This is a genomic window from Nocardioides acrostichi, from assembly GCF_015319165.1.
GTDB classification, from domain to species: domain Bacteria; phylum Actinomycetota; class Actinomycetes; order Propionibacteriales; family Nocardioidaceae; genus Nocardioides; species Nocardioides acrostichi.
The window spans coordinates 1-54,658 of sequence record NZ_JADIVZ010000005.1 but is presented as its reverse complement, the minus strand read 5'-3'; the positions used below and the strand labels follow the sequence as shown (position 1 = coordinate 54,658).

Genomic DNA, 54,658 nt, shown 5'->3' with positions numbered 1-54,658 from the left:
ACGGTGCCGGTCAACGGCAACTTCCCGGGCCGCTTCGACGAGGAGGCCGGCGTGCTGCACGGCCTGGGCAGCGTCGACATGAAGGGCGGCGACGCCGTCATCCTGCACCTGGCCGCCACGATGCCCGCACCGACGCGCGACGTGACCTACGTGCTCTACGACGCCGAGGAGGTCGCCGAGGAGCACAACGGCCTGCGCCACCTCGCGGCCAGCGACCCCGACCTGCTCGCGGCCGACTTCGCCGTGCTCATGGAGCCCAGCAACGCCGGTGTCGAGGCGGGCTGCCAGGGCACGCTGCGGGTGGAGGTTCGCACGGCCGGCGAGCGCGCGCACTCGGCCCGCAGCTGGCGAGGCAGCAACGCGATCCACGCGGCGTCGGAGATCCTGAACCGGCTCGCCGCCTACGAGCCCCGCAAGCCCGTCATCGATGGACTGGAGTACCACGAGGGTCTCAACGCCGTGCGCATCAGCGGGGGGGTGGCCGGCAACGTGGTGCCCGACGAGTGCGTGGTCGAGGTCAACCACCGCTTCGCCCCCGATCGCTCCACCGACGAGGCCGAGGCGTTCGTGCGCGACTTCTTCGCCGGCTACGACTGCACCCTCACCGACCTCGCCCCCGGCGCCCTGCCGGGTCTCGACCGGCCGGCGGCGAAGGAGTTCGTCGAGGCCACGGGCGGCCAGGTCGCGCCCAAGTTCGGCTGGACCGACGTGTCGCGCTTCAGTGCTCTCGGGGTCCCGGCCGTGAACTACGGGCCCGGTGACCCCTTGCTGGCCCACAAGGCCGACGAACGGGTCGATGTCGAGGAGATCCGCACCTGCGAGCGCGTGCTGCGTGCCTGGTTGAGCGCGTGAGCAGCGGTGCGTCGGGGCGCCCCGACCAGCAACCCGACCAGTACAAGGGCCCGGTGCGGCTCCGCGGTCGGTCGATCGACCCGAGCACCACCGACCAGCGACTGCTCGACTCCCGCGGTCCCGCCGACTGGGTGCACACCGACCCGTGGCGGGTCTTGAGGATCCAGGCCGAGTTCGTCGAGGGGTTCGGGCAGCTCAGCGAGCTCGGCGCGGCCGTCGGGGTGTTCGGCAGCGCCCGCACCAGGCCCGAGGATCCCGCCTATGCCCAGGGCGAGGAGCTCGGGCGCAAGCTCGTCGAGGCCGGCTTCGCCGTCGTCACCGGCGGCGGGCCGGGAGCCATGGAGGCGGCCAACAAGGGCGCGTGCGAGGCCGGCGGCACCAGTGTCGGACTCGGCATCGAGCTGCCCTTCGAGGCCGGTCTGAACGATTGGGTCGACATCGGCATCAACTTCCGCTACTTCTTCGTGCGCAAGACCATGTTCGTCAAGTACAGCCAGGGATTCGTCGTGCTGCCCGGCGGCCTCGGCACCCTCGACGAGCTGTTCGAGGCCCTCACCTTGGTGCAGACGCGCAAGGTGACCCGCTTCCCGATCGCCCTCCTGGGCGTCGACCACTGGGGCGGTCTGCTGGACTGGATGCGCGGCACGCTGCTCGGCCGAGGCACCATCAGCGCCGGCGACCTCGACATGATGACGCTCACCGACGATGTCGACGAGGCCGTGTCGCTCATGGTCGACGCCAGCCGGGAAGGATGATGTAGCCGTGATGTGGTTCCTCTCCGCTCTCGTGGTGCTGCTGCTCGGGGCCGTCGCCATGGTGGCTGCCGGCCACGGCGCGCCGTTGAGCCAGGAGCACGACGACGCGCCAGACGTCTTGCTGCCGGACGGCGAGCTCACCGCCACCGACCTGCGCGGCGTCCGCTTCCCGACGGCGGTGCGTGGCTACCGGATGGCGGAGGTCGACGCCCTGCTGGAACGGCTCGCGCGCGAGCGAGAGGCGGACCCCGCCGCCCGTCGCCAGAGCGCGGCAGAGGTCGACGAGGCGAAGCCGGACCCGACGCCCGTCGATGGCGCGGGCCCGGAGTCGTAGGGCACACTCCTCGCCGTGGCTCAGATCGTCGTCTACGTGCTCACCGCCCTCGCGGCGGTGGTCGTGGTGCTCACGCGACTGCGGCTCCGGGGCGCCGGCGCTGCCCAGCGGCTCGACGTCGGCCGGTTCTGGCCGCTACTGCACACGCTGATCGGAACGGCCGCCCTCGTGGTGTGGACCGTGTTCCTGGTGGCCCCGGACGACTCGGTCGCCGGCGGCCCCGCCGTCGGCATCTTCGGCCTGGGTCTGTTCTGGTTCACCACCGTCATCGGCCTGGTCGTCTTGATGCGGTGGTTGCCGTCCAAGGGGCGCCATGCCAGCCATGCCCAGGCCGACGCCTGGACGAGCGGACCATGGCTCTCCGTGCTCGGGCACCTCGGCATGGTGGTCGGCGTCGCCTACTTCACGTGGGCCTACTGGACAGCGACCGTCTGATCGCCGGCGTCGGCACCCATGTTCGAGGCGCTCGGTGGCGATCTGCTCCGATGGGGCGTTCACGGATCGGGCAGCCGTGGGGGATACTAGGAGTCCTCTCCCCGGGGCGGTCCCGGGCGAGTGCATGGAAGGGGTGCCGCATGGCGGCGATGAAGCCGCGGACGGGCGACGGTCCGCTGGAAGTCACCAAGGAGGGCCGCGGCATCGTCATGCGCGTCCCGCTCGAAGGCGGTGGCCGGCTCGTGGTCGAGCTCAACGCCGAGGAGGCGGGCGACCTGGGCGACGCTCTCAAGGCCGTCGTCGGCTGACCACCACTCGATGTCGGTCACCCCACCCACGCCCGTCCTTCCCGCCCAGGTCTCGCCGCCCGAGCTGAGCCTCGCCAGCGGTCACCTTGCGACCGTCGACGCCGACGTGCTCGCCGTCCCCGTGCTCACGGGCGATGACGGCAGCGCCGGCGTGCTCCTCGGCCCCGGAGCCGACGAGCTCGGCGAGCAGCTGGGTCTCGACCTGCTGGCCGTCGCCGAGCTGCACCGTCTCACCGGCGCCGTCGGCGAGACGGCGTCGGTGGTGGTGCCCGGCCCGGGGCCCGACTCCGCGGGGCGACTCGTGCTGCTCCTCGGCGCCGGCTCGGCCAGCGCCACCGACCTGCGTCGCGCGGCCGCGACGCTGGCGCGCAGCACGACCGGACGACGCCGCGTGGCCACCAGCCTCGCCTCGCTCGGCGGCGACGATGCGCTCATCGCCGTGGCGGTGGGAGCCGTGCTCGGCTCGTTCCGCTTCTCGTGGCGCTCCGCACCCGCCCCGACCGACGCCACGCCGCCGGAGCAGATCCTGCTCACCGGGGTGGCGCGCGACGCCGAACCGACGCTGCGGCGCGGCGTCGCGCTCGGTGGTGCCGGCTGGCGTGCGCGCCACCTCGCGACGGTGCCCTCGAATCTGAAGAACCCCGGGTGGCTGGCAGAGCAGGCCGCCACGATCGCCGCAGAGTCGGGACTCACCTGCGAGATCTTCGACGAAGGGCGTCTGGCCGACGAGGGGTTCGGCGGCATCCTGGGCGTCGGCCGTGCCAGTGCGTCCCCGCCCCGGCTGATCCGCCTCGACTACACCCCCGCCGGACGCCGCGCCGCCCGCAAGGCGCCGACCGTCGTGTTGGTCGGCAAGGGCATCACCTTCGACTCCGGCGGACTCTCCATCAAGCCGGCCGAGGCCATGGCCAGCATGAAGCGCGACATGACCGGCGGCGCCGTCGTGCTCGCGACGATGGCCGCGCTGGCGGCCGTCGAGTGTCCGGTGCGGGTCGTGGCGCTGGTCGCCGCGGCCGAGAACGCGGTCGGCGGTGACGCGACGCGGCCGGGTGACGTGCTGCGCCACTACGGCGGCCGCACCACCGAGGTCACGAACACCGACGCCGAGGGGCGCCTGGTGATGGCCGACGCCCTGGCCTATGCGGTCGCGAACCTGGAGCCGGCCGCGCTGGTCGACGTCGCCACGCTCACCGGTGCCATGAAGGTCGCCCTGGGGCTGCGCACGGGTGGCTTCTTCGCCGACGACGAGGCCCTCGCCTCGGCCCTCGCGGCGGCCGGCGAGGGCAGCGGCGAGCGGCTATGGCGGATGCCGCTGGTCGCCGACTACGCCGAGCGCATCGACTCGTCGGTCGCCGACAGCGACAATGCCGGTGGCTCACCGGGCGCCGTCACCGCTGCGCTGTTCCTCCAGCCCTTCACCGGCGACGTGCCGTGGGCACACCTCGACATCGCCTCCGTGGGCGACTCGGCGGGCGAGAACTTCGAGTGGACGACGGGGCCCACCGGCTTCGGAGCCCGCGCGCTGCTCACCTGGCTCGGCAGCGACGACCCGCTCGCGGGCGTCGGCGTCGGCGTCTGAGCCGAGCCCGGGCCCGGCAACCGGGGCCGGCAGCCAGGGTCGGCAGCCAGGGTCGGCCGAGGTCAGTCGGGCTGCCAGACCTTGCGGGCGGCCAGCAGGCCGTCACCCACGGGGAGCAACACGGAGACGAGGTCGTCGTGCGCGGCCATGGTGCGGCCCAGGTCGCGGATGGTGGCGGTCTCGGGGTCGCGCTGGGCGGGGTCGGCGACCCGGTCGTGCCACAGTGCGTTGTCGAAGACCACGACGCCGCCGGGGCGCAGGAGTCGCAGCGCCTCGGTGAGGTAGTCGGCGTACTCCTCCTTGTCGCCGTCGCAGAACACCAGGTCGTAGTGCCCGTCGGTGAGACGGGGGAGCACCTCGAGCGCCGCCCCGGGGATCGTGCGAGCACGTTGCGTGGGCACGCCGCCCTCGGTGAACGTCTCGCGGGCCAGCCGCTGGTGCTCGGCCTCGATGTCGACGGTGGTGAGCACGCCGTCGGCGCGCATGCCGCGCAGCAGCCACAGCCCGGAGACACCGGTGCCCGTGCCGATCTCGACCACGGCGCGGGCCTCGAGCACCGAGGCCAAGAAGCGCAGGGTGGCCCCGGCTCCCGAAGAGACCGGGACGACGCCCACCTCCTCGGCGCGGGCGCGCGCGGCGATGAGGACGTCGTCCTCGGCGATGAAGCCCTCGGCGTGGGACCAACTGCCAGCGGAGATCATGACTGTCAACCTATCGTGGTGGGCGTGTAGCCGGCCGCAGCCACACCTGGGCGATCTGCGGGAACGCGCCGGGCGCCTCGCGCGTTGTTCTCGGTGAGTGCCTCGCTGGATCACAGTCTGTTCTCAGACCGCGTTCCTAGCGTGGCTCGCGTAGAGTCACTGCCTTCCGACCCAGGAGTTGCATCCCATGGCCTCGACCCAACCCCACGACTCCACCGGCGCTGCTGCGCCCGGGGTGCCGTCGTGGGAGAACATCGTCGAGCAGCACTCCGACCGCGTCTACCGACTGGCCTACCGGCTCACCGGCAACCGGCCCGACGCCGAGGATCTCACCCAAGAGGTCTTCGTGCGGGTGTTCCGCTCGCTCGACGGCTACACGCCGGGCACGTTCGAGGGCTGGCTGCACCGCATCACCACGAACCTCTTCCTCGACCAGGCTCGTCGCAAGCAGCGGATCCGCTTCGACGCCCTCTCCGATGAGCGCGCGGCACGCCTGACCAGCGACGCGCCGGCCCCCGAGGTCGTCTACGCCGACCAGCGCTTCGACGACGACGTCGAGGCGGCCCTCTCGACGCTGCCGCCGGACTTCCGTGCTGCGGTCGTGCTCTGCGACGTCGAGGGGCTCTCCTACGACGAGATCGCCGAGATCCTGGAGGCCAAGATCGGCACCGTGCGATCTCGGATCCACCGTGGCCGCGCCATGCTGCGCAACGCGCTGGCCCACCGCGCCCCCGCACGGGGTCGCGAGCGCTTCTCGGGCCCCGTGACCGGCGCCATGCCGATCGTGGTCGACACCCAGGGGGCGCGCTCATGATCGGTCACCTCGGCAACCGAGCGAGCGCCCTGCTCGACGGAGCGCTGTCGGCGGAGGAGTCCGAACGGCTCTGGCAGCACGTCTACGGCTGTCACGCCTGCCGTGACCTCGTCGAGCGAGAGGGCTGGATCAAGACCCAGCTCTCCGGCCTGGGCGGCGCTGGCTCGGCTCCCGACCACCTCAAGGGCGCCCTGCTCGGCACGAGCCGCGGCACCCCGGACGAGCGCCGCCCCGACCCCTGGGGAGCGCGCCGGCCTCGCCGTGCGAACGGCCTCGGCGCCGCCGCGGGCATGGCTGGTGTCGCGGGCGCCGCCTTCGTGGGAGTGATGGCGCTCTCGACGTCGCCAGCGGCCGCTCCGACGATGGACCGACGGCTGCCGACCACGAGCGTGGCGGTGCCCACGGGCACCACGTCGTTCCCCGCCATCCGGCGGGCCGTTCCCTGATCCGGTCGGATGCAGCCGATCCAGCCTGGTCCAGCCGGATCCAGCCTGAGAGAGGCCGCAGCTCCGCCCGACCGGTGGGAGACGGATGACCACCCGTCGGTGATGATGGAGCCGTGAGCGAGCAGCGCCCCGACCAGCCCGACGACCCGTCGACCGCCCCGGCCGCCGGGAGCTGGGTGTCGCCCTCGCGGCCACCCGCCGATGCCTCCGGGGAGCCCAGCGCACCGGCGCCCGGGCGGGCCCCCTGGCAGTACCAGCCTCCGCCGCCCCTGCCGGCGTACCAGCCGCAGCCCGCCGCGGCGCCGGTGTCGGCGTCCTCGCAACCGGTGCGGGCGCGGCTCGGAGTGGGCAGCTGGCTCGGGATCTGCGCGCTGGCCCTGCTGCTCGGTGTCGTCGGCGGGGTGGCCGGCACGCTGGCCGTCGACGGACTGCGCGACGACGGTCCGGTCAGCGGTACGGTCGGCGGTGGGCTGGCCGGCGTCGACACGATCACCGAGCCCCCGGTGCGCGGGAACGTCAAGCAGCAAGGCGGCAGCATCAGCGCGGTGGCCTCGGCCGTCCTGCCGAGCACGGTGCAGATCATCGCCGAGTACGACGGTCAGGCGCGTGGGGCGACCGGGTCCGGGTTCGTGCTCGACAAGCAGGGGCACGTCATCACCAACAACCACGTCGTCGCCGAGGCCGCCTCCGACGACGGGCCGATCGAGATCGTCACCCAGGACGGCAAGCGCTACGACGCCACCGTCGTGGGTCGCAGCTCCGTGTACGACGTCGCGGTGCTCATCGCGAAGGATCTCGCCGGGCAGGTGCAGCCGGCGTCGCTGGGCTCGTCGGCGAACCTCGCGGTGGGCGACGGCGTCGTGGCCATCGGATCGCCCCTCGGCCTCACCGCCACCGTCACGTCGGGCATCGTCTCCGCCCTCGGGCGGCCGGTCACCACCGGCGGCCAGGACGACGAGTCCTACATCAACGCCGTGCAGACCGACGCCGCCATCAACCCCGGCAACTCCGGCGGTCCGCTGGTGAACCTGCGCGGGCAGGTGGTCGGCGTGAACTCCGCCATCGCGACCACGGGGGGCAGCCTCGGCGGCGAGGGCGGCAACATCGGTGTGGGCTTCGCCATCCCGGTGGAGCAGGTGAAGATCACCGCCGACCAGATCCTGCGCACCGGGGAGGCGCGCTACCCCGTGATCGGCGCCCAGGTGCGCACGGGTGGCGGGGAGGGCGACGGGGCGCAGATCGTCAAGGTCAACGACGGCAGTGCGGCGCAGGAGGCCGGACTCGAGAAGGGCGACCGAGTCATCACCGTCGACGGCACCCGGGTCACCGACGGCATCTCGCTCATCGTCTCGATCCGCAGCCACCAGCCGGGCGAGACGGTGACGTTCGGCGTCGTCCGCGACGGTGAGCAGGTCGACGTCGACGTCGACCTCGAGTCCGAGGTGGGCTGACTCCTCCGGGTCGCGGGATGGCGTGTCAGTCGCGCTCGGCCTCGACGTAGGGGTGCTCGTCGACGAACGTGCGGGTCTGGTCGTACATGTGGGAGATGAACTCCTCCAGCTTCTCAGACTCCACCCGCCACTGGCCGCGCCCGCCGATCTTGATCGCCGGTAGCTCGCCGCGCCGCACCAGGGCGTAGACCTGGGCGCTGGAGGTGTTGAGCACCTCGGCCACGTCGGCGAGGGTGAGGAATCGGGGCGAGCCGGCCATGGCCCCATGGTGACATCACCGGTTCGGATCCGGGCGACCGGCGGTGCCGCCTGTGGACGACCAGGTGGATTTTCCTCCCGGTCGGGGAAGGATCGGCCCCATGAGTCTCGGGACCACGACCACGGCGCGCACCTCGGCCACCGGCGCGGCCAGCTCCGGCGCACCACCCGCCCAGCGGGTCAGCACACCCGGGTGGCGCGACTCCCGGCTGTGGATCGGTGTCGTGGTGCTCGCGGCCTCGGTGGTCCTGGGCGCGAAGCTGATCGCGAGCGCCGACGACACCGTCGCCGTGTGGGCCGCCGGCAGCGACCTGGTGCCCGGCCAGTCCCTGAGTGCCGACGACCTCGTCGCCACGCGGGTCCGCTTCGCCGATGCCGACGATCTCGATGGCTACCTGCGCGCCTCCGATCCGCTGCCCGCCCGCGGCACGCTCCTGCGTGCCGTCGACGCGGGAGAGCTGGTGCCCGCGGCTGCGCTGGGCGAGCGAGGCACCGGCGGCACGCTGTCGGTGCCCATCGCCGTCGCGCCCGAGCAGATGACGGCCGGTCTCGAGCCAGGCGATGTCGTCAACGTCTACCTCGTCGCCGGCAAGGCGCGCGGCTTCGACCCGGGCGATCCGGTGCTCGAGAGCGTCGCGGTGGTGCAGGCGCAGAGTCCGGGTGAGGGTTTCGGCTCCTCGGGCCAGGTGCGGGTCACCGTGTCGACGACGAGCGACGACGCGTCTCGCTTCTACTCCCTGCTCGGGCGCCTCACCGACCCGCAGGTCTTCGTGGTGGCCCAGTCGTGAACTCGCCCGTGAGTCGCGGCGCGAGCCCGGTCGTCGCGCTGGTCGCGGCCTCGGGCGCCTCCTGGGAGACTGCCGTACTCGAGGTGCTCGACACGGCCGCCGGCGTGGTCGTGCTCAAGCGTTGCGTCGACCTCGACGACCTCCTGGCCAGCGCGGCGTCGGGGCAGGCCGACGCGGCCGTCGTCGGCATCGATGCACACGGCCTCGACGCCGCGGCGCTCGATCTGCTGGCCCGCCACGGCGTGGTCGTCGTCGCCGTGGTGCCCGAACACATCGCCGACGAGCGCGCTCGCGAGCGCGGGGCCCGCGTGGGTCTGCGGCACCTCGTCCCCGAGTCCGGTCTCGCGAGCCTGCCCGAGATCCTCGGCAGCGCGCGCTCGGAGGGTGGCCGGGGCGCCTCGCGGCCGCCCGAGTCCGCGAAGCACCCGAGCGGCGATGAGGCAGAGATCCCCTCGACCACACCCTCGTCTCGGTACCGGCCCGGGAGGGTCGTCGTGGTGTGGGGTCCGGCGGGTGCGCCCGGGCGCACCACGGTGGCGGCCGGCCTCGCGGCTGCGGTGGCCGACCGTGATCGCATCGCGACGCTCGTCGACGCCGACCCGTGGGGAGGTGCCGTCGCCCAGCAGCTCGGCATCCTCGACGAGGTGTCCGGCCTGCTGGCTGCCACCCGGCTGGTGACGCGCGGGAACCTCGGCGAGGGGCTCGACTCCGTGCAGCGCAGCCTCAACCCCACGCTGCGCGTGGTCACGGGGCTGCCACGCGCGGAACGGTGGAGCGAGGTGCGCGCCGGTGTGCTCGAGCAGCTGCTCGAGGCCACGCGGGCGCGCGGTGAGGTCGTCGTCGACACGGGCTTCTGCCTCGAGGACGACGCGAGCTCGGGGGTCGGCGTCCGCTCCAGCCGCAACGGACTGACCCTCGAGGCGCTCGGGACGGCCGACGACCTGGTGGTGGTCGGCACCGCCGACCCCGTCGGTCTGGCCCGGCTCGCGCGGGGACTGGTCGACGTGGCCGGGTTGGTGCGGCCAGGTACCGCAGTGCATGTGGTGGTCAACCGGATGCGCTCCACACTGGGCTGGTCGCAACAGGAGGTCGAGCAGATGGTGCGGGGCTTCACCCGCGTCGAATCGCTCACCTTCGTGCCCGACGATCGGTCGGCGGTCGACCGGGCGCTGGTGACCGGCAGGTCGGTCGTCGAGCAGCCCGACGCGCCGTGTGCCCGAGCGTTGGGCGACCTGGTCGACGTGCTGGTCGGGGCGCCGTCCGGGCCCGGTCGCGGCGGGGCGACGGTCAGGCGGCGAAGAGCAGGTAGAGCCCGCCGACGGTGAACCCCACCATGGCCACGAGCAGCGGCAACTGCCCGGTGAGCTGGTGCCGGGCGGGCAGCAGCTTGATCGCCCGGTCGTGCGCGGCGACGACGCCCACGACGTGACCGAGCACGACGAACGCGACCTTGCCCGAGGCGAGCAGCGAGGGGTGGTAGGAGATCCAGTAGTTGACGGTGAGGTTCGCCGTGCCGAGGTAGTCGGCGCCGCTCGAGAGCGGGTCGCTGGCCTTGATGAGGGTGTCCTGCCCGAACTCGTACCAGTACGAGAAGTAGTGCGCCATCACGTAGCCGACGATGATCGGCACGACCGAGTGGGCGAAGAGCATCGGCAGCTCGCGGCGACGCTGCCCCTTCTCGACCCCGGTGGTCATCGTGCCCACGGCGAGCACGACGCCGACCCCGACGCAGAACGCGACGAGGGCCACGTTGTTGGCGATGAACGCGCCGTGGGTGTGGGAGGCGATGACGTCGGTGCCCTGGAGCACCCGGATCCACGGAGTCGACTCGCGGAAGGAGTCGAAGGCGGTCGAGCCGAAGAGCACCGACACGACGGCGAGCAGGCCGACGTCCGGCACGACGGTGTTGAGGTTCGCCAAGGGCGAGGTGACACACAGCCGACCCTCGCGCACCCGCCAGATCGACAGCTTGGCCACGAGCGAGGAGTACACCTCGAAGGGGTCGCCGCGCTCGAACCACCGGGTGCCGAACAGCGCGCCACCGAGCAGCATGAGCGCGACGTACACCGCGCACCAGAGGCGCACCGGCCCCAGGTCGGTCTCGTGCGGGTACACGAGCTCCAGCCAGACGAAGGCGAACAGCCCGCCGGCCGCCGGCCAGTAGCCCAGCCAGGAGGGGTAGTCGAAGAGGCCCTGGTCGGGGTCGGAGCCCGAGACCTTCGCGAAGAGCAGGTTGATCGTGCGCACCGGGCTGATCGCCTTCCACACCGGTCCGAGTACCAGCGAGAACGGCACCAGGCCGACCCACCACCACACGTACACCATGCCGAAGAACGGATTGGTGAGCAGATCCTGGCCGAACACGGCCGCGAAGGCGCCCCAGCCCACGACGAGGACGCCGACGACGCGCATGGTCGCGCGCCACGGGGTGGACAGCACGACGGCGCCCAGGCGTGGCACCGGTCGACCGTCGACGGCGGCGTCGTAGCGCGGCTTGCGCCAGGCCAGCGCGAGCACCGTGAACGACACCGTGAGGGCGGCGACGGCCCCGGCGATGGCCAGCTCGGTCGGGATCGGCAGATCCTTCGATCCACCGATGCCGTGCAGGGGGAGCGCAGGTGGCGCCAGGAGGGGCGCCAGGAGCGAGGTCACGACACCTCGAGCTGCACGATCACCTGGTCGAGCGAGTGCGACTCGACCTCGACGATGCCCGGCTTGTCGATGGTGAGGTCGTGCTCGGAGGTGCCGGCGTCGTACTCGATCTCCTGCTCGGGGGTCGAGTGCACGTGGATCTCGCCCGGCTCGTCGGCCTTCACGTGCAGTTCGACCGTCTGCCCGACCGCCACCTTCACCCGGTCGCCCGAGGGAGTGACGGTGCTGCCGGAGAACGTGATGTCGATGAGGACCGGCTCGTCGGATGCATCGCTGCCGGGGTCGTCGCTGCTGTCGCTGCCGCACCCGGCGAGCGCCAGCACACAGGCGAGCGGGAGGAGGACGGCCAGGATCTTGCGCACGAGAGCACACCTTTCATGTCGGGTGCCGAGGCAGCCCGGAGGGTCGCTGCCACGATCCCACACCGCCGAAACGGCCCGAAACCCGTGTGCAGGTGGGCTGCGACACTGCCCTCGGAGCGCTCGGGTGACACAATCGCCCGCGGACCACGGGTCGGCCATGGGGAGCCGGCCCGCGACGAAAGGTGCGGAGCATGAGCGAGCGGCTGCGGCCGCGCGACCTCGTCTTCCTCGACGAGGAGACGCCCTCGACGCCGATGCACAACGCGACCGTGGAGATCTTCGAGCCCGGCGGCTCCGGGTTCGACTACGACCGGCTCGTCACGCTCATCGGTGATCGCATCTCCTTCGTGCCGCGCTATCGCCAGGTGGTGCAGCAGGTTCCCGGTCGGCTGGCGAACCCGGTGTGGGTCGACGACCCGGACTTCGACATCGGCTATCACGTGCGCCGCTCCGCGCTGCCGCGACCCGGCACCCGCGAGCAGTTGCGCGACCTGGTCGCCCGGATCGTCTCCCGGCCGCTGGACCGGGCGCGTCCGCTGTGGGAGATCTACATGATCGAGGGGCTGGAGAACGGCCAGTTCGCGCTCCTCTACAAGTCCCATCAGGCCCTCGTCGACGGCGTCTCGACGGTCGACATCGGGCAGGTGCTGCTCGACGTCGGCCCCACACCGAAGGAACTCGGCGCCGACGAGTGGCGACCGCGACGGCCTCCCTCGGCTGCTGGGCTCGTGCGTGGTGCCGTCGTCGAGTCGCTGACCCGCCCTCGGACGGCGGCCGAGACGCTGCGGGCCCGCACGGCCGACGCCGTGCGCACGGCCGACCACGCCGCCGAGCGAGTCGGACGCGCCGGCAGCGCGGTGCTCGGGCGTTTGCCCGAGCGGGAGGGCCCCATCACCGGGCGCCATAGCCAGCAGCGCCGGGTCGTCTCGGTGTTCACCGAGCTCTCGGACTACCGGTTGGTGCGCGCCGCCCACGGCGGCACGATCAACGACGTGGTGCTCGCCACCGTCACCGGCGGCATCCGCGGGTGGCTGATGGCGCGGCACGAGTCGCTGGGCGGGTTGCGCAGGATCCGTGCGGTCGCCCCGGTCTCGGTCATCGACGCCGAGCTCGAGGCCACCTCGCTGGGCACCCAGATCGCACCGCACCTGGTCGAGTTGCCCGTGGGCGAGCCGAGCCCGGTGGTGCGGCTGCACCAGGTGTCGTACTCGTTCAAGGTGCACAAGGACACCGGCCGCGGGGTCGCGGCCAACCGGCTGGCCGGCATCGCCGGCTTCGCGCCCACCACCTTCCACGCCATCGGCTCGCGGGTCGCCGCGGCCGAGGCGGGTCGTGGCTTCCAGCTCGCCGTGACCAACGTGCCCGGGCCGCAGTCGCCGCTCTACGCGGCGGGGGCGCGGATGGCACAGAGCTACCCGGTGCCGCCGCTGCTCGAGGGACACCTGCTGGCCATCGGCGTGACCTCCTACGACGGGGGCGTCGCCTACGGCATCACCGCCGATCGCGACGCCGTGCCCGATGCCGACGTGTTGGGCCAGTGCATCTCCGAGGCGCTCGCCGAGCTCGTCGACACCGCGACGGACGCCCGGCCCAAGGTGCCGCGTGGGCGCAAGCGTCCGAGCAAGAGCTCGACGAAGAAGCCGGTGCAGAACCCGTGACGCGCGTCTACGTCCCGGCCACGGTCGCATCGTTGGCGCAGTTCCACGCCGAAGGCCGCGTACCCACCTCTGGTGGCGTCGTCCCCGACGACGAGTCGGAGGACGCCGAGTACGCCGCACTGCTCACCGCCGCCGACGCCTCCGCCGCGCTCGTGGCCGCGGCCCACGCTGAATCTGCCGGTGGCGCACGCCGCGAATCTGCCGGTGGCGCACGCCGCGTCGTGGTCGTGGTCGACGTGGCAGTGGTCGAGGCTGACGCGGAGGTGCCCTGGCCCGAGGTCGCCGCGGTGCACGTGGACACCGACGAGCACCCCGACCCCGACGACGACCTCGGCTGGTACGCCACCCAGGAGATCCCCCACCTGCTGGCCGATCTCCGCTGACCTGCCACGAGTTTTCGGGTGACCTGCCACGAGTTTTCAGGTGACCTGCCACGAGTTTTCAGGTGACCTGCCACGAGTTTTCCGGTGACCCGTCGCTGATTTCGGTGTCGTCCGGACGGTGAGTGACGGCTCGGTTGAAAACTCGCGACGGGTCACGTGAAAGTTGGCGACGGGTCAGCGGAAAACTCGCGACGGGTCGGCGTTTCGGGTGGGTGGGGGGTTCTCGCTATGGTCGCGGGCATGGACGCGATCAGCTTTCCGCCGGCACCCGTCAACGAGCCGAACCTGCACTACGCGCCCGGCTCGCCCGAGCGCGAGGCGCTGATCACCGAGATCGCGAAGCTCGAGGGCGAGCAGCGTGAGCTGCCGGCCTACATCGGCGGGGAGTGGCGTCCGGGTGGCGGCGAGGAGATGTCGGTCGTGCAGCCGCACGACCACGCTCACGTGCTGGGCGTCATGCGCAACAGCACCCGAGACGACGCCCAGGCGGCGATCGACGCAGCCCTCGAGGCCGCTCCGGCCTGGCGTGCGATGCCGTTCGACGAGCGCTGCGCGATCATCCTCAAGGCGGCCGACCTGCTGGCCGGTCCCTGGCGCCAGAGGCTGAACGCGGCCACCGTGCTGGGTCAGTCGAAGACCGCGTTCCAGGCCGAGATCGACTCCGCCTGCGAGCTGATCGACTTCTGGCGCTTCAACGTGCACTACGCCAAGCAGATCCTCACCGACCAGCCGATCGCGAACAGCCCCGGCATCTGGAACCGCACCGACCACCGCCCGCTCGAGGGCTTCGTCTACGCGATCACGCCGTTCAACTTCACCGCCATCGCGGGCAACCTGCCCACCGCGCCGGCGCTCATGGGCAACACTGTGGTCTGGAAGCCCAGCCCCACCCAGCAGCTGGCCGCGAGCCTGACGATGGAGCTGCTCGAAGAGGCTGGCATGCCGCCGGGCGTCATCAACATGCTGCCCGGCGACGGCTTGGCCGTCAGCGAGGTTGCTCTGCCGCACCGCGACCTGGCCGGCATCCATTTCACCGGCTCCACCCCGACCTTCCAGCACCTCTGGCGCACGGTCGGCGAGAACATCGCGAACTACCGCTCCTACCCCCGCATCGTGGGCGAGACCGGCGGCAAGGACTTCATCGTCGCCCACCCCTCGGCCGACCCCGCCGTGCTCCGGACGGCGATGGTGCGCGGCGCGTTCGAGTTCTCCGGCCAGAAGTGCTCGGCGGCCTCGCGCGCCTATGTGCCCCGGTCGATCTGGGACACGCTGAAGGACGAGCTGGTCGTCGAGGTCGAGGGCATCTCGATGGGCGACCCCACCGACCTCTCCCACTTCATGGGTGCCGTCATCGACGCCCGTGCCTTCGCCAAGCACAAGGCGGCCATCGAGCGGGCGCACGCCACCGACGGTCTCGAGGTCGTCGCCGGCGGTCAGTGCGACGACTCGGTCGGCTACTTCGTGCGTCCCACCGTGATCGAGATCGACGATCCGGCCGACGAGATGTTCAGCACCGAGTACTTCGGTCCGATCCTGGCCGTGCACGTCTACGACGATGCCGACTTCGAGTCGGTCGTCGAGCAGATGGAGTCGGTGGCCTCCTACGCCCTGACCGGCGCGATCATCGCCCAGGACCGCGCCGTGATCGCGTGGGCCCGCAAGACGCTGCGGTTCGCGGCCGGCAACTTCTACATCAACGACAAGCCCACCGGTGCCGTCGTGGGGCAGCAGCCCTTCGGGGGCGGTCGGGCCTCGGGCACGAACGACAAGGCCGGCGCCGCGGTCAACCTGCTGCGCTGGACGAGCCCGCGCTCGATCAAGGAGACGTTCGTGCCGCCCACCGACTACCGCTACCCCTACATGGGCTGAGCGTGATGACCTCGGTGCTCGCCCCGTGGGTGGTCGCCCCGCTCCTGGTGACCCCGCTCCTGACGGTCCTGCACCTCGGTGCACTGCACCCGGTCGAGAAGGTGCTCACCCTGGCGCTGGCCTTCGGGCCGTTCGTCGTGCTGGGCGTCGTGATCGCGGTGCGGCGGCGGCAGGAGGACGGCGGCTCAGCCGGCGGCAGCCCAGAGCCGGCGCGCCGTCGCACCGAGGGGTGAGATCAGCTCGCGGTCGACGTCCTGACCGAGCTGGCGCAACGACTTCGGCACGGTCGTGTCGATGCCCACGGTGAAGCACATCTGGTCGGTGAGGTCGGGGGACTGGGCGGCGACCTGGGAGTCGAGGCAGTAGCGGTGGCCACCGACCTCGGCGTAGGCCGCATCGTTGACCACGGCGAAAGCGGCCACGATGGTGACGGGTGCCGCGAGAGCGATGGCGATGGAGCGGGGGGACATGCCCCTCTCAACGAGGCGATGCCCCCGGGGTCATCCTGGTAAAGACCACTCCCAGGGGTCGGGCCCGGCGCGCCCTCAGTGGGCGAGGTACTCCCGGCCGACCTTGTTCTCGGTCTTCAGGGCCTTGAGCAGCATGTCGCCGACCAGCCCCTCGATCTTGCCGCCGACCAGGGGGATGCTCACCTTGACCGTGAGGTCGACGGTCTCGGTGGTGCGCCCACCGGACTCCCTGACCTTCGCCGTGCCCGACATCTGACCCGGCTTGCCGGGGATGGTGACCTCGATGTCGGCCGCGGGGCCGCTCCAGGTCTCGTGCTGCACGATGTTGATCTCGCTGCCCACGAACTTGGTGGCGAACGACGGGATGCCCTGCGCCGTCTGCACCTGGTCGATGTGCACCTCGAACCGCTCGCCCTCGCCGTCGACGGTGACGGTGTGCCGCAGCACGTGCTGGGCCTCGCACACGCGCTCCCGGAAGGCCGGGTCGGCCAGCATCGCCAGCACCCGCTCGGCTGGTGCGTCGTAGGTGAGGTCGTGGGTGATGCGCTTGCTCAACGTCGTGCTCCCTCGATCGGCGGTGCGGCGATCAGCATCGTAGAGGTCAGTGCTCGGCGAGCCAGGCCTCGGCCACGTGCTGCTCCCCGTCGAGACCGTCGGTGAGGTTCTGCGCCATCAGCTTCTCGAGCTTGCCGCCCACCACGGGCACCTTCACCTTCAGCTCGAGGTCGTGGACGACGACGCTCGCGGCGCCGCGGGCCTCGATGCGCACGGTGCCCGACGTCGTCACCGGCTTGCCCGGGGTGTCGAGGTGCCACGTGCCGCTGTGCGCGTCGTCCCACTCCTCGGTGAGGATCACGTGCGTGGTCTCGCCCGCGATCTTCTGGGCGATGGCAGGCAGACCGGCAGTGTTCTGCACCTGATCCATGACGAGGTGGAAGCCGGCGCCGCGCGGCTCGAGTGTGGTCTCGTGGGAGACCACGCCCCCGGACTCGAGCACCCGCTCGCGATAGGCGGGGTCGCTGAGCATGGCGAAGACGGCGTCCGGAGCCGCGTCGAGCGGCATCTCGTGGGTCAGCTGCATGCGACGCATCCAACACCCTGCGTCGCGGGCGCGCCACACGGTGTGGCGCAGTAACGTCGGCGCGTGACGCAGCCCGAGGAGACCTTCGTCCGATTCGGCGAGCAGGGGTACGGCGAGCAGGGGGAGCAGCTGACCTACGGCTCCTACCTGCGGCTGCCGCAGCTGCTCTCGGCGCAGGTGCCGGAGTCGGATCCGCCGGCGCACGACGAGTTGCTCTTCATCACGATCCACCAGGTCTACGAGCTGTGGTTCGCCCAGCTGCTGCACGAGGTGGGGGCCGTGCGGGACGCGATGCTGGCCGGGGCCCGCGGGGGCCGGCTGTGGCTCGCTCAGCACCTGCTCGGGCGGGTGCACGTGATCGAGCGGCTGCTGGTGCAGCAGGTCGACGTGCTCGAGACGATGACCCCGCAGGACTTCGGCGAGTTCCGGCAGCGACTGGCGCCGGCGAGCGGTTTCCAGTCCGTGCAGTTCCGCGAGCTGGAGTTCGTCTCGGGTGCGAAGGACGCCGGCTACCTCGACCGGTTCCGCGGTCTCACCGACGCCGAGCAGCGGCGGCTGGAGGGCCGGCTCACCGAGCCGACGCTGTGGGACGGCTTCGTCGCCGCCCTGGCCTCGACCGGCCTGCCGGCCGGCAACGATGCGGAGGTGTCGTCGTCCCTGCGTGCGGTGGCCCGCGACCGCGACCGGCACGCAGTCGTGTGGGCCTTGGCCGAGGCGCTGCTCCAGCACGACGAGCTGGCGGCGTCGTGGCGGGCGCGGCACGTGGTGATGGTCGAGCGGATGATCGGCGCGAAGTCCGGCACGGGCGGCTCGTCGGGCTCGGCGTACCTGCGCACGCGGCTGCCGCTCCAGTACTACCCGGTGCTCTGGGAGCTGCGCAGCAGCCTCTGACCCCGCAGCAGCCTCTGGACCTGCGTCGCGGTCGCAGGTTACCGACGGGGTAGCGCGTTGGCTGGCCAGACTCGGCCGAGCGTCCTAGCCTCAGGAGGGTGTCAACGACGACGCAGCACGCACCGACCTCTGACCTCTCCGACCTCCTACACCGCGCCGCGCACTTGGCCCGCTCGGGCCGCGGCAGCGGCGGGCCTCCGCACGACGCGGTCGAGGGTCTTCTCGCGGGCTACTACGCCCACGTGACCGACGAGGATCTCGCCGGCCGCACCGACGCTGACGTGCTCGGCACCTTCGCGAGCCACTACCGACTCGCCGGCGAACGGCCCCAGGGCACGGCCCGGGTGCGGGTGTTCACGCCCACGCTCGCCGAGCACGGGTGGACGGCCGGTGGCCACAGTGTGGTCGAGGTCGTCACCGACGACATGCCGTTCCTCGTCGACTCCCTCACGATGGAGTTGTCGGCGCACCTGCACGACGTGCACCTCGTGGTGCACCCACGCTTCGACGTGCGCCGCGACATCACCGGCGCGCTGGAGTCGGTGCAGACCGTCGACGAGTCCGTGGCCGAGCCCGACTCCTCGCTCGTGCGCGAGTCGTGGATGCACGTCGAGATCGACCGGCTGGCCCGCGACGTCGACCCCGACGCCGTCGTGGCCGACCTGCGGCGCGTGCTCGACGACGTCCGCGACGCCGTCGAGGACTGGCCGCGCACCAAGCAGCGCATGACCGACATCGCCACCGAGCTGCGCAGCCAGGCGCCGGCGGGGGTGCCCGCCGAGGAGGTGGAGCAGTCGGCGGCCCTGCTGGACTGGCTGGCCGACGAGCACTTCACCTTCCTCGGCTACCGGGAGTACCGACTCGAGGAGCACGCGGTCGAGGGCGAGCCGGCCGACGTGCGCGAGGACGTGCTCAAGGCGGTGCCCGGCAGCGGCCTGGGCATCCTGCGCTACGACTCCGACACCAGCGACTCCTTCGCCCGACTGCCCGATCCGGTGAAGGCGCGCGCCCGCGAGAAGCACCTGCTGGTGCTGGCGAAGGCCAACTCCCGCGCGACCGTGCACCGCCCCGCCTACCTCGACTACGTGGGGGTCAAGACCTTCGACGAGTCCGGCGAGGTCACCGGCGAGCGCCGGTTCCTCGGGTTGTTCTCGTCGATGGCCTACGCGGAGTCGCTGACCCGCATCCCGATGCTGCGCGAGAAGGCGGCCGAGGTGCTGCGGCGTCAGGGCTTCGACCCGCGTTCGTACGCCGGCCGCGCGCTGATGGACACCCTCGAGAGCTACCCCCGCGACGAGCTGTTCCACACCAGTGTCGAAGAGCTCGCCCCGATGGCGGAGTCGGCCATGCTGGCCGGCGAGCGTCGGGCGGTGCGCGCGATCACCCGTCCCGACACCTACGGCCGATACGTCAGCGTGCTCGTGTACCTGCCCCGCGACCGCTACAACACGGCGGTGCGCGAGCGGTTCAGCGAGATCCTGCTCGACCGGCTCGGTGGTGAGTCGGTCGAGTTCACGGTGCGCATCAACGAGTCCACCACCGCGCGCGTGCACTTCGTCGTCCACCTGCCGCGCGGCGAGCAGGATCCCACCGTCACCGGCGCCCTGCGCGTGCTCGACACCGCCGACCTCGAGCGCCGTCTGGCCGACGCCTCCCGCTCGTGGCGCGACGACTTCCTCGCCGCCGTGCTCGCCGAGTACGGCGAGCAGTCCGGCTCGCGGCTCGGCCGCCGCTGGGTCGACGCGTTCCCAGCCGCCTACCAGGAGGACTACCCGGCCCGCACCGGCGCGGTCGACCTCGGCCGACTCGAGGCCATCGAGGGCGACGAGGGTCTCGACCTCGCGCTCGTCGAGACCATGGACGCCGGTCGCGGCGAGGCCCGGCTGAAGGTCTACCGCGTGGGTGCGCCGCTGTCACTGTCGGCGGTGCTGCCGATGATCGCGAGCCTGGGTGTCGAGGTCGTCGACGAGCGCCCCTACGAGCTCGAGGGCCTCGACCGCGACTGCCACGTCTACGAGTTCGGCCTGCGCTACGGCCGCGCTCTGCCCGAGCGCGCTCGCGACCTGTGCGTCGACGCCCTGCGTGCCGTGTGGGAGGGCCGCACCGAGGTCGACGGCTTCAACCAGCTGGTGCTCGGCGCCGGGCTCACCTGGCGCCAGGCCACGCTGCTGCGCGCCTACGCCAAGTACATGCGACAGGGCGGCTCGCCGTTCGCCCTCGACACCATCGAGGAGGCGCTGCTCTCCAACGGCGAGATCACCGCCGACCTCGTGCGGTTGTTCGAGGCACGCTTCGACCCACGGCAGGAGAGCCGGGACGACGCGGTCGAGGCCGTACTCGTCGACCTGCTCCAGCGGCTCGAGCAGGTCGCCAGCCTCGACCACGACCGCATCCTGCGCAGCTACCTCACCCACATCCGGGCGACGCTGCGCACGAACTACTTCCAGACGGTCGACGAGACCGAGCACGACTACATCTCGCTCAAGCTCCAGCCCTCCGAGATCCCGGACCTGCCGCGACCGCGGCCGAAGTTCGAGATCTTCGTGTACTCCCCGCGGGTGGAGGGCGTGCACCTGCGCTTCGGCTCGGTCGCCCGGGGCGGACTGCGGTGGAGCGACCGCCGCGACGACTTCCGTACCGAGGTGCTCGGTCTGGTCAAGGCGCAGATGGTGAAGAACGCCGTCATCGTGCCGGTCGGCGCCAAGGGCGGGTTCTACGCCAAGCAGCTGCCCGACCCCTCGGGTGACCGCGACGCCTGGATGGCCGAGGGCATCGCCGCCTACGAGACGTTCATCTCGGGCCTGCTCGACATCACCGACAACCTCGTCGACGGCGAGGTGGTGCCCCCGGGCGACGTCGTGCGCCACGACTCCGACGACTCCTACCTGGTGGTGGCCGCCGACAAGGGCACCGCCACCTTCAGCGACATCGCCAACGAGCTGGCCGTGGCCCGTGGCTTCTGGTTGGGCGACGCCTTCGCCTCCGGCGGCTCGGTGGGCTACGACCACAAGGCGATGGGCATCACGGCTCGGGGCGCCTGGGTCTCGGTTCAGCGGCACTTCCGAGAGCGGGGCGTCGACTGCCAGGCCGAGGACTTCACCTGCGTCGGCATCGGCGACATGTCCGGCGACGTGTTCGGCAACGGCATGCTGTGCTCCGAGCACACACGTCTCGTGGCGGCGTTCGACCACCGCGACATCTTCATCGACCCCGACCCCGACGCGGCGTCGTCCTACGCCGAGCGCAACCGGGTCTTCGAGCTGGGCCGCTCCAGCTGGGCCGACTACGACACCTCCCTGATCTCCGAGGGCGGAGGCGTGTGGTCGCGCTCGTCGAAGTCGATCCCGGTCAGCGCGGCCGCGCGCCGCGCGCTCGGGCTCGCGGACGACGTCGAGCAGCTGCCGCCGTCCGAGCTCATGCGGGCGATCCTGATGGCACCGGTCGACCTGCTCTGGAACGGTGGCATCGGTACCTACGTCAAGGGCGCCGACGAGACGCACGCCGATGCCGGTGACAAGGCCAACGACGCGATCCGCATCGACGGAGAGCAGCTGCGGGTCTCCGCGGTCGGTGAGGGCGGCAACCTCGGTCTGACCCAGGCCGGGCGTATCGAGTACGCGCTCGGTGGCGGCCGGGTGTGCACCGACTTCATCGACAACTCAGCCGGTGTCGACACCTCCGACCACGAGGTCAACATCAAGATCCTGCTCGACCGCGTCGTCGCGGCCGGCGACCTCACCGTCAAGCAGCGCAACGCGGTGCTGGCCGAGATGACCGACGAGGTCGCGGCCCTGGTGCTGCGCGACAACTACGAGCAGAACCTGGCGCTGGCCAACGCGCTCAACCACGCGCCGTCGATGCTGCACGTGCACGAGGCGATGATGAGCCGCCTCGAGGGCGACGGCGTGCTCGACCGCGCCGTCGAGGGTCTGCCCAGCTCGGCCGAGGTGGAGCGCCGACGCGAGCGTGGGGAGGGCCTCACCGCGCCGGAGCTCTCGGTGCTGCTGGCCTGGACCAAGATCGTGTTGGCCGACCTGCTGCTCGGCACCGACCTGCCCGACGATCCCTATCTGGTCGAGGATCTGATGGCGTACTTCCCGACGCTCATGCGGGAGCGCTTCACCGAGCAGATCCAGGCGCACCCGCTGCGCCGGGAGATCATCGTGACCCAGGTCGTCAACGACATCGTCAACGGCGCGGGCATCACGTTCTGGGCCCGGCTGGCCGGAGAGACAGGAGCGTCGGCCGAGGAGCTCGTCAACGCCAACTTCCTGGCTCGTGAGATCTTCGGATCCCTCGAGCTGCGCGAGCGGCTCAAGGCGCTCGACAACACGATTCCCGCCGGCCTCCAGACCCGGATGCGGCTGGAGATGCGCACGCTGGTCGAGCGCGCCAGCCGGTGGCTCACCGCGCACGAGGGCCCGGTCATCGACAGCGAGGGTGCCGTGGCCCGGTACCGCGACCCCGTGCAAGCCCTCATGGCGGTGCTGCCCGAGGTGATGTCGGGTGCCGAGCTCGCCGACTTCGAGTCCCGGCGCGACCAGCTCGTGGAGCACGGCGTCGACGACGACCTCGCGCGCGACGTGGCCGTGCTGTCGCCGTCCTACGCGACGCTCGGGGTGGTCGACACGGCACTGCGGGCGGGGCTGGATGCGGCCGAGGTCGCCCGCGTGCACTTCGCGCTGGGGGAGCGGCTCGGGGTGCCGGCCCTGCTGGAGCGGATCTCGGCGCTGCCGCGGGCCGACCGCTGGCAGACGATGGCCCGCGCCGCGCTGCGAGACGACCTGCACGGCGTGCACGTGCAGCTGACCGGACAGGTGCTCGCCACGACCGAGGACGACGAGTCCGCCACCGTGCGCATCTCCGCCTGGGAGGACACCGACCCCGTCGTCGTCGGTCGGGCGGCCAGCACGCTCGCGGAGATCTGCGACGACGACCAGGCCGACCTGGCGCGGTTGTCGGTGGGGCTGCGCGTCGTCCGCTCCCTGCTGCGCACGTAGTCCCGCGAGGGGTCGAGGGTAGCGTCGCGGTCGTGGAGAGTGCGGTAGAGATCGCGGCCCGGACGACATCGGGCCAGTGGACGGCGGTGGAGGTCGTCGAGGCGGCGTTGGCCCGCATCGCCGAGCTCGACGGGCCGCTCAACGCGATGTCGGTCACGCTCGCGGACGCCGCCCGCGCCGAGGCTGCCCAGCGAGACGCCGCGACCGCTGCGGGCCGCACACCCGGCCCGTTGCACGGCGTGCCGATCGTCATCAAGGAGGAGGTCGACGTCGCCGGGTGCGTGACCACCTTCGGCGGCGAGGCCAACACCACGCCCGCCGCGGCGGACGCCGAGCTGGTGCACCGGCTGCGTGAGGCGGGTGCGGTGATCGTCGGCAAGACGACGATGCCGGAGTTCGGAGCCTTCCCCTTCACCGAATCGGTCTCGCGCGGCCTCACCCGCAACCCGTGGGACACCTCCCGCACCCCCGGCGGCTCCAGCGGCGGGACGGCGGTGGCGGTCGCGGCGGGCATGGTGCCGGTGGGCATCGGCGGCGACGGGGGCGGGTCGATCCGCATCCCGGCCGCGAGCTGCGGCCTCTTCGGCCTCAAACCGCAGCGTGGGCGGGTGACCACGGCGCCGCACCCGCACCTGTGGTGGGCGCTGGGCACGGCCGGACCTTTGAGCCGCACCGTGCTCGACAGCGCGCTGGTCTACGACGCTATCCGCGGCAACGCTCCCGGCGACCTCTACACGGGCGGCGAGGTCGGCAGCTTCGTCGACGCGGCGCGGCGCGAACCCGGTCGACTGCGCATCGGCTGGTCGACCAAGCCCGCCGGGCTCGGCGTCCGGCCCGACCCCGTGCACGTGGCCGCCGTCGAGCAGACGGCGCAGGTGCTGAGCGACCTCGGGCACGACGTGCACGAGGTCGACCCGCGCTATCCCGACATCACCGCGGCGTTCGTACCGCAGTTCTTCGCGGGCATCCGATCCGAGGCCGCGATGGTCGAGCACCCGAAGCGTCTGGAGCGACGGACCCGGGAGACCGTGCGCCTCGGAGCGTGGGTCACGCCGCGGGTCCGCGACGCCGCCCTGCGCGCCACCGAGAAGCTCAGCATCAAGGCGAACCGGGTCTTCGACTCCGTCGACGTTCTGCTCACCCCGACCACCGCCCATCGACCGGCGCGGGCCGGCGTGCTCGACGGCCGCGGCACCGTGGCGTCGTCCCTGCTCGCGATGCCCTCGATCGCCTACGCCGCCCTCTGGAACGTCGCCGGCAATCCGGCCGCGTCGGTGCCGGCAGGCATCGCCGACGACGGTCTGCCGACCGCGATCCAGTTCGTCGGCCGCACCGACGGTGAGGAGACGCTGCTCAGCCTGGCCGCCCAGGTGGAGGCGGCGCGGCCGTGGTCGTCTCCCGGCTGAGGCGTCACGAGGCCTTCTTCTTGGCCGCCGTCTTCTTGGCCGCCGTCTTCTTCGTGGCGGACTTCTTGGCCGCAGACTTCTTGGTAGGAGCCTTCTTGGCAGCGGACTTCTTGGCGGTCTTGGCGGCGGCCTTCGTGGAGGAACCCTTCTTCGCCGGCGTCTCCTCCGAGGTCGCCTCGCCTCGAGACTGCTTGGCCGCATCGACCGAGCGTTGGAGCGCGGCGAGCAGGTCGACGACCTCGCCGGAGGTCTTGGTCGAGGTGGGCGTGCGCTCGACCTCGCCGCCCTCGATCTTGGCCGTGACCAGCTTCTCGACGGCCTCGGCGTAGTCGTCGGAGAACTCCGAGGCGTCGAAGTCGCCGGCGAGGGTCTCGACGAGCATCGAGGCCATCTTCACCTCGGCGTCCTTGACCTCGCCGGCCTCGACGGAGAAGTCGGGGGTGCGGATCTCGTCGGGCCACATCATCGTCTGCATCACGATGACCTCCCCGGCATCGGTCTCGCGCACCCGCAGCACGGCCACGGTCGTGCGCTGGCGCAGCGCGACGGTCACGACGGCCACGCGGTCGGCGTCTAGGAGTGCCTGGCGCAGCAGCGCGTACGGCTTGGCGCCGGTGCCCTCCGGTTCGAGGTAGTAGCTCTTCTCGAACAGCATGGGGTCGATCTGCTCGCGCGGCACGAACCGCTCGACGGCGATCTCGCGGCTCGAGGTGACCGGCAGGTCGGCGAGGTCGTCGTCGGTGAGGATCACCATCTCGCCGTCCTCGGTCTCATACCCCTTGGCGATGTCGGAGTAGGCGACCTCCTCGCCGTCGAGGGAGCACAGACGTTGGTATCGGATGCGGCCGCCGTCGCTGGCGTGCACCTGTCGGAAGCTGACGTCGTGGCTCTCCGTGGCCGAGTACAGCTTCACGGGCACGTTCACCAGGCCGAAGGAGACGCTGCCCTTCCAGATCGCTCGCACCCGACCCAGTCTGCACAATGAGGCGGTGCCCCCGCCACGCCCCATGCTCGCCACGAAGGCCGACCACGTGCCGAGCGGGCCGGAGTGGACGCACGAGGTCAAGTGGGACGGCGTCCGCGCGCTCGCCGAGGTCTCACCCGGGGGCGTCGGTCTGTGGAGCCGCAACCTCAACCAGATCACCACCGCCTGGCCCGACCTGCTCGGCTTCGACCTGCCCAGCAGCGACCTGCTCGTGGACGGCGAGATCATCGTGCTGGGCGAGCGCGGCACTCCGGACTTCCGGGTGCTGGCCGAACGCATGCACGTGCGCAGCGCCCGGGCCGCCGAGACGCTCGCGCGGCGACTGCCCGCGACGTACATGGTCTTCGACCTGCTGCGCCTCGACGGCGAGGATCTGACCCGGCTGCCACTGGTCGAGCGGCGCGCCCGTCTGACCGACCTGGGGCTGATCGGCTGGGCCGTGCCCGAGGCGTACGACGACGGCGCGATGCTGCTCGAGGCCACCCGGCAGCAAGGGCTCGAGGGCGTGGTGAGCAAGCGGCTCTCCTCGCCGTACCGACCGGGCGACCGCAGCCCGCACTGGCGCAAGCGTGCGCACCGGTTCCGGCGCTCCTACGTGGTGGGCGGGTGGCGTCCGCAGGAGGGCACCCGCGACCGGCTCGCGGCCCTGCTCGTGGGCGAGCCGACGCCCGACGGGCTGGCCTACCGTGGTCGCGTGGGCAGCGGGATCTCCGGACGCACCAGCGCGATGCTGGCCGAGGCGGTGTCGAACCTGACCCGCTCGACCAGCCCGTTCGACGACATCGACGGGGGAGTGCCGCGGGTCGACGCCGTCGGGACGACGTGGGTCGACCCGGTGCTCGTCGTCGACGTCGACACTCACGGCCTGGGCTACACGCGGCTGCGGCAGCCCTCCTACCGGGGCCTGCGCGCCGACCTGACGCCCGACGACCTGCCGGATCAGTCGTGAGTCCCGCAGGACGCGAGGAGGTGCGGGTCGACGTCGAGGGTCGCACCCTGACCCTGAGCAACCTCGAGAAGGTGCTCTACCCGCGCACCGGCACCACCAAGGGCGAGGTGCTGCACTACTACGCCCAGATCGCGCCGGTGCTGCTCCCGCACCTGGCGCACCGTGCCGTCACGCGCATCCGCTGGCCGCACGGGGTCGCCGAGGCGAGCTTCTACGAGAAGAACGCGCCCGCGGGCACGCCGTCGTGGGTGCACACCGTGCGGGTGCCGACCACCGGCTCCCGGGGGGCGAGCCGGCACGGCGACCACCTGGTCTTCCCCATCGTCGACGATCTCGCCACCCTCACCTGGCTGGCGAACCTGGCGGCGCTGGAGCTGCACGTGCACCAGTGGCAGGTGGGCCGCAACGGGCAACCGCGCAACGCCGACCGCCTCGTGATCGACCTCGACCCCGGCGACGACGCCGGGCTCCAGCAGTGCTGCGAGGTGGCGTTGCTGGTGCGTGCGAAGCTCGCCGAGCGCGACCTCGACGTGCGGCCGGTCACCAGCGGCAGCAAGGGCCTGCACCTCTACGCCACGCTGCCGCGACGACTGCCCTCGCCAGCGTCGACGGCGCTGGCCAAGGAGGTCGCCGACGAACTCGCGGGCGAGCACCCGCGTCTGGTGACGGCGTCCATGACCAAGACGCGCCGGGTGGGGAGGGTGTTCTTGGACTGGTCGCAGAACGCCGCCTCGAAGACGACCGTCACGCCGTACTCGCTGCGTGGGCGCGAGAAGCCGTACGTCGCGACGCCGCGCACCTGGCAGGAGATCGAGGACGGCGCCGACGACGCCGTGGGCATCGACCAGCTGCGCCTCGAGGAGGTTCTCGAGCGAGTGGGCGACGAGGGCGACCTGTACCTCTGCGAGCCCTCGGGTGGGCCCTGCGCAACGGAAGAGTAAAGACCCGTCTTCTCTCCGTAACACCACGGGGCGGCCGAGACGCCTATATATTTCCCGCATGGCTCAGCGGGTGCTCGTCGTGGAAGACGAGGAGGACATCGCTTTCCCTTTGGTTCGAACCCTGGAGCGCGACGGCTACGACGTCGCCTGGGTCGACAGCGGTGAGCGCGCGCTGAAGGATCTGGACGACATGCCCGCCGACGTCGTCATCCTCGACCTCGGCCTGCCCGACATGGACGGCCTGGAGGTCTGCAAGCGGGCTCGCGACGCCGGCTACGCCGGTGCCATCATCATCGTCACGGCCCGCGCGGGCGAGCTCGACCGGGTGGTCGGCCTCGACTACGGAGCCGACGACTACCTCTCCAAGCCGTTCGGTCTGGCCGAGCTCCAGGCACGCGTGCGGGCGCTGCTGCGCCGTACCTCGGCCGGGTTCTCTCGCGACGGGACCGAGGTCGACCCCGACAGCCTGCGCATCGACGCCGCGGCTCGCCGCGTGTACTCCGGCGAGACCGAGGTGCCGCTCACGGGCAAGGAGTTCGAGGTGCTCAGCATCCTGGCCGCCCACCGCGACAAGGTCGTCTCCCGCGGACGCCTCATGGCCGAGGTGTGGGACGAGAACTGGTACGGCTCCACCAAGACCCTCGACGTCACCATCGGTCGGCTGCGTCAAAAGCTCGACAGCGTCGGCGTCACCGACAAGGTGGTCGCCGTGCGGGGCGTGGGGTTCCGCCTCGAGGCCGGCCAGACCGACTGAGCCTCTCCCGGTCACAGCCCCCGCTACGTCACCAGGGCTCGGACGGCGCGCCCGATCGCGGCGCCCATCTCGTCGTCGGAGAGCGCGACGGGTGAGACGTCGCCGTCGGCGAACAGCGCGCGGGAGGCCCCGAGGGCGAACACGACCCGCCACGCCGCCTGCGCCTGGGTCTCGGAGGCGCCGAGGCGATCGCGCAGCCAGCCGGTGACCGTGGTCGCCAGCCGATGGCTGTGCTCGCGTCGGCGCACCTCGATCTGGGGGCTGACGGCGGGGCCGGCCAGGAAGGCGCGCATCACCGCGCCTCTGCGGGCGAAGATCGCGACCGCGGCGCAACCGAGCTGCTCGAGCGCCCGGTCGTCGTCCGGCTCCTCGGAGGTGCGTGCGAACGCCTCGACGGTATCGGCCTCGAGGTCGCCGAGGGCGCGGTCGAGCATGGCCAGCAGCAGCCCGTTGCGGTCACCGAAGCGGTGGTAGAGCGCGCCGTTGGAGGTGCCGGCCGCGGCGGCGACCGCGGCGATGGTCACAGCCGGGAGACCGCCGGCCTCGAGCAGGTGCAACCCGGCGGCGACCATCGCGTCGGCCGAGGTCGTCGACCGGAGCTGCTGGGGCGTGCGCACCCGCCAGACTGTAGTGGAGCGTCTGCTCTGTTCAGAGCAGAGCGAATGCTCTACTTTGGGGCGCATGCCTTCGTTCACGGTCCGTGGCACTCGTTTCGGCGGGGCTCCCCGCTCGCACTGGCGTGAGGTCAACGCGCGGCTCGACCCCGAGGTCGACTTCGTCGAGATCTACCGCAACCTCTCTGCCCACGAGTTCCCGTGGGACATCCAGCAGGCCCTCGGGTTCGCGCTGTTCCGCACCTACGCCGTGCCCGGCATCGGCGACCTGCTCGACCGCACGGGGCAGTTCACGGGCGCGGTGCAAAAGCGCTACGACGACACCGCGCTGCTGCTCGAGCCGCCGACGCTGCACGGCTTCGACCACCCGGAGGCCCGGACGGCGATCCGGCGAATCAACCGGATGCACCGCGCCTACGACATCCCCGACCACGAGTTCCGCTACGTGCTCTCGACCTTCGTCGTGGTGCCCAAGCGCTGGCTCGACGAGTTCGGCAAGCGGCCGCTCGACGACGTCGAGGTGCGCGCGAGCGTGAACTACTACCGCGCGCTCGGCCGGCACATGGGCATCCCCGACATCCCGGAGACCTTCGAGGAGTTCGCGGAGCTCATGGACTCCTATGAGGCCGAGCACTTCGCCTTCGACGAGGGCGGACGCCGCGTGGCCGACGAGACGCTGCGCCTGCTGGCCCGTTCCTACCCGGCGTTCCTGGCCCGGCCGATGCACGCGTTCTCGCGGTCGTTGATGGACCCGGCGCTGCGCGCGGCGTTCGGCTACGAGGCGCCACCGGCCCGGTTCGAGGGTGCGGTGCGTCGTCTGGTGCGCGCCCGCGGCCGGTTGATGCGCATCTTCCCGGCCCGGATGACCCTCACCCGCGTCAACGACCTCCCGATCGTGCGCTCCTACCCCGACGGCTTCGAGATCGAGCAACTCGGCACCTTCCCCGTGCCCGGGGTCGCCGGCTGCCCGGTCCGCTGAGGTGGCCGGCGAGGGGTCGCAAATCGTCGTTCGAGGGGTCGCATTGTGTTCACGGCCAGCGCGATTCGCGACCCCTCGGGGCACGATTTGCGACCCCTCGGGGCACGATTTGCGACCCCTCGCGGGTCAACCCGCAGCGAGCAGTTCGCGCACCCGGGGGATGACCTCGGTGCCGTAGAGCCGGATCGACTCGCACCGCTGCTCGTGGGGCAGCGCGCCGACGGCGTACTTGAGCTGGAAGCGGGAGAGCCCGAGCAGCCGCACGTTGTGCGCGATCTTCTGCGCAACGGTCTCGGGGGAGCCGACGAAGATCGAGCCCTGCGGGCTGGCGCCCTGCTCGAAGGTGATCCGGCTGTACGGGCCCCACCCGCGCTCGCGTCCGATGCGCCCGAAGGCCTCGGCCTGGTGCGGGAACATCTGCTCGCGAGCCAGCTCGTCGGTGGCCGCGATGTGGCCGGGGCAATGCATGCCGAGGGGCAGGTCGGGGTGGCCGTCCTCGGCCAGGGCGCGGCGATAGAGGTCGGCGTACGGCACGAAGGACGCCGGGGAGCCGCCGATGACCGCCAGCACGAGCGGAAAGCCGTACGCCGCGGCCCGCACCACCGATTCCGGGCTGCCACCGACCGCGATCCAGGCGGGGAGGCCGGCCTCGGTGGTGGGATGCACGGGCTGGTGGGCGAGCGGGGTGCGCACCGTGCCGCGCCAGGTCACCGGCTCCTCGCGGCGCACGTGGGCGAAGAGGTCGAGCTTCTCGGCGAACAGCCGCTCGTAGTCGCCGAGGTCGAGTCCGAAGAGGGGGAACGACTCGGTGAACGAGCCCCGCCCCAGCTGCACCTCGGCGCGTCCGTTGCTGAGGGCGGCCAACGTGGAGAAGCGCTGGAACACCCGGATCGGGTCGTCGCTGCTGAGCACCGTCACCCCGGTGCCCAGTCTGATCCGACCGGTCCGCCCGGCGATCGCCGCCAGGACGACGTCGGGTGCCGCGATCGCATAGTCGTCGCGGTGGTGCTCGCCCAGGCCGAGGTAGTCGACGCCCACCCGATCGGCGAGCACGCCCTCGGCCACCACCTGCCGGATCGCCTCCGCGGGGTGCTGGGGTGCGCCGTCCGGAGTCCGGCCGACGTCGCCGAAGGTGTCGAGCCCGAACGTGGGGTGCTCCGGTGTGCCGAGCACGCTCGTGTCGATCTCGGGCGGCTCGGGCAGGTGCGGTCGGTCCACCCGGCGAATCTAGCGGTCGACGGCGATGTCGGGGATTCAGGAGATCTGGAAGGTGAAGGCCATGTCGTCCGGGTGGAGTGAGGCGTTCTGGCCGCTGCCGAAGTCGCGCCAGAACGTGTAGACCACGAAGTCGCCGCTGCGGCACAGCTCCTGGTGCTCGGCGCGGACCTCGATGAAGGACTGGCTGGTGCCAAAGGTGCGGTCGCCCTCCCAGACGAGGTCGACCGTCATGACCGAAGCCGCGGGCGTCAGGCCCGGCACGTGCAGGCACACGATGCCCTCGGAGGGGTAGCTGGTCGAGGTGATGCCGCCCGACTGGGTGTGCACGGCCTCATCGGCGGTGTAGTGCGCGCCGTAGGCCCGCACCAGCCCCGCCGGCCCCCGTGGGCCGCGCAACTTCTTGCGGGTGGTGGCGGCCATGTCCTTGACGCCGAGCGAGCCGTCCTTGATGTCGACACCGGTGACGCTGCCGTCCTTGATCTGCTTGCCGGTGATCAGGGAGCCGGCCACCGCCCCACCGCCTCCGGCGAGCACGGCGACGAGCGTCACGGTGGTCAGGCTGACCAGGGTCGAGGTGATGCGCATGCGTGGACTCCTCGCGAGGAACGGGTTTCAGGAGCCGGCCGAGACGGCGAGCTCGAGCAGCTTCTGTGCGGCGGCGACCACGTCGTCCTCGCTGTGGCCGGAGCCCTGAACGAGGGTCACGGTGAAGGCGGTTCCGCCGACGAGCGCGGCGCCGCTGGCCTGGAGGTTGTCACCCCCGGCGAACGGGCCGACGAGCACGTAGGCGTCGTCGCCGATGCCGTCGAGGTCGTGCTCGTGCGGCTGGTCGAGGGTCGCCTGGCCGCCGGACTTCAGGCCCTCGAAGCCGCCGTTGCCGATGTCGACGGGCAGCACACCGAGTGAGCCGCTGAAGGCTCGCACGTCGCTGGGGGCGGCGAAGTCGCAGGTGCCCGAGGTACCCGGGGTCAGTTGCTCGGCCACGCCCAGCGCGTCGCTGACCTGGGCGTCGCTGAGTTCGGCGCAGAGGTCGGGCAGCGTGGCGTCGACGGCCTCGGTGGGGCTCGCCGTCACGGGTGCGGCGGCCGAGTCCGCCGGGTCGGCGAGGTCGGGCGCGCTGTCGTCGTCCGACCCGCAGCCGGCGAGCAGGGTCGCGGCCAGCGCCAAGGCGGTCAGGGCTCCGATGGGGCGCATGGGGTGATCGTCGCGGCCCCGGCATGCCCAGGGCAGTAGGGGAGAGGAGTAATCGCGGTGCGAGTGCCCGAAACGGACTTAGGCTCCCGTCGTGGACCGGCTGGGACTGCTGGAGCGCGTGATGGGCGACCTCGTCGAGGGCCGCCCTCGCCTCGCCCGCGCGCACGCACTGGCGGCAGTGGTGGCCGACCCCTCGCCCGCGCTCTCCCTGGCCGCCGTGGCCGACTTCTGGCTCGGCGACTTCGCCGGCGGCGCGCGCCACGCCGGGCAGGCCCTCGAGCTGGCGGACGACGACCCGGCGCGTGCGCTGGCTCTCGCGGCCGCCGCGCTGGTGGCGACCGGCGACCCGGCGGACCGCTGCGAGGAGCGCGTGCTGCTCGCCGTCGACGCCGGGCTCGCCGGTGAGCGCGGGGGCCGGTGGGGTACAGCGGTCTGCTACCTCGCCACCGAGGCGGCGCTGGTCAGCGCCCGACTCGACGTGGCCAACCGGATGCTCGCGGTGTGGCCAGGCCCTGAGCGCGAGTGGGCCGGGCATCCGCTGGCCCTGCAGGCGGCGGCGTGTTGGGCCCGGCTGGCGATCTTCACCGGTCGGGTCGACGAGGCGCTCGCGTTGACGAGTGAGCTGCGCCGGCCGGGGGAGTCGTCGCGGCTCGCGGTGCTCTCCCACTCCGTCGACTGCCTGGTGCTCGGCCACGCCGGACACCCGGAGGCGATGGCGGCGCGGCAGCGGGTCGAGGAGGCCGTGCCGGTCGAGCCCACGGACTGGGTGGAGCGCGGTGTCCTCATGCTGCTCGCGTTCGGTGCGACCGCCATGGGCGACACCCGTGCCGCGGCCGAGCTGATCCTGCGCGCGGGCGGCGACGCCGGCCTGCGGCGGTGCACCCTGATCGACCGGGCGCTCGGCCTGGAGGTGCTGCTCTCGGCGGCCCTCGACGAGGGGGACGCCGTGGCGGCCGCCGCGTGGGTGGTGCAACTGGAGGAGATCGAGACGCACCCGATCAGTGCGCCGAGCGTCGACCGAGCCCTGGCGCGGGCGCTGCTGGCCCAGGGCGACCTGGAGGCGGCCCGTGCGCGCGCCCTACGCAGCGTGGCGGCCTGCCGTGAGCACGAGCGGCTCGTCGAGGCGGCGGACGGCGAGATCGTGCTGGCCCAGGTGAGCATCGCGGCCCACGACGTCGCCTCCGCGGTGCGGGGACTGCGCGCCACCGTCACGGCGGCCGATCTCAGCGGCCACACCTCGGTGCGACGGCGTGCCGCGTCGACGCTGGGATCGGTGCGGCGTCGGCTGCCGCCGGTGGTGGGCGCGGGGTGGGCGGCGCTCTCGGAGCGTGAGGCCGAGGTCGCGCGGCTGATCCTCGGCGGGGCAGATCAGGCGGAGATCGCCCAGACGCTGTTCCTCTCCCCGCACACCGTGCGGGTGCACACCTCGCGGGTGCTGTGCGCGTTCGGGGTCTCGACCCGGGTCGGCCTGCTGGCCGCCGCCGGCTACACGCCCCTCGCCTCGGACGACGTGAAGCCGCTGCCGGCGCTGAGCCCTCGGCAGGGCGAGGTGGTGACGTTGCTGGCGCAGGGCCGCTCGAACGCCCAGATCGCCTCCGAGCTCGGGGTCAGCGTGAAGGCCGTGGAGAAGCACGTCGGCGACGTGCGCGCACGCTGGGGTGCGTCGTCCCGGTTCGAGGTCGCCCGGCGGTGGTGGGGCGAGCAGCAGCGGGGCTGATGCGAACCACGACGGCCTGAGGCTGTTGAGCACCTCTGCTCACTCGTGGTGCTGATGGGGCGACCGGATGCGAGCCGAGGGTTATCCACAGGTTAAGGACGGGCCGGGTGCGGGTAGTGCTGGCGGTGCGTAGGTTCAACCGCACGCCTCGCGGGGCCAGCCGCAGCCACTTCGACCAGCACTTCTCGGGACTGATCGCCACATGTCGATGACGCCGACCGCCACGCACGCCGGCACCGGTGACGAGCTGGCGCACGCGCTGCGCGAGCGGGTGCGCCGCGAGGGTGTCGACCCCCAGCGCGACGTCGAGCGGGTGCGCCGCTTCGCCCGGGATCTCGTCACCGCGCACGACGAGCGCGCGCTGACCGGCGTCGTCACGCCGCTGGCCGACCCCGAGGCCACGATCGCCGACCTGATGGCGCGGGTGAGCGGCTTCGGTCCGCTCCAGCCGTTCTTGGAGGATCCGGAGGTCGAGGAGGTCTGGATCAACGACCCGTCGCGCGTGTTCGTGGCGCGCAACGGCAAGCACGAGCTCACGACTTTGGTGCTCGACCAGGCGCAAGTGACCGAGCTGGTCGAGCGCATGCTGAAGTCGTCGGGTCGACGCATCGACCTCAGCCGTCCCTTCGTCGACGCGATGCTGCCGCAGGGCCACCGGCTGCACGTGGTGCTCGAGGGCATCAGCCGTGGCTTCTCGGCCGTCAACATCCGCAAGTTCACCCTGCGCACTGCACGGCTCGACGACCTGGTCGAGCTGGGGAGCCTGCACCAGCGTGCCGCCGACTTCCTCGGCGCCTCGGTACGCGCCGGGCTCAACATCCTCGTCACGGGCGGAACCCAAGCGGGCAAGACCACGATGTTGAACTGCCTCGCGGCCGCCATCCCCGGTGGCGAGCGTGTCATCAGTGCCGAGGAGGTCTACGAACTGCGCTTCCCACACCCCGATCACGTGGCCCTCCAGACCCGGCAGGCCGGGCTCGAGGGCACGGGCGAGGTCCGGCTGCGCGACCTGGTCAAGGAATCGCTGCGCATGCGGCCCAGCCGGCTGATCGTGGGGGAGGTGCGCTCCGAGGAGTGTCTCGACTTGGTCCTGGCGCTCAACGCCGGACTGCCCGGCATGTGCACCCTGCACGCCAACTCCGCCCGCGAGGCCCTGATGAAGATGGTGACCCTGCCGCTGTTGGCGGGTGAGAACATCTCCGATCGGTTCGTGGTGCCGACGGTGGCGACGTCCGTCGACCTGGTGGTGCACCTCGGGCTGGACGCCCGCGGCCATCGCACGGTGCACGAGATCGTCGCGGTGCCGGGTCGCGTCGAGCACGGCGTCATCGAGACCGAGCCGATCTTCGCGCGACAGGGCGGCGAACTGCGCCGGCTGCACGGTTTCCCGCCCCGCCCCGAGCGATTCGAGCGTCTCGGGCTCGATCTGCGCTCCTTGCTGGGGGAGAGCGCCTGATGGGCGCGCTCCTCGGGCTCGGCGTGGGCGTCGGGCTGCTGCTCATCTGGTCGGCGTTCGCGGTTCCGCGCCGCGTCTCGCCCGTCGAGGCCCGACCCGGACGCGTCGCCGACCTCATGGCTCGCGCCGGCCTGGCACACGTCCCCGTGCGCGCCGTCGGCGTGCTGTGCTTCGGCATGGGGCTGGGCGCGTTCCTGGTGATGCTCGTGGTCTCCGGCACACCGCCCGTCGCCGTCGTCTTCGGCGCGCTGGCCTCGTTCCTCCCGCTGGGGGTCCTCGCCGGGCGGGCACGGCGCCGGCAGCGTGAGTTCGCCGAGGTCTGGCCCGAAGCCGTCGACAACCTCGCCTCCGGCGTCCGCGCCGGGCTCTCCCTACCCGACGCCCTGACGGCCCTGGGCCATCGTGGGCCCGAACCGCTGCGGGAGGCGTTCGTGGCGTTCGGCATCGACTACCAGGTCAGCGGTCGGTTCGGTGACTGTCTCGACCGACTCAAAGACCGCCTCGCAGACCCCGTGGGTGACCGGGTGTGCGAGAGCCTGCGCGTGGCGCGCGAGGTCGGCGGCGGCGACCTCGGGCGACTGCTGCGCAACCTCTCCGGCTACCTGCGCGACGACGCCCGCACCCGCTCCGAACTCGAGTCCCGCCAGGCGTGGACCGTGAACGGCGCTCGCCTGGCCGTCGCCGCGCCCTGGCTGGTGCTGATGGCGATGAGCTTCCAGGGCGATGCCGTGCAGCGGTACGGCTCGGCGACGGGCGTGATGATCCTGCTCGTGGGCGCCGGCGTGTGCGTGGTGGCCTACCTGCTCATGGTGCGCCTGGGGCGCCTCCCGACCGAGAGGCGGATCCTGGCATGAACCTCGCTGCCTGGGGTGCCCTGCTCGGCGCGACGTCGGGTGCCGCGGTGTTGTCGATCCTGGCCCGCGTGCGCGCCATCGGAAGGCCGACCCTGGCCACTCGGGTACTGCCCTACGTGCGCGACCTGCCGCCGGTCGGTCGCGACCCTCGGCTGCGGCTGCCCACCGGTGCCGCCCCGGCGGCTCGAGGTGTCTTCGGCCCCGCGCTGGTGCGACTGGCCGACGTCGTCGAGCGGGTCATGGGTGGAGCCGACTCGGTACGACGGCGCCTGCGCCGCGCCGGCCTCGACCTCACCGTGCCCGACTTCCGGGTCGAGCAGGTGCTGTGGGGTCTCGTCGGGTTCGCCGTCATGGCGGCATGGGGGCTGCTGCGCACGCTCGGTCACCCGGGGGCGGCCCTGAGCTCCGCCTTCTTCTGCGCGGTCGGCCTCGTCATCGGCGTGCTGGCCCGCGACACCTACCTCACCTCGCAGGTGCGGGCGCGCGAGCGACGCATCCTCCAGGAGTTCCCCACGGTCGCAGAGCTCCTTGCGCTGTCCGTCGCCGCCGGCGAGAGCCCGGTCGGCGCTCTGGACCGCGTCGTCAGCCGAAGCGGCGGTGAGCTCTCCCGCGAGCTCGCCATCGTGCTCGCCGAGGTGCGCACGGGCGAACCAGTGGCCAGCGCCTTCGACCGGCTGGCCGCCGCCACCGGTCTGCCCGTCGTCGCGCGCTTCGCCCAAGGCGTCGCCGTCGCGGTCGAGCGCGGCACCCCGCTGGCCGACGTGCTGCACGCCCAGGCGGCCGACGTCCGCGAGGCCGGACGCCGCGAGCTCATCGAGACCGGCGCCCGGCGCGAGGTCGCGATGATGGTCCCGGTGGTCTTCCTCGTGCTCCCCGTGACCGTCGTGGTCGCCTTCTGGCCCGGCTACGTGGGTCTGAGTCTCTCCGCGGTGTCGTGACACCGCGGCTCGTCAGTACCTCTCGGAAAAGGAAGATCGCATGAACAACCTGATGAAGTTGAGCCACCTGATGGTCGCCGGCTGGGTCGGCCTCCTGGTAGCACCGACCGACCGGCGCCGAGACGAGCGGGGTGACGTGCCGGGTTGGGTGCTGGTCACGGTCATGTCGGCGACCCTCGTGGGCGCCTTGACCATCGTGGCCAAGGAGCAGCTCTCCGACCTGCTGCGCAGCGCCCTCCAGCGGGTGCAGTAGCCATGTCGCACAGGCGGCGGGCTCGAGGCTCGGCCGTCGTGGACTTCGTGCTGGTGATGCTGGTGCTGGTGCCTCTCGTGCTCGGCATCCTCCAGGTCTCGCTGGTGCTGTTCGTGCGCAACACGCTCACAGCCGCAGCCTCCGACGGAGCCCGGTACGGCGCCACGGTGGGTCACTCCCCGCAGGACGCCGCAGCGCGCGCCCGCTCGCAGATCAGTGGCGCCGTCGCCGACCGGTTCGCCCGTGACGTCGACGCGCGGGTCGTCTCGGTCGGTGGTGCGCCCACGGTCGTGGTCACGGTGCACGCGACCGTTCCGGCGCTCGGCCTCGGCGGCCCGGCCGTCGACCTGACCGTCGACGGGCACGCGGTGCAGGAGCAGCCGTGATGCCGCGGGGCGTGCGGGCAGAGCGGGGCAGCGCCATCGTCGAGCTGGTGTGGCTCGCGGTGATCTTGTTGGTGCCGGTCGTGTGGATCGTGATGAGTGTCTTCGAGGTGCAGAGCGGGGCCTTCGGCGTCGAGGCCGCGGCTCGCTCGGCCGCCCGGGCCTACGTGCTCGCCCCGGACGACGCCAGCGGCCGAGCTCGTGCCGAAGCGGCGGTGCGCGTGGCGCTGGCCGACCAGGGCCTGCCCCCGGGCCGGTTCGACCTGCGCGTCGACTGCGGCGGCTTCGAGAACTGCCACAGCGGGACGGCGGTCGTGACCGTGGTCGTGAAGACCACCGTCGACCTGCCGATGCTGCCCGACATCTTGGGCAGCGGCGCTCCGGCGTTCGCCCTCGACGCCAGCCACAGCGTGCCCGTGGGGCGGTTCCAGGAGATCTCGCCGTGAGCGCGTCGCGTGAGCGCGGCGAGCGCGGATCGGTGTCGCCGCTGGTGATCGGCTTCGCGATGGTGCTGCTGCTCGGGGTCGTCCTGGTCACCGACGCGACGGCCGCCTACCTCCAGCGCTCCGGACTCTCGACGCTCGCCGACGGAGCGGCGCTGTACGGCGCCGACGCCGGCGCGACCGGCACCTCGGTCTACACCGAGGGCGTGCCCGAGGGAGACCTGCCGCTGGACGCCGGGGTCGCCGCAGCCGGCGTCCGCGCGTATCTCGAGCGCGTCGGCGCCTTCCGGGAGTACCCCGGGCTCCAGATCACGCGGGTGCGTGTCGACCCCCGCACGCGCAGCGTCCTCGTGGAACTCACCGCACCGCTGCACCTGCCACTGCCGATGCCGGGGGAGTCCGACACCGCGCTGGTCACGGCCCGAGGAGCAGGCAGCACCGGTGTGGAGAGCTGATCAGGTCAGGCGAGAGCCGCCCGGGCCCGATTCGGCGGCGCACGCGCAGTCGTCGGAATATCGTGGGGTCATGCGCCAGCAGCTCACCGGACTCCTCGCCGTTCTCGCGGCCGTGCTCATGGTCGTGACGCTGGCCGCTCCCGCCCAGGCGAGCAAGGCATCGACCCTCCAAGACGGCATCCGTCACCGCACGAACGCGGTGCGCGCCGAGGCCGATCTGGTGAAGCTGCGCAAGAAGCGGTGCGTCACCCGGTTCGCGGTGCGTCAGGCGCGCCGGATGGCGAACCAGGACTCGATGTTCCATCAGGATCTGCAGAAGGTGCTCGAGGCGTGCGACCTCACCCTGGCGGGAGAGAACGTCGCCTCCGGCTTCACCACCGCGGACGCCGTGATGAAGGCCTGGATGAACTCGCCGGACCACAAGGCGAACATCATGAACAAGGGCTATCGGCTGCTCGGCGTGGGTGCGCGCAAGAGCGACTCGGGCACGTGGTACTTCGCGCAGGTCTTCGGCCGCGCGTAGCCCCCGCGTTTCATGGCTGACACACAGGTGGTCTTTGCTTTACATTGAGCGCGTGTCCAGCGGTGGGTGGTCTCGAACGGCGACGGTTCTCGTCGCAGCGCTCCTGGCTGCGCTGGTCGCAGCTCCGGCGCCCGCCCACGCGGGCACGATGGGTGACTACCAGGCGGCGGCGCGGCGCACGGTGAACCACCAGCGCGACGCCCACCACGTCAGCACGCTCGTCAAGCAGGGATGCGTCCAGGCCTTCGCGCGGCGCCAGGCCCGCAAGATGGCGACCGAGCAGAAGGTGTGGCACCAGGATCTCAGCTCGGTGCGCTCGTCCTGCGGTGTCGGCGCGACCGCCGAGAACCTCGCCTACGGCTTCCCGACGGGGCGCAAGACCGTCCTCGCCTGGATGGACTCGTGGAGCCACCGAGCCAACATCCTCAACGGCACCCACCAGTACATGGGCCTCGCCGCGCGCCGCGGCAGCAACGGTGCCTGGTACGTCTGCCTGCTGGTGGCCTCGAAGCAGAGCGCCAAGAGCACCGCCGGCGACCCCGCCGCCCGCTGATCCGCCCGCTGATCCGCCCGCGAGGGGTCGCGAATCGTCCCTCGAGGGGTCGCGAATCGTTGCTCGAGGGGTCGAGTCGGCTGTGTGGTCGTGCGGGTGGGCGGGCAGCACGACGCCCGCCGTCCGAGCGGTGGACGGCGGGCGTGGCGGGTGCTGCTGGTGGTTCAGGGCCTCACTTGATGGTGTAGGCGTTGTCGATCTCGGCGAAGGCGCCGGAGGCCTTGGTGAGGTAGTGCGACATCTCCTCGAGCAGGCCGACGCTCTTGAGGTTGGCCTGGGTCCAGTCCTGGTAGGTGACGTTGAAGGAGTCACCGGCCGAGGACTTGAAGCCGCCGGAGTCGCGCAGGGAGTCGACCTGGCTCTTGGCGGCCTGGAGGATGCCCTCGAGCTGGTTCTTGATGTTGGCGAGGTTCTTGGCCTGGGCCTCGATGTCGCCGTGGGATACGGAGATGGTGCCGTTGCTCATGGGTTGTCTCCTGATCGGACCTACCGGCCCGGAGTGGGTTGGTCTGACGAGGGCGCTTTTACCCGGGTCGGCACGTCTCAAACCAGGTCAGGACGTCTCCTGCACGACCTGCACGGCGTGGCCGTCGGGATCTTCCGCCCGGGCGATGAGCAGTCGACCCAGCCATGGCGTCGGTCCGGAGGAGACGACCGCGCGCTGTCCGCTCGTCACCGGGTCGAGTCCGTGGTGCTCACGGCACCCGAGGACGACCTGGGTGTGAGGAGAACGAGACCACGAGCCTGCGGCAGGACAACGAGTAGGGGACTGCCTCGTGGGCGTCGTAGGCTTGCCGATCGTGGCAGGCCCAGACTTCGACACCGAGATCAAGCAGCTCCAGGCGACGATGCGCACCATCGAGCAGGTGCTCGACGTCGACGCGATGAAGCAGGAGATCGCCGACCTCGGCGAGCAGGTCGCCGCACCCGATCTCTGGGACGACCAGGAGAACGCCACCCGTGTCACGGGCCGGCTCTCCGACCTCCAGGGCCAGATGGAGCGCTTCGAGAGCCTGCAGTCGCGCATCGAGGACGTCGAGGTGCTGGTCGAGCTCGGTCAGGAGGAGGGCGACGAGGAGTCCCTGGGCGAGGCCGAGCGAGAGCTGGGCCGCATCAGCAGGGCCGTCGAGAGTCTGGAGATCCGCACCCTGCTCTCCGGTGAGTACGACGCCCGCGAGGCGCTCGTGACCATCCGTTCCGGCGCCGGCGGCGTCGACGCCGCGGACTTCGCCGAGATGCTCATGCGCATGTACACGCGCTGGGCCGAGCAGCACAAGTACGGCGTCGAGGTCTACGACACCTCCTACGCCGAGGAGGCGGGCCTGAAGTCGGCCACGTTCGCGATCCGGGCGCCGTACGCCTACGGCACGCTCTCGGTCGAGGGCGGCACCCACCGGCTCGTGCGGATCAGCCCCTTCGACAACCAAGGACGCCGCCAGACCTCCTTCGCGGCCGTCGAGGTCGTGCCGGTGCTCGAGCAGACCGACGAGATCGAGGTGCCCGAGGAGGAGATCCGCGTCGACGTGTACCGCTCGGGCGGCCCGGGCGGCCAGTCGGTCAACACCACCGACTCCGCGGTGCGGCTCACGCACATCCCGACCGGCACCGTCGTGTCGTGCCAGAACGAGAAGAGCCAGCTCCAGAACAAGGCCAGCGCCATGGTGGTGCTCAAGGCCAAGCTGCTCGCGTTGAAGAAGGCCGAGGAGCGCGCCGAGCTCGACGCCCTGCGCGGCGACGCCACCAGCTCGTGGGGCGATCAGATGCGCAACTACGTGCTCAACCCCTACCAGCTGGTCAAGGATCTGCGCACCGGCTACGAGGTGGGCAACCCCACCGCCGTCTTCAACGGCGAGATCGACGACTTCATCGAGGCCGGCATCCGGTGGCGAGCCGGAGCGGAGAAGGTCGACGCCTGACCGGCCCGGCGGCGTCCGCGTCGCCACGGCCTTCGGCAGCCCCAGGGCTTGCCGAAGCCGATGTGTCCTAGCAGGACGGTTCGGCCCTGCTCGTGGCCTGACGTGTCGGGGCCCTCGGCGCCCGGATCACCACACGTTCACGAGGTCGCCGAGGCGCTCTCTGTCGGGCTGGCGGTCGGGCTGGCGGAGGGGGACGCCGCCTGGAGCGCGGCGGCACACCAGGTCTCGGAGCGCCGCTCGAGGTCGGCGGCCTTCACCGAGTCCGGCAGGGTGAGCGCGCAGGTGAGCCAGGCGTCACCGAAGAGGCCGGCTCGCAGGATTCGGTGGGTGCCGGCGTTCTCGCAGGTGAGGGTCACCGTCGAGGCGCCGAAACGGGGCGCCTTCGGGAGCGGCTCGCAGCCGGCGGTCTTGCGCAGCAGTGCTCGGTCGGCCTCGGCCTGACCGCGCGTGACCGGGGGCGCGAACACCCACGCCCGCGCCATCTTCTGCCGTCCCAGCGACCAGGTGCAGGAGAACTCGTGGGCGACGTCCTTGAGCCCGGGCGCGAGCACGGTCTGGTCGCCGTTGTCGTAGGAGGTCGCCTTCCTCGGGCGCTTTCCGAGCGCCTTCACGAGAGCGCGCCCGTCGACCGTGCCGCAGAACGAGGCGCGCGCGACGCTGGTGCGCAGCGTGTCGATGTCGCCCAGGGACGGCAGCGGGGAGGCAGACGGCGTGGCCGGCCCGACGTCCGCCGGCGGCTGCTCGTCGGAGGAGCAGCCGGCCAGTGCCAGCACGCCCACGCACACCAGCGCGAGGACGAGCAGCGGTACGCGACGTGGGGGCATGTGAGCGAGGGTACGGACCGACATCGGCCGCGGCGCGTGGGGTCGTCTGGACCGCTCGCGTACTCTCGCTCGGGTGATTCGGTTCGAGAAGGTCACCAAGACCTACCCCGGCACCGCCGCTCCCGCGCTGGACCAGGTTTCGATCGACGTCGAGAAGGGCGAGTTCGTCTTCCTCGTCGGCGCCTCGGGTTCTGGCAAGTCGACGGCGCTACGGCTGATCCTGCGCGAGACCCGGCCCTCGGCCGGTCGGGTGCACGTGGCCGGCAAGGAGATCAACCGGCTGGCGGCCTGGAAGGTGCCGCGGCTGCGACGTCAGATCGGCACGGTGTTCCAGGACTTCCGGCTGCTGCAGACCAAGACGGTGCACGAGAACGTCGCGTTCGCCTTGCAGGTGACCGGTCACTCACCCAAGGAGATCCGCACCCTGGTGCCCGAGACCCTCGAGCTCGTGGGCCTCGACGACAAGGGTGGCCGGATGCCGGACGAGCTCTCCGGCGGTGAGCAGCAGCGTGTGGCGTTGGCACGCGCCTACGTTGGCCGACCGATGATCCTCATCGCCGACGAGCCCACCGGCAACCTCGACCCCAGCAGCTCGGTGGGCATCATGAAGCTGCTCGACCGCATCAACCGCGTCGGCACGACGGTGCTGATGGCGACCCACGACCACGGCATCGTCGACCAGATGCGCAAGCGCGTCATCGAGCTCGACCACGGTGCCGTCGTGCGTGACCAGGCCCAGGGCGTCTACGGCTTCTCCCACTGACGGCCCCTGACGGCCCACCGACGGCCCACCGACGGCCCACTCCGCCTCTTTCCACCAGACACAGCGAGGATCCCTCCCAACTGCCATGCGCTACGTCTTCTCCAACCTCGGCCAGGGCCTGCGCCGCAACCTGACGATGCACCTCGCGGTCATCCTCACGCTCTTCGTGTCGCTGTCGCTGGTCGGCTTCGGCGCGCTGCTCACCCGGCAGACCGACCGCATCAACGATCAGCTCGGCAGCAACCTCGAGATCACCGCGTTCCTCTGCCGCAAGAAGGATCCCAGTCCGCAGTGCCTGGGCCCGGTCACGGACCCGCAGAAGCAGGCCATCGTCAAGGTCGTCGAGGAGAGCCCCGAGGTCGCCTCGTACCGCTTCGAGTCGCAGCAGACGGCGTTCGACAAGACCAAGGCGCTCTTCCCCGAGGAACAGGACCGCTTCGAGGGACCGAACGCCGTCGTGCGGCCGCAGGATCTGCGCGAGTCGTTGTGGATCACGCTCAAGGATCCGCGTGAGTTCGAGGGCATCACCAGCGCGATCGTGGGTCTGGACGGCGTCGCGAGCGTCCGCGACCAGCGCGACCTGGTCGACAAGATCACCCACACGGTCGACCTCCTGCGCTGGTCGGCGGTCGTCATCGCCGTCGTCTTGGGGGTCGCGGCCCTGCTGCTGGTGGCGAACACCATCAGGCTGGCGGCGTTCGCGCGGCGCAAGGAGATCCGCATCATGCGGCTCGTGGGGGCCTCGACGATCTACATCGCCCTGCCCTTCCTCCTCGAGGCCCTCGTGACCGCGGTGATCGGCGTCCTCTTCTCCGGCGGGGCCCTGGCGGCGCTCCAGTACTTCGGTGTGGAGCAGCGGTTCAGCGACTACCAGCGGCTGGTGCCGTGGGTCGACTGGCACGACTACCTGTTCGCGCTCGTCGTCGTGGCCATCGTCGGGCCGATCATCACGCTGCTCCCGACACTCCTGCTGACGCGCAAATACATCAAAGTCTGACCTCGAGCGCCTACCGTCGAGTCGGTACCTGCGGGTACCTCCCGATTCTTCCCCGACTCGATTGAAGGCAGACCCGGTGCGCCCCTTCCCCAGCGCCTCGCGTCGACGCCTGGGAGTGGCCGTCGCGGCGGCCTCCCTGGCGCTCGGTGCCCTCGCCGTCCCACTCGCGCATGCCGACGACGACCTGGACAAGCAGAAGAACCAGGTCGAGAAGCAGGTGCAAGGCGCCCAGCACGACCTCGACGAGTCCTCGGCGGCCTACCGCAAGGCGTTCGCCCGGACCCAGGCCGCGCGGGCGGCGCTCGACGAGGCGAAGTCGCGGCTGTCGGGGGTACGTGACCGACTCGACGACGCGCGCGTGCGCGACGAGCGGTTGGCCCACCGGCTGCACCTCTCCGAGCAGCGTCTGGCCACCGCGCAGCAGCAGTTGCACGACGGCCAGGTCGCGCTGGCCAAGCAGCGCCGCCAGGTGCGCGACCGGGTCACCGAGCTGTACTCCGGCGACAACCCCGACCTCTCCGCTCTCGACAGCCTGATGAGCTCGGCGTCACTGGAGGATCTCGTGCGCCGCGACGCGGCCGACGAGGCCATCCTCTCCCGCTCCACCAGTGCCTACGACGATCTCGACGCCGCCGAGGCGATGCTCAGCGTGCGCGAGAAGCAGGTCTCCGAGGCCACCGACCAGGTGGCGGTGCAGCGGCAGGCCGCTGCCGACCACCTCTCCACGGTCAGGTCGCTCACCGCTCAGGCGAAGTCGGCCAGGGACGACGTGCGCTCCCGGGTGCAGGACAGCTACCAGGCGCGCCAGCAGGCGTTCGCCGCCAAGCGCAGCGACCTGCGATCCCTTCAGTCGCTGCGCAAGAAGGAGGCGCAGATCAAGGCGCGCATCGCGCAAGCCGCACGCGCAGCCCGCGGGTCGTCGGTCTCGGCGAAGCAGTCCGGCTACCTGCTGCGCCCCGTGCCCGGACCCGTCACCTCGCCCTACGGCTATCGGATCCATCCGATCTACCACTACTGGGGCCTGCACGACGGCACCGACTTCGGCGTCGCCTGCGGCGAGCCCATGCGGGCCTCCGGCACCGGCACCGTGATCTCGAAGTACTACTCCGACGTGTACGGCAACCGGCTCTACCTCTCCCTGGGGCAGGTCAACGGCAAGAGCCTCGTGGTGGTCTACAACCACGCCGAGCGGTACGTGCTGAACGTCGGCGACCACGTGACCCGGGGCCAGACGGTCGGGTACGTCGGCAGCACCGGCTGGTCGACCGGCTGCCACCTGCACTTCACGGTGCTCGTGGCCGGCAACCCGGTCGACCCGATGAACTGGATCGCCTGACTCCCGACCGGCGGGCGAATCCGGTTGACCGCTCCTGAGAGAATGGTGGGATGGCCAAGGAGCAGGGGCGCAAGGTGATCGCGCAGAACAAGAAGGCGCGCCACGACTACGCCATCGACGACACCTACGAGGCCGGCATGGTGCTCCAGGGCACCGAGGTGAAGTCGCTGCGCGAGGGCCGCGCCAGCCTCGTCGACGGGTTCGTCGACATCGATCGCGACGAGGCGTGGCTGCACGGAGTCCACATCCCCGAGTACCTCAACGGCACCTGGACCAACCACGCCGCCCGGCGCAAGCGCAAGCTGCTCCTGCACCGCGAGGAGATCGAGAAGATCGAGCGGCGGGTCTCCGAGAAGGGCTACACGGTCATCCCGCTCACCCTCTACTTCAAGGACGGCCGCGCCAAGGTGGAGATCGGCCTGGCCAAGGGCAAGAAGTCGTGGGACAAGCGGCACGCCATCGCCGAGCGCACCGCCAAGCGCGAGGCCGAGCAGGCGGTCGGACGCCGACTCAAGGGCATGAGCGACTGACCTTCCACCCCGGGGCCTGCGGCTTTACCATCCGCAGGTGACGATCCCTCGGGCCCTCCGCTGCCTGCTCGCCGGCTGCTCCGCCTCCCTGCTGCTCCTGCCACTCACGGGCGCCGCTGCCGGCCCGCCCGACCCCAGGCCCGGCGGTGCTGGAGTGGGCGACCCGTACTTCCCGACCGACGGCAACGGCGGGTACGAGGTCGACCACTACGACCTCGACGTCGCCTACCTGCCCACGAAGGGGCGCATCCGCGCCACCGCCACGATCTCGGCGACCTCGCTGCAGCGGATGAGCCGGTTCCACCTCGACCTCGAGGGCCTGCGGGTGCAGGCGCTCTCGGTGAACGGTGAGCCGGCGCAGTGGACGCGTGATGGTGGCGAGCTGATCGTCACGCCCGCCACCCGCGTGCCGTGGCGCTCGGCGTTCACCGTGGTGGTCACCTACGCCGGCACGCCCGACCCCCACCCCTCGCGCGACTACGGCGGCTGGCAGGCCACGAAGGACGGCGCGGTCGTGGCGGGGCAGCCGCACTCGGCTTCGCGCTGGTTCCCCAACAACGACCACCCCAGCGACCCCGCGACGTACACGCTGCACGTGAGTGCGCCGTCCGACCTCGACGTGGTCTCGAACGGATCCCTGACGGGCAAGGAGACCGCCGACGGGTGGACCACCTGGACCTACGACACACCCCAGCCGATGGCCAGCTACCTGGTGACGCTGGCGATCGGCCACTACGAGACCACCGAGCGCACGGTCGACGGGCTGCACTACCTCGACGCGATCGACGAGGGGCTGCTGGAGCCGGTGGCCGAGCCCAGCAGCGGCACGCACCTGGCGGCGTCGGGCACGGGGAGGTCCGTCTACCGGCGCCTCACCCGCACCTTCGACGTGCCGGCCGACGGGGCGCGGCTCTCCTTCGACCTGACCCGGCTGGGAGCCGGCCACGCGACGGCCGCCTTCGTCGAGGCGCACACGGTCGGGCAAGGCGACTGGACGACGCTGCCCGACCTGAACGGGCACACCAGGACGAGCGTCCGCGTCGCGTGCGACTTCACCTACGACTTCCCGTTCCTGGCCCGGCACTACCTGACGCTGAACCGTCGCGGGTGCTCGGGTGAGGGGCGCACGGGAGAGTGGAACGGTCGCACCGGCTCCTCCGACGGCGCCGAACGCTGGGCCGTCGATCTCGGTGGCTTCGCCGGCAGCCGGGTCGAGGTATCGATCACCTATCTGGCCGACTACGCCTCCCGAGCCGACGGTCTCTTCGTCGACGACGTGACCTTCGACGACGGCACCGGGAGCCCGCAGACGACGTCGTTCGAGACCGGGCTCGAGGGGTGGACGCCGACCGGGCCGCCGCCGGGCAGCCCGCACGACACCGGGGGCTGGACGGCGCTCGCGGGCGATGACGCGGTCAGCGCGGCGGGTCGCTACGCGCGGGCCGCGTTCGAGCGCGAGCCGGAGGTGATCGCGTTCCTCCAGAGCGTCCTCGGGCCCTACCCGTTCACCGAGGTGGGCGGCATCGTCCCCGACCACGACCTCGGTTACGCGCTGGAGACCCAGACCCGACCGATCTACGACCCGCTGTTCTTCGACAGCGAGCAGGACGGTCTCGGTGTGTTCGCCCACGAGTTGGCCCACCAGTGGTACGGCGATGCGGTGCCGTTGCGGCGCTGGAAGTCGATCTGGCTCAACGAGGGCTTCGCCACCTACGCCGCGATGCTCTGGGAGGAGCACGCCCAGGGCCGCGACATCGACACCCAGATCCGCCGCCTCTACCGCAACCTCCGTGGGTGGCGGGGCTTCTGGCAGGTGGAGCCGGGCGCGCCCGGGCCGCGCCGTCTCTTCGACGGTGCGGTGTACTCGCGCGGTGCCCTGGCTGTGCACGCGCTGCGCGAGAAGCTCGGCGACCACGCGTTCTTCGAGGTGCTGCGCGGCTGGCCCGAGGCGCGCGCGCACCAGCCCTCGACGATCCGCGGTTACGAGAACTACGTCGAGGCCACGATGGGCGTCGACGTGACCGGTGTGTTGAAGACGTGGCTGTTCACGAAGGGTCGGCCGGCCGCCGTCCCTCAGGTCGGCTCGGACTCCTCGCGCACGGCGGACGCCGCCGAGGGTGCCGCGCCGCTCTCGTCCAGCGTCACCGGCCGCCTCGGCGATCGGATCACCGGTCGGATCAGCGCAGCGCGTCGGCCAACTGGAGTGTCGTGAGCACGGAGGCCATGGGCGAGAAGATGCGCTCGGTCAGGAAGGCCTGCTTGTCGGGGTCGGGGTCGGCGCTGACGGCACGCCGGCGGCGCCTTCGTCGCTGAGGCCGACGCGCACGAAGCCGACGGTGAGCCCGTGCGTCCGGGCCAGGTCGAGCACCTCGCGACCGCGTGCGGGCTGGGCATCGGGATCGGGATGGGGCAGGCGGTCCACGATGCCGGGCTGGTAGTCCAGGACCAGCGGTGCGGTGGTGGCCGGGTCGAGCGGTGTCTGTGTCATGCGTCCTTTGCGGCGGGGTGGTCGTGCGCCGGTCGGGTGCCGACGCGGTCGAGGGTGCGGTCGAGGGCGACCAGCAGCAGCTGGAGCGCGGCCCCGGCCAGCAGGAACCATCCGAGGTGGTGCAGGCCGTCGGTGTCGGCGCGCTGGCCGAAGAAGGCGCTGATGGCTGCGGAGGCGGCGAGGGCTCCGAGGTACATGAAGGTGCGCAGCAGCCCGGCCGAGGACGCCATGCGCTGCTCGTCGGCCTGGGCGTAGAGCGCGCTCTGGTTGCCGAGGTTGAGCAGTCCCTGGGGAACGCCGAAGCAGAGCACGAGCACCACCAGCCAGCCGATGGCGGTGGTGGGGCCGAGCAGGAGAAGTGCGGCGCAGCCCACGACCTGGAACACGCCGCCGACGGCCAGCTTCAACCGGATCCGTGGGCTGCGCCCCGTGAGGGCGGCGATCCCGAGCGCAGAGGCACTCAGGGGGAGCAGCAGGAGCCCGGCGTGGGTCGCGGAGAGCCCGCGCGCATCTTGCAGCCACTGGGTGAAGCCGAAGAGCACGGCGTACATGGTCAGACCCGCGAGCAGTTGACGGGCAAAGGTGGCCAGCAGGGGCAGGTTGCCTCCGAGCACGCGGACGTCGAGGAACGGCTCGGGTGCTCTCAGTTCGCGTCGAGCGAAGCCGAGCCCCAGAGCGAGTGCCACCGCCAGCAGGGGCAGGTGCTGCGCGGAGGGTTCCATGAGGAAGAGCAGCGCAGCCGTGAGAGTGAGCGCGAAGAGCAGCATCCCGCCGAGGTCGAGACCGGTACGCCCCTGCTCCTTGGCCGGCGCGTGGTGGTCTCGGGGCATCCGCCGATGGGCGAGCCAGAAGGCGGCCAGCGCGATGGGCAGGTTGACGAGGAACGTCGTTCGCCACCCGCCGAGACCGATGAGCAGGCCACCGAGCGTGGGTCCGACCACGGCGATGGTCTGGCTGGAGAGGGTCAGCAGCGTGAGCACGCCCTGCGGGCTGTCCTCGCCGGTCCGGCTCGCCTCACCGCGGATGAGCGCCATGGCCGCGGGGTAGCCGGCGCACGTGCCGAGCCCCAGCACGACGCGCGCAGCGACGAGCAGGGGCAGGTTCGGTGCCACCGTGCCCAGCAGCCCGCCCAGCGCCACCAGCGCGGAGCCGGCGAGCGCGAGCCGTCGAGGCCCGTGCAGGTCGACGAGCCGCCCGACGACCGGCTGGCCGATGGCGGTCGCGAGGTAGAGACCCGAGACCAGCCACGCCGTCTGCGACGCGGGGGCGCCCAGGGCGCGACCGATGGGCACGAGCGCGACCGCGATGATCGCAGTGTTGATCGGGTTGAGGACCGCCCCCATGATCATCGCCGGCAGGAGTCGCCGGTCGAAGCGGTCGGGGTCGGCGTCGGCGAGGCGGCGGTGACCCTGCGGCGAGACCAGGCGCATCATTGCGTGACGCGCTGGACGAGCGCGAGCCCCCGCGCGACAACGTCGAGCTCGTCGTCGTCGAGCTCCTCGCGCAACCGGCGCACCAGCCAGTCCTGCTTGGCCGTACGTCGTGCCTCGAGGTGCTCCCGGCCGAGCGTGGTGGGGGAGAGCAGTTTGCGGCGGCCGTCCTCAGGGTCGGGGCCGGCTCGCACGAGACCGAGGTCGACCAGGACGCCGACCGTGAGTGCCATCGATTGCGGCCGGATCTTCTCCAAGGCGGCGAGCTCGCTGACGGTGGCCGGACCCTCCCGGTCGAGGTCGCTCAGCACGGTGGACTGCGAGGGCGTCAGCCCCTCGTCGTCCTGCTCGTCGCGCAGCCGACGACGCAGTCGGCTGACGAGCGAACGCAGATGGCGCGCGGCCTCGACCGCGGCATCATCGTTCAGGCTCACCTGTTCAGGTATACCTGTCTATCTACGGGCTCTCAAGACACGCCGATGCTTTCTGACCGGGTGTGCCCATGCGAGCCGACAGCGCGGTCACTCTGCCGGGAGCCGAGGTGTCGGTGGGTGGGGAGCTCGAAGTAGCGCGTCTCCGCGGCCGCACCGAGGTCGGCAGCCGCCTGGCGTAGCGCGCTGCGCTCGTCTCGACCCCAGAGGCCGACGTCGATGACGACGTCGATGCCGAGCTGGAGTGCGCGCAGACCGATCTCGATGAGCCGTCCCTCGAGCACGTCCGCCGCCGACGGCGGGTTGTCGCGCCCGTAGAGGGCTTTCACCCACTCGTCCTTCGTGAGGCGCAGGGCTTGTCGCTCGACCTCGATGCGCCGTGCCTCGGTGGTCCTGCCGGTGCCTGGGAGCCCTACGGTCAGGAACAGAGTCGGTCGTGTCGTCATCGCTCTCCCCTCGACGTGGTGGCCTCATCTTCGCCGACATCGGTGCTGCCGCACGGGGCGCGCTGGGCATGCAGTGCCACACGTGGTCACTGCCACGGTGCAGACGCGACGGCATGCTGGCGGTCGCGCCTGCCGGGCGCGTCGAAGACCGCTCCAACAGTTTCCACTCGTGATCCGTCGGGTCACCGGAGTACGGCATGTCCCGCACGGCGACGGTGGTCCGGCTCCGGGTGCACTATGGACTGCCCCTCTAGTTGCGGAGTCTGAACCCGAGGGTGGATCGGGTGCCGGGTGGGCCGGTGCGGTGTATCTCGTAGGCCCAGCCGGGGTCGTGGACCATCCGGTGGTGCCGCCAGCAGAGGAGTCTGCCGTCGTTGAGGTCGGTGGGCCCGCCGTGTGACCAGGGGGTGTCGTGGTGCGCCTGACACCGGTGCGCAGGCGTCTCACAGCCCTCGGCGGTGCAGTGCCGGTCCCTCGCCGCGAGGACGAGGCGTTGGCCCTTGGAGTACAGCCGCTGCCCACGACCCAGGTCCAGCGGCACCCCGTCACCATCCAGGACCACCGGGACCAGATTCGCTCCACACGCCAACCTGCGCGCGGTGGCCGCGGAGAGCCGGTCGCCGGTGTCGAGGACCGCCTCACCCAGCCCACCGAGCAGAGCGTCGAGCGTCATGGTCACCACCACGGTCGCACCGACGCCGCCGGTGGTGGGCAGATCCCGCTCGGCCAGCGTTTCGAGGAGCTCGCAGAACGCTTCACCGTTCTGCTGCGGCGTGGTCAGGTTCGCCTTCGGCTCATGCCCTTCGCTGTTCCAGTGGCCGGGGGCGAGGATCGCATCCAACGCCTTCTTGAACATCGCACCGTGTAGGACGGGGAGTTGGAAGCGTCCGAACACGGTCCCGTGGCCGTCGTCGCTCATCGTCAGGCGTGCGCGCTGGGCGGCTTGTTCTTCCTCGGCCTCGAGCCTCTTCGCGGCCTCGCGCTCGCCGCGTTCGGGGTCGACGACCTCCAACAGGTGCCGACCCATCACCCGCAGATCCCTGGCGTCGTGGAGGGCTGCTTGTTCGACGAGGAAGCGTTCGGCCTTCTCCACCAGATCAGCATCGAGGTCGTCGGGGAGGTCGTCGAGGGCGCCGGCGATGATGGGTGCCTGCTCCCGGTTCACAGACCCGTCGGCGAACGCAGCCCGGAGTACCTCGTAGCGTTCGAGGGCGTGGGCGAGCCACACCCGTCGCCGCGCCTCGGCACGCGTCAACCGCGCGGTGCCGGCGAGCCAGGCCGAGGTCTGCGTCGCACCCGAGACCTCCTCCACGACGACCTCACCCGCGTGCGCGAGCACCCGGTGCTCGAGCTCGACCAGGCGTGACTCCAACGCCGTCAACACACTCAACGCGCCCGCCGTGCCGGCCTGATCCAGCCCCAACAGCGACAGCGACTCGGCGTCGTCCAAGGCGGCATCGAGTTGCTCGACTACCCGACCGATCGGGTGATCGAGTGGCTCGGCCACCAGAGAACTCATGTGGATCAGTCAAGCCGTCACCACCGACAACCAGCCCCCGAAAACCGCCCATTCGGCGTGCTCCCCGAAGACCGTGACCTTCACCTTGTCGGCGGTCGCAGGCAGGATCGCCGTCATGGACCACTGGAGTGTGATCGCCGACGAGCGACGCCGACTCGCCGACGTCCTCGACACCCTCACCGACGACCAGTGGGCACATCCCAGCCTGTGTGCTGGCTGGAGCGTGAAGGACGTCGCAGCGCACGTGATGGTGGGCCCGACGTCGTCTCCGCGGGCATCGGCTACCGCGATGCTGAAGGCGCGCGGCAGCGTCGACCGGGCGATGCGGCTCATGGCAGCCCAGCGTGCCGAGGAGCCCACGGAGGCATTGGTGGCGTGCCTGCGCGACGAGGCCGACAGCCCGTTCGCGCCGCCGGTGGTCGGGTGGCTGGGGCCGCTCGCCGACATCCGGTTGCACTCCCTCGACATCACGGTGCCGCTCGGGATCGACGTGGAGTTCACGTCGGAGCCGTGGCGGGTGATCTTCGACTTCTTGGTGTCGTGGCGAGCGCGCGTGGGTTTCATCCCCGGCGGCCGACCCGCCCTGACGCTGGTCGCCGACGACGCGGGCTGGCAACACGGCGCAGGCCCTCGTGTAGCCGGCCCGGCGGCGTCGCTGGCGATGGCGCTGTGCCGGCGTCCGGCCGGGCTCGCTCGCCTCGACGGACCGGGTGTCGCCGCCCTGGAACGGTGGGTGCGCTCATGAGGGCGGAAGAAAGCAGTGGACGCGCCGGTTACAGTGGGTGCACAACTCAAGAGGGGCTGATCGGTTTCGACTGGGGACGCTAGTCCCAGGGGAAGCGGGTCGAGGAGCCAGCGTCATCTCGTAAACGATCGCTGGAAACCAATAACTGCCAACGCTAAGCGCAGTTCCTTCGCTCTCGCCGCCTGAGCGGTGATCGAAGCGTCTCCCCGGGTATCCGTCTCCGGCCCGGTGTGAGGCGTCGACTAGGAGACTTGCTGTTCATCTGCTGTCAGGGCGGATGACCGGGACTCAAACCTGACTGAGCCCGTCGGGGAGGTGTTCGTGCCAGCCCCGGGGCCGAGAAAACGACATCACGGACTGCACCCGGAGAAGACCTGGTTCGGCGCTCGAGGACGCGGGTTCGATTCCCGCCAGCTCCACCAAAGTGCTCGGAGGGCAACCCTGCCCCTGCGCAACACCAGTAGTGAACGCATCTCCTCCCGTCCGGGTCTCCGGGCGGGAGGTTTGCTTTCGATCCCCAATTGCCGGTGGACATGGGCTGGTGCGAGGCGTGACAGCAGGTCGTCGAACGGCTGGTTACCGCACGCGCTCGTGCCCTACGGCTCAACTGATTGTCAAGAGCAACTTCTACCGGGCTAGAAGCCTTGCTCACCCTTTCGTACGTAAAGTTGAGCGCTCTCAGGATTTCTTCACACGAGTCCGTCGTTCTGTGATGTGGTGCGCTTGGTCTCGGGGAGGGATCAACCTCGCACTGTCTGTGTGTCGCTCGGCGATCACGACCGTGCGCACAGCGCGACACCTGCTCCGGGGCCGTCAGCGAGCGACGTGGTCAGCGACGGGAACCGAAGGTGAAGCACATGACGCACCAGCCGAAGATGCGGAACAAGCAGATCGCCACCGTGCGGCGTGGGTCTCGGGTTCTGGTCGGGGTTGTCTCGCTGGCCATGGCGGCGACCATGTGTTCTCTCGATACCGCATCGGCGGTCTCGGGGCCGGTCCCGGCCGCAGCCCCGAAGGCGCCAGCGGCGGGCGCGTTGTCGAGCGGCGTGCTGTCGTCGGTGGCGTCGACCGATGAGCAGCCGGCGATCGATCCGGTGCTGGTGTCTGAACGGTCCTCCCGGTTCGCCACGACGGTGTTGCAGGCTGATGGTTCGTATCAGACGACGGTGTCGTTGACGCCGGTGAACTACCTCGATGGGTCGGGGGAGTGGGCTCCGATCGACACCACGATGGTCGAGCCCGGTTCGGCCTCGATGCAGGACAAGTGGGCGGCGAAGAACGCCGCGGCTGACTTCACCGCCTTGGTGCCCAACGACGCCGGGGAGCGTCCGGTGCGAGTCTCAGCGGACGGTTCCTGGGTCACCTTGCAGCTGCAGGGTCTCGACGGCGCCCCGCAGGTGGCGGACTCGACCGCGACCTACACCGGCGGCCAGATCGGTGCCGCGGGTGAGGTCAGCTACCAGACCACCGAGACCGGTCTGAAGGAGACCGTCGTCCTCGACCAGGCACCCGCCCCTGCCGAAGCCACCGC

61 protein-coding genes and 1 other RNA gene (1 of these 62 cut by a window edge) are annotated in these 54,658 nt (G+C 71.3%); 41 read left to right on the top strand and 21 right to left on the bottom strand.

What is annotated here, in order from left to right; genetic code table 11:
* The 6 genes from dapE to ISG29_RS11790 all read left to right on the top strand — a co-directional run.
* A protein-coding gene (gene dapE, locus ISG29_RS11815) for a succinyl-diaminopimelate desuccinylase (RefSeq protein WP_194503640.1) crosses the window boundary here: on the top strand, positions 1-852 show its 3' portion. The gene continues 240 nt to the left of window position 1, outside the view; the window shows 852 of its 1,092 coding nt (coding positions 241-1,092); its start codon lies beyond the left edge, outside the window; it ends in the stop codon at positions 850-852.
* The gene (locus ISG29_RS11810) at positions 849-1,607 is read left to right on the top strand and encodes an LOG family protein (protein ID WP_194503639.1); all 759 of its coding nucleotides are present in this window, start codon (positions 849-851) and stop codon (positions 1,605-1,607) included. The genes dapE and ISG29_RS11810 overlap by 4 nt, the downstream gene beginning before the upstream one ends.
* Positions 1,608-1,617: 10 nt before the next feature.
* Positions 1,618-1,941 carry a DivIVA domain-containing protein gene (locus tag ISG29_RS11805; RefSeq protein WP_194503775.1) on the top strand — a complete coding sequence of 108 codons (324 nt, stop codon included), beginning with the start codon at positions 1,618-1,620 and terminating at the stop codon, positions 1,939-1,941.
* A 15-nt stretch (positions 1,942-1,956) separates the two neighbouring features.
* The gene (locus ISG29_RS11800) at positions 1,957-2,376 is read left to right on the top strand and encodes a hypothetical protein (RefSeq protein WP_194503638.1); all 420 of its coding nucleotides are present in this window, start codon (positions 1,957-1,959) and stop codon (positions 2,374-2,376) included.
* A 140-nt stretch (positions 2,377-2,516) separates the two neighbouring features.
* A complete protein-coding gene (locus tag ISG29_RS11795; RefSeq protein WP_194503637.1) occupies positions 2,517-2,684 on the top strand; it encodes a DUF3117 domain-containing protein in 168 nt (55 codons plus the stop codon).
* 10 nt (positions 2,685-2,694) lie between these two features.
* Complete coding sequence (locus tag ISG29_RS11790; protein ID WP_194503636.1) at positions 2,695-4,263, top strand: leucyl aminopeptidase family protein; 1,569 nt, start codon at positions 2,695-2,697, stop codon at positions 4,261-4,263.
* Positions 4,264-4,325: 62 nt separating this feature from the next.
* On the opposite strand, the gene ISG29_RS11785 is transcribed toward ISG29_RS11790, so the two are convergent.
* Positions 4,326-4,964, bottom strand: coding sequence for an O-methyltransferase (locus ISG29_RS11785; protein ID WP_194503635.1), 639 nt, complete (start codon positions 4,962-4,964; stop codon positions 4,326-4,328).
* A gap of 187 nt (positions 4,965-5,151) precedes the next feature.
* On the opposite strand from ISG29_RS11785, the gene sigE reads away from it, so the two are divergent.
* The 3 genes from sigE (at position 5,152) to ISG29_RS11770 (ending at position 7,675) form a co-directional block, all read left to right on the top strand.
* The gene (sigE, locus tag ISG29_RS11780; RefSeq protein WP_194503634.1) at positions 5,152-5,778 is read left to right on the top strand and encodes an RNA polymerase sigma factor SigE; all 627 of its coding nucleotides are present in this window, start codon (positions 5,152-5,154) and stop codon (positions 5,776-5,778) included.
* A complete protein-coding gene (locus ISG29_RS11775; RefSeq protein ID WP_194503633.1) occupies positions 5,775-6,224 on the top strand; it encodes an anti-sigma factor in 450 nt (149 codons plus the stop codon). Before sigE ends, ISG29_RS11775 begins: the two co-directional genes overlap by 4 nt.
* Positions 6,225-6,337: 113 nt before the next feature.
* Positions 6,338-7,675: a S1C family serine protease gene (locus ISG29_RS11770; protein WP_194503632.1), complete on the top strand. Its 1,338-nt coding sequence runs from the start codon at positions 6,338-6,340 to the stop codon at positions 7,673-7,675.
* Between the two features lie 25 nt (positions 7,676-7,700).
* Here ISG29_RS11770 and ISG29_RS11765 read toward each other — a convergent pair whose 3' ends face one another.
* A complete protein-coding gene (locus tag ISG29_RS11765; RefSeq protein WP_194503631.1) occupies positions 7,701-7,934 on the bottom strand; it encodes a helix-turn-helix domain-containing protein in 234 nt (77 codons plus the stop codon).
* A gap of 100 nt (positions 7,935-8,034) precedes the next feature.
* On the opposite strand from ISG29_RS11765, the gene ISG29_RS11760 reads away from it, so the two are divergent.
* Both ISG29_RS11760 and ISG29_RS11755 read left to right on the top strand, forming a co-directional pair.
* Positions 8,035-8,721, top strand: coding sequence for a CpaB family protein (locus tag ISG29_RS11760; protein ID WP_194503630.1), 687 nt, complete (start codon positions 8,035-8,037; stop codon positions 8,719-8,721).
* Positions 8,718-10,046: an AAA family ATPase gene (locus ISG29_RS11755; protein WP_194503629.1), complete on the top strand. Its 1,329-nt coding sequence runs from the start codon at positions 8,718-8,720 to the stop codon at positions 10,044-10,046. The genes ISG29_RS11760 and ISG29_RS11755 overlap by 4 nt, the downstream gene beginning before the upstream one ends.
* Here the strand turns inward: ISG29_RS11755 and ISG29_RS11750 are convergent.
* Positions 10,009-11,373, bottom strand: coding sequence for a hypothetical protein (locus ISG29_RS11750; RefSeq protein WP_328828891.1), 1,365 nt, complete (start codon positions 11,371-11,373; stop codon positions 10,009-10,011). The genes ISG29_RS11755 and ISG29_RS11750 overlap by 38 nt on opposite strands.
* Positions 11,370-11,735, bottom strand: a complete 366-nt coding sequence (locus ISG29_RS11745) for a hypothetical protein (RefSeq protein ID WP_328828888.1) — start codon at positions 11,733-11,735, stop codon at positions 11,370-11,372. The genes ISG29_RS11750 and ISG29_RS11745 overlap by 4 nt, the downstream gene beginning before the upstream one ends.
* A 191-nt stretch (positions 11,736-11,926) precedes the next feature.
* On the opposite strand from ISG29_RS11745, the gene ISG29_RS11740 reads away from it, so the two are divergent.
* The 4 genes from ISG29_RS11740 (at position 11,927) to ISG29_RS11725 (ending at position 15,878) form a co-directional block, all read left to right on the top strand.
* Positions 11,927-13,393 carry a WS/DGAT/MGAT family O-acyltransferase gene (locus ISG29_RS11740; RefSeq protein WP_194503628.1) on the top strand — a complete coding sequence of 489 codons (1,467 nt, stop codon included), beginning with the start codon at positions 11,927-11,929 and terminating at the stop codon, positions 13,391-13,393.
* A complete protein-coding gene (locus ISG29_RS11735) occupies positions 13,390-13,776 on the top strand; it encodes a DUF6912 family protein (protein ID WP_194503627.1) in 387 nt (128 codons plus the stop codon). The genes ISG29_RS11740 and ISG29_RS11735 overlap by 4 nt, the downstream gene beginning before the upstream one ends.
* A gap of 240 nt (positions 13,777-14,016) precedes the next feature.
* Entirely contained in the window at positions 14,017-15,645 is a 1,629-nt protein-coding gene (gene pruA / locus ISG29_RS11730) for an L-glutamate gamma-semialdehyde dehydrogenase (RefSeq protein WP_194503626.1), read from the top strand.
* 5 nt (positions 15,646-15,650) lie between these two features.
* Positions 15,651-15,878: a hypothetical protein gene (locus ISG29_RS11725; RefSeq protein ID WP_194503625.1), complete on the top strand. Its 228-nt coding sequence runs from the start codon at positions 15,651-15,653 to the stop codon at positions 15,876-15,878.
* Here ISG29_RS11725 and ISG29_RS11720 read toward each other — a convergent pair.
* From ISG29_RS11720 to ISG29_RS11710, 3 genes are all read right to left on the bottom strand, one after another.
* Entirely contained in the window at positions 15,831-16,115 is a 285-nt protein-coding gene (locus ISG29_RS11720; protein WP_194503624.1) for a hypothetical protein, read from the bottom strand. The two genes, ISG29_RS11725 and ISG29_RS11720, sit on opposite strands and share 48 nt — an antisense overlap.
* A gap of 75 nt (positions 16,116-16,190) precedes the next feature.
* Positions 16,191-16,670 (bottom strand): DUF2505 domain-containing protein, encoded by a 480-nt coding sequence (locus ISG29_RS11715; protein WP_194503623.1) that lies wholly within the window; start codon positions 16,668-16,670, stop codon positions 16,191-16,193.
* 46 nt (positions 16,671-16,716) lie between these two features.
* Positions 16,717-17,196, bottom strand: a complete 480-nt coding sequence (locus ISG29_RS11710; RefSeq protein ID WP_194503622.1) for a DUF2505 domain-containing protein — start codon at positions 17,194-17,196, stop codon at positions 16,717-16,719.
* 63 nt (positions 17,197-17,259) lie between these two features.
* Here ISG29_RS11710 and ISG29_RS11705 point away from each other — a divergent pair, with 63 nt between their 5' ends.
* From ISG29_RS11705 to ISG29_RS11695, 3 genes are all read left to right on the top strand, one after another.
* On the top strand, positions 17,260-18,087 hold the full coding sequence (locus ISG29_RS11705) for a tryptophan 2,3-dioxygenase (protein ID WP_194503621.1): 828 nt from the start codon (positions 17,260-17,262) through the stop codon (positions 18,085-18,087).
* Positions 18,088-18,185: 98 nt separating this feature from the next.
* Entirely contained in the window at positions 18,186-23,087 is a 4,902-nt protein-coding gene (locus ISG29_RS11700; RefSeq protein ID WP_194503620.1) for an NAD-glutamate dehydrogenase, read from the top strand.
* Positions 23,088-23,119: 32 nt separating this feature from the next.
* On the top strand, positions 23,120-24,493 hold the full coding sequence (locus tag ISG29_RS11695; protein WP_194503619.1) for an amidase: 1,374 nt from the start codon (positions 23,120-23,122) through the stop codon (positions 24,491-24,493).
* A gap of 4 nt (positions 24,494-24,497) precedes the next feature.
* Here the strand turns inward: ISG29_RS11695 and ku are convergent, their stop codons facing one another.
* Positions 24,498-25,457: a non-homologous end joining protein Ku gene (gene ku, locus ISG29_RS11690; RefSeq protein ID WP_194503618.1), complete on the bottom strand. Its 960-nt coding sequence runs from the start codon at positions 25,455-25,457 to the stop codon at positions 24,498-24,500.
* A 25-nt stretch (positions 25,458-25,482) separates the two neighbouring features.
* On the opposite strand from ku, the gene ligD (ISG29_RS11685) reads away from it, so the two are divergent.
* Genes ligD (ISG29_RS11685) through ISG29_RS11675 form a run of 3 tightly spaced genes read left to right on the top strand, consistent with a single transcriptional unit; the run spans position 25,483 to position 28,122 of the window.
* A complete protein-coding gene (gene ligD, locus ISG29_RS11685) occupies positions 25,483-26,427 on the top strand; it encodes a non-homologous end-joining DNA ligase (protein ID WP_328828882.1) in 945 nt (314 codons plus the stop codon).
* Positions 26,424-27,368: a non-homologous end-joining DNA ligase gene (gene ligD / locus ISG29_RS11680; protein WP_194503617.1), complete on the top strand. Its 945-nt coding sequence runs from the start codon at positions 26,424-26,426 to the stop codon at positions 27,366-27,368. Before ligD (ISG29_RS11685) ends, ligD (ISG29_RS11680) begins: the two co-directional genes overlap by 4 nt.
* Before the next feature lie 58 nt (positions 27,369-27,426).
* Complete coding sequence (locus ISG29_RS11675) at positions 27,427-28,122, top strand: response regulator transcription factor (RefSeq protein WP_194503616.1); 696 nt, start codon at positions 27,427-27,429, stop codon at positions 28,120-28,122.
* Between the two features lie 23 nt (positions 28,123-28,145).
* Here ISG29_RS11675 and ISG29_RS11670 read toward each other — a convergent pair whose 3' ends face one another.
* Positions 28,146-28,739, bottom strand: coding sequence for a TetR/AcrR family transcriptional regulator (locus tag ISG29_RS11670; protein ID WP_207793054.1), 594 nt, complete (start codon positions 28,737-28,739; stop codon positions 28,146-28,148).
* 64 nt (positions 28,740-28,803) lie between these two features.
* Between ISG29_RS11670 and ISG29_RS11665 the strand changes: the two genes are divergently transcribed.
* Positions 28,804-29,715, top strand: coding sequence for an oxygenase MpaB family protein (locus ISG29_RS11665; RefSeq protein WP_194503615.1), 912 nt, complete (start codon positions 28,804-28,806; stop codon positions 29,713-29,715).
* A gap of 126 nt (positions 29,716-29,841) precedes the next feature.
* On the opposite strand, the gene ISG29_RS11660 is transcribed toward ISG29_RS11665, so the two are convergent.
* Genes ISG29_RS11660 through ISG29_RS11650 form a run of 3 tightly spaced genes read right to left on the bottom strand, consistent with a single transcriptional unit; the run spans position 29,842 to position 32,127 of the window.
* The gene (locus tag ISG29_RS11660) at positions 29,842-30,933 is read right to left on the bottom strand and encodes an LLM class flavin-dependent oxidoreductase (protein ID WP_328828878.1); all 1,092 of its coding nucleotides are present in this window, start codon (positions 30,931-30,933) and stop codon (positions 29,842-29,844) included.
* A gap of 36 nt (positions 30,934-30,969) precedes the next feature.
* Positions 30,970-31,518: a hypothetical protein gene (locus tag ISG29_RS11655; protein ID WP_194503614.1), complete on the bottom strand. Its 549-nt coding sequence runs from the start codon at positions 31,516-31,518 to the stop codon at positions 30,970-30,972.
* A gap of 27 nt (positions 31,519-31,545) precedes the next feature.
* On the bottom strand, positions 31,546-32,127 hold the full coding sequence (locus tag ISG29_RS11650) for a hypothetical protein (protein WP_194503613.1): 582 nt from the start codon (positions 32,125-32,127) through the stop codon (positions 31,546-31,548).
* A 91-nt stretch (positions 32,128-32,218) separates the two neighbouring features.
* Between ISG29_RS11650 and ISG29_RS11645 the strand changes: the two genes are divergently transcribed.
* From ISG29_RS11645 to ISG29_RS11600, 10 genes are all read left to right on the top strand, one after another.
* Positions 32,219-33,844 (top strand): LuxR C-terminal-related transcriptional regulator, encoded by a 1,626-nt coding sequence (locus tag ISG29_RS11645; protein WP_194503612.1) that lies wholly within the window; start codon positions 32,219-32,221, stop codon positions 33,842-33,844.
* Positions 33,845-34,046: 202 nt separating this feature from the next.
* A complete protein-coding gene (locus ISG29_RS11640) occupies positions 34,047-35,300 on the top strand; it encodes a CpaF family protein (RefSeq protein WP_207793053.1) in 1,254 nt (417 codons plus the stop codon).
* Positions 35,300-36,154, top strand: a complete 855-nt coding sequence (locus ISG29_RS11635) for a type II secretion system F family protein (protein WP_194503611.1) — start codon at positions 35,300-35,302, stop codon at positions 36,152-36,154. The genes ISG29_RS11640 and ISG29_RS11635 overlap by 1 nt, the downstream gene beginning before the upstream one ends.
* A complete protein-coding gene (locus ISG29_RS11630; protein WP_194503610.1) occupies positions 36,151-37,092 on the top strand; it encodes a type II secretion system F family protein in 942 nt (313 codons plus the stop codon). Before ISG29_RS11635 ends, ISG29_RS11630 begins: the two co-directional genes overlap by 4 nt.
* 40 nt (positions 37,093-37,132) lie before the next feature.
* Complete coding sequence (locus tag ISG29_RS11625; protein ID WP_235959505.1) at positions 37,133-37,345, top strand: hypothetical protein; 213 nt, start codon at positions 37,133-37,135, stop codon at positions 37,343-37,345.
* Between the two features lie 38 nt (positions 37,346-37,383).
* Positions 37,384-37,731 (top strand): TadE/TadG family type IV pilus assembly protein, encoded by a 348-nt coding sequence (locus tag ISG29_RS11620; RefSeq protein ID WP_328828872.1) that lies wholly within the window; start codon positions 37,384-37,386, stop codon positions 37,729-37,731.
* Positions 37,731-38,174, top strand: coding sequence for a hypothetical protein (locus ISG29_RS11615; RefSeq protein WP_194503767.1), 444 nt, complete (start codon positions 37,731-37,733; stop codon positions 38,172-38,174). The genes ISG29_RS11620 and ISG29_RS11615 overlap by 1 nt, the downstream gene beginning before the upstream one ends.
* A complete protein-coding gene (locus ISG29_RS11610) occupies positions 38,171-38,626 on the top strand; it encodes a pilus assembly protein TadG-related protein (RefSeq protein WP_328828870.1) in 456 nt (151 codons plus the stop codon). Before ISG29_RS11615 ends, ISG29_RS11610 begins: the two co-directional genes overlap by 4 nt.
* Positions 38,627-38,696: 70 nt before the next feature.
* Positions 38,697-39,149, top strand: coding sequence for a CAP domain-containing protein (locus ISG29_RS11605; RefSeq protein WP_194503608.1), 453 nt, complete (start codon positions 38,697-38,699; stop codon positions 39,147-39,149).
* A 148-nt stretch (positions 39,150-39,297) separates the two neighbouring features.
* Positions 39,298-39,702, top strand: a complete 405-nt coding sequence (locus ISG29_RS11600; RefSeq protein ID WP_194503607.1) for a CAP domain-containing protein — start codon at positions 39,298-39,300, stop codon at positions 39,700-39,702.
* 172 nt (positions 39,703-39,874) lie between these two features.
* On the opposite strand, the gene ISG29_RS11595 is transcribed toward ISG29_RS11600, so the two are convergent.
* Complete coding sequence (locus ISG29_RS11595; protein WP_194503027.1) at positions 39,875-40,168, bottom strand: WXG100 family type VII secretion target; 294 nt, start codon at positions 40,166-40,168, stop codon at positions 39,875-39,877.
* Positions 40,169-40,255: 87 nt separating this feature from the next.
* Complete coding sequence (locus tag ISG29_RS21310) at positions 40,256-40,378, bottom strand: hypothetical protein (protein ID WP_268927696.1); 123 nt, start codon at positions 40,376-40,378, stop codon at positions 40,256-40,258.
* A 124-nt stretch (positions 40,379-40,502) separates the two neighbouring features.
* Here ISG29_RS21310 and prfB point away from each other — a divergent pair, with 124 nt between their 5' ends.
* On the top strand, positions 40,503-41,618 hold the full coding sequence (gene prfB / locus ISG29_RS11590; protein WP_194503606.1) for a peptide chain release factor 2: 1,116 nt from the start codon (positions 40,503-40,505) through the stop codon (positions 41,616-41,618).
* A 137-nt stretch (positions 41,619-41,755) separates the two neighbouring features.
* Here prfB and ISG29_RS11585 read toward each other — a convergent pair whose 3' ends face one another.
* Complete coding sequence (locus ISG29_RS11585) at positions 41,756-42,442, bottom strand: hypothetical protein (protein WP_194503605.1); 687 nt, start codon at positions 42,440-42,442, stop codon at positions 41,756-41,758.
* 73 nt (positions 42,443-42,515) lie between these two features.
* Here ISG29_RS11585 and ftsE point away from each other — a divergent pair, with 73 nt between their 5' ends.
* The 5 genes from ftsE (at position 42,516) to ISG29_RS11560 (ending at position 48,280) form a co-directional block, all read left to right on the top strand.
* Positions 42,516-43,205: a cell division ATP-binding protein FtsE gene (ftsE, locus tag ISG29_RS11580; RefSeq protein WP_194503604.1), complete on the top strand. Its 690-nt coding sequence runs from the start codon at positions 42,516-42,518 to the stop codon at positions 43,203-43,205.
* Positions 43,206-43,290: 85 nt separating this feature from the next.
* Positions 43,291-44,202: a permease-like cell division protein FtsX gene (gene ftsX, locus ISG29_RS11575; RefSeq protein ID WP_194503603.1), complete on the top strand. Its 912-nt coding sequence runs from the start codon at positions 43,291-43,293 to the stop codon at positions 44,200-44,202.
* 76 nt (positions 44,203-44,278) lie between these two features.
* Positions 44,279-45,538: a peptidoglycan DD-metalloendopeptidase family protein gene (locus ISG29_RS21645; protein WP_194503602.1), complete on the top strand. Its 1,260-nt coding sequence runs from the start codon at positions 44,279-44,281 to the stop codon at positions 45,536-45,538.
* 50 nt (positions 45,539-45,588) lie between these two features.
* On the top strand, positions 45,589-46,068 hold the full coding sequence (gene smpB / locus ISG29_RS11565) for an SsrA-binding protein SmpB (protein ID WP_194503601.1): 480 nt from the start codon (positions 45,589-45,591) through the stop codon (positions 46,066-46,068).
* Positions 46,069-46,105: 37 nt separating this feature from the next.
* A complete protein-coding gene (locus ISG29_RS11560; protein WP_194503600.1) occupies positions 46,106-48,280 on the top strand; it encodes a M1 family aminopeptidase in 2,175 nt (724 codons plus the stop codon).
* A gap of 33 nt (positions 48,281-48,313) precedes the next feature.
* On the opposite strand, the gene ISG29_RS11555 is transcribed toward ISG29_RS11560, so the two are convergent.
* From ISG29_RS11555 to ISG29_RS11535, 5 genes are all read right to left on the bottom strand, one after another.
* Positions 48,314-48,556, bottom strand: coding sequence for a cysteine hydrolase family protein (locus ISG29_RS11555; protein WP_194503599.1), 243 nt, complete (start codon positions 48,554-48,556; stop codon positions 48,314-48,316).
* Positions 48,553-49,989, bottom strand: coding sequence for an MFS transporter (locus tag ISG29_RS11550; protein WP_207793052.1), 1,437 nt, complete (start codon positions 49,987-49,989; stop codon positions 48,553-48,555). The genes ISG29_RS11555 and ISG29_RS11550 overlap by 4 nt, the downstream gene beginning before the upstream one ends.
* Positions 49,986-50,420 carry a MarR family winged helix-turn-helix transcriptional regulator gene (locus ISG29_RS11545; RefSeq protein ID WP_207793051.1) on the bottom strand — a complete coding sequence of 145 codons (435 nt, stop codon included), beginning with the start codon at positions 50,418-50,420 and terminating at the stop codon, positions 49,986-49,988. The genes ISG29_RS11550 and ISG29_RS11545 overlap by 4 nt, the downstream gene beginning before the upstream one ends.
* Positions 50,421-50,452: 32 nt before the next feature.
* Positions 50,453-50,863 (bottom strand): AAA family ATPase, encoded by a 411-nt coding sequence (locus ISG29_RS11540; RefSeq protein WP_194503598.1) that lies wholly within the window; start codon positions 50,861-50,863, stop codon positions 50,453-50,455.
* A 250-nt stretch (positions 50,864-51,113) separates the two neighbouring features.
* Positions 51,114-52,382 (bottom strand): HNH endonuclease signature motif containing protein, encoded by a 1,269-nt coding sequence (locus tag ISG29_RS11535; protein ID WP_194503597.1) that lies wholly within the window; start codon positions 52,380-52,382, stop codon positions 51,114-51,116.
* Positions 52,383-52,497: 115 nt separating this feature from the next.
* Between ISG29_RS11535 and ISG29_RS11530 the strand changes: the two genes are divergently transcribed.
* Together ISG29_RS11530 and ssrA are read left to right on the top strand one after the other, a co-directional pair.
* On the top strand, positions 52,498-53,127 hold the full coding sequence (locus ISG29_RS11530; protein WP_194503596.1) for a maleylpyruvate isomerase family mycothiol-dependent enzyme: 630 nt from the start codon (positions 52,498-52,500) through the stop codon (positions 53,125-53,127).
* Between the two features lie 52 nt (positions 53,128-53,179).
* Positions 53,180-53,549, top strand: a transfer-messenger RNA (tmRNA) gene (gene ssrA, locus ISG29_RS11525).
* Positions 53,550-53,956: 407 nt separating this feature from the next.
* On the opposite strand, the gene ISG29_RS20505 is transcribed toward ssrA, so the two are convergent.
* Positions 53,957-54,256 (bottom strand): hypothetical protein, encoded by a 300-nt coding sequence (locus ISG29_RS20505; protein ID WP_207793050.1) that lies wholly within the window; start codon positions 54,254-54,256, stop codon positions 53,957-53,959.
* Between the two features lie 37 nt (positions 54,257-54,293).
* On the opposite strand from ISG29_RS20505, the gene ISG29_RS20500 reads away from it, so the two are divergent.
* A partial coding sequence (locus ISG29_RS20500) for a hypothetical protein (RefSeq protein ID WP_207793049.1) occupies positions 54,294-54,658 on the top strand: 365 nt, incomplete at its 3' end.

Coding starts and splice junctions, on each gene's coding strand:
- ISG29_RS11720 (WP_194503624.1), bottom strand. CDS start 16,115: ATGTCCCCCCGCTCCATCGCCATCGCTCTCGCGGCACCCGTCACCATC.
- smpB (WP_194503601.1), top strand. CDS start 45,589: ATGGCCAAGGAGCAGGGGCGCAAGGTGATCGCGCAGAACAAGAAGGCG.
- ISG29_RS11640 (WP_207793053.1), top strand. CDS start 34,047: ATGTCGATGACGCCGACCGCCACGCACGCCGGCACCGGTGACGAGCTG.
- ISG29_RS11805 (WP_194503775.1), top strand. CDS start 1,618: ATGTGGTTCCTCTCCGCTCTCGTGGTGCTGCTGCTCGGGGCCGTCGCC.
- ISG29_RS11595 (WP_194503027.1), bottom strand. CDS start 40,168: ATGAGCAACGGCACCATCTCCGTATCCCACGGCGACATCGAGGCCCAG.
- ISG29_RS11635 (WP_194503611.1), top strand. CDS start 35,300: ATGGGCGCGCTCCTCGGGCTCGGCGTGGGCGTCGGGCTGCTGCTCATC.
- ftsX (WP_194503603.1), top strand. CDS start 43,291: ATGCGCTACGTCTTCTCCAACCTCGGCCAGGGCCTGCGCCGCAACCTG.
- ISG29_RS11600 (WP_194503607.1), top strand. CDS start 39,298: ATGGGTGACTACCAGGCGGCGGCGCGGCGCACGGTGAACCACCAGCGC.
- ISG29_RS11630 (WP_194503610.1), top strand. CDS start 36,151: ATGAACCTCGCTGCCTGGGGTGCCCTGCTCGGCGCGACGTCGGGTGCC.
- ISG29_RS11665 (WP_194503615.1), top strand. CDS start 28,804: ATGCCTTCGTTCACGGTCCGTGGCACTCGTTTCGGCGGGGCTCCCCGC.
- ISG29_RS11655 (WP_194503614.1), bottom strand. CDS start 31,518: ATGCGCATCACCTCGACCCTGGTCAGCCTGACCACCGTGACGCTCGTC.
- ISG29_RS11555 (WP_194503599.1), bottom strand. CDS start 48,556: ATGACACAGACACCGCTCGACCCGGCCACCACCGCACCGCTGGTCCTG.
- ISG29_RS11790 (WP_194503636.1), top strand. CDS start 2,695: ATGTCGGTCACCCCACCCACGCCCGTCCTTCCCGCCCAGGTCTCGCCG.
- ISG29_RS11615 (WP_194503767.1), top strand. CDS start 37,731: ATGCCGCGGGGCGTGCGGGCAGAGCGGGGCAGCGCCATCGTCGAGCTG.
- ISG29_RS11540 (WP_194503598.1), bottom strand. CDS start 50,863: ATGACGACACGACCGACTCTGTTCCTGACCGTAGGGCTCCCAGGCACC.
- ISG29_RS11775 (WP_194503633.1), top strand. CDS start 5,775: ATGATCGGTCACCTCGGCAACCGAGCGAGCGCCCTGCTCGACGGAGCG.
- ISG29_RS11675 (WP_194503616.1), top strand. CDS start 27,427: ATGGCTCAGCGGGTGCTCGTCGTGGAAGACGAGGAGGACATCGCTTTC.
- ISG29_RS11585 (WP_194503605.1), bottom strand. CDS start 42,442: ATGCCCCCACGTCGCGTACCGCTGCTCGTCCTCGCGCTGGTGTGCGTG.
- ISG29_RS11530 (WP_194503596.1), top strand. CDS start 52,498: ATGGACCACTGGAGTGTGATCGCCGACGAGCGACGCCGACTCGCCGAC.
- ISG29_RS11605 (WP_194503608.1), top strand. CDS start 38,697: ATGCGCCAGCAGCTCACCGGACTCCTCGCCGTTCTCGCGGCCGTGCTC.
- ISG29_RS11535 (WP_194503597.1), bottom strand. CDS start 52,382: ATGAGTTCTCTGGTGGCCGAGCCACTCGATCACCCGATCGGTCGGGTA.
- sigE (WP_194503634.1), top strand. CDS start 5,152: ATGGCCTCGACCCAACCCCACGACTCCACCGGCGCTGCTGCGCCCGGG.
- ISG29_RS11725 (WP_194503625.1), top strand. CDS start 15,651: ATGACCTCGGTGCTCGCCCCGTGGGTGGTCGCCCCGCTCCTGGTGACC.
- ISG29_RS11785 (WP_194503635.1), bottom strand. CDS start 4,964: ATGATCTCCGCTGGCAGTTGGTCCCACGCCGAGGGCTTCATCGCCGAG.
- ISG29_RS11650 (WP_194503613.1), bottom strand. CDS start 32,127: ATGCGCCCCATCGGAGCCCTGACCGCCTTGGCGCTGGCCGCGACCCTG.
- ISG29_RS11710 (WP_194503622.1), bottom strand. CDS start 17,196: ATGCAGCTGACCCACGAGATGCCGCTCGACGCGGCTCCGGACGCCGTC.
- ISG29_RS11760 (WP_194503630.1), top strand. CDS start 8,035: ATGAGTCTCGGGACCACGACCACGGCGCGCACCTCGGCCACCGGCGCG.
- ISG29_RS11765 (WP_194503631.1), bottom strand. CDS start 7,934: ATGGCCGGCTCGCCCCGATTCCTCACCCTCGCCGACGTGGCCGAGGTG.
- ISG29_RS11795 (WP_194503637.1), top strand. CDS start 2,517: ATGGCGGCGATGAAGCCGCGGACGGGCGACGGTCCGCTGGAAGTCACC.
- ISG29_RS11740 (WP_194503628.1), top strand. CDS start 11,927: ATGAGCGAGCGGCTGCGGCCGCGCGACCTCGTCTTCCTCGACGAGGAG.
- ISG29_RS11625 (WP_235959505.1), top strand. CDS start 37,133: ATGAACAACCTGATGAAGTTGAGCCACCTGATGGTCGCCGGCTGGGTC.
- ISG29_RS11550 (WP_207793052.1), bottom strand. CDS start 49,989: ATGATGCGCCTGGTCTCGCCGCAGGGTCACCGCCGCCTCGCCGACGCC.
- pruA (WP_194503626.1), top strand. CDS start 14,017: ATGGACGCGATCAGCTTTCCGCCGGCACCCGTCAACGAGCCGAACCTG.